Origin of the sequence: Blautia massiliensis (ex Durand et al. 2017), from assembly GCF_051861785.1 — a bacterium.
GTDB lineage: Bacteria > Bacillota > Clostridia > Lachnospirales > Lachnospiraceae > Blautia_A > Blautia_A luti_A.
Genome location: NZ_CP146725.1, coordinates 3,255,686 through 3,313,356 on the forward strand (window position 1 = coordinate 3,255,686; position 57,671 = coordinate 3,313,356).

Consider the following 57,671-nt stretch of genomic DNA (forward strand, 5'->3'; position numbering starts at 1 on the left):
ACGACGGAGCAAAAGAGATCAAAGGATGGGCAGAGGCCGGATGTACAGCCGGACAGTGGAAGCCGGTCCGTAAGCTGGATTACGATTTTTCTGTTCTTACCGGACAGGGAAGCGGAAAGGTTTCCCTTATGGAGGAAGTAAAACCAAAAAATATTTTTGAGACACCACAGGGAGATCTGGTGATTGATTTCGGCCAGAATATGAGTGCTCTTATTCAGGTTACTGCAGCAGGTAAAAAAGGTGATGTGATCCGTCTGGACTGCTTTGAGGTGCTGGATTCCAAAGGAAATGTATATCTGGATAACCTGAGAGGAGCAAAGGAATCTCTTCAGTATATATTCGGGGAAGACGGAACCATCACATACCGTCCGTCATTCACATTTATGGGATTCCGCTATGCGAAGATCGTTTCCTTTCCAGGTGAGCCATCCCTTGACAATTTCACAGCAAATGCCATCCATACCAAGATGGAGCGTACAGGATTCCTTGAGACATCGAATCCGGATCTGAATCAGCTGGCACATAATATTCTCTGGGGACTGAAGAGCAACTTTGTGGATGTTCCCACAGACTGCCCGCAGAGAGATGAGCGTCTTGGATGGACCGGTGATGCAGAAATCTTCTGCCGTACGGCATGCTTCCTTGAAAATACCTATTCCTTCTACCGAAAATGGCTCCGTGATGTGGAGGCAGACCAGACAGAGGAGGGCGGTGTTGCCCATGTTGTTCCGGATATCATTTCCGGAAACGAAGGGGATAACTGGCTCCTTGAGCAGGGAAGTCATTCGGCAGCAGCCTGGGCAGATGTAGCTGTGATCAATCCATGGACCATGTATCTGACGTTTGGTGACAAAGAGATTCTGAAGATCCAGTACAACAGCATGAAGAACTGGATCAACTTTATGAGAGAATATTCTGTAGATTATATCTGGAACTACAAGCTGCAGTTCGGGGACTGGGTAGCTCTGGATGCTGAGGAAGGCAGCTATTTCGGTGCAACACCGAATGAGCTGACCTGTACTGCATACTTTGCATATTCCACAGGTCTGTTTGTAAAAGCAGCAGAAGTCCTGGGATGCACTGAGGATGTGAAAGAGTATACAGATCTTTACAATAAAGTTGTAGATAAATTCCAGAGAACCTTCTTTGATGAAAACGGTGAGATGACAGCACAGACGCAGACCGCACATATCGTGGCACTGTACTTCGAACTGGTACCGGAAAAATATAAAGAGAAAACCGTTCAGGGTCTTCTGAGACTTCTGAAAAAAGAGAACGATCATCTTGTAACCGGATTTGTGGGAACTCCGTATTTCTGCCACGCATTAAGCCAGAACGGACATGTAAAAGAAGCGTACGACTTGCTTCTGAAAGATGATTTCCCATCATGGCTGTATCAGGTAAAAATGGGCGCAACTACAGTCTGGGAGCACTGGGATGGCCTGAAGCCGGACGGAACCATGTGGAGTGCAGATATGAACTCCTTCAACCATTACGCTTACGGTTCTATCGGAGAGTGGCTGGTTCGTGTGATGGCAGGCCTTGAGGTGGATGAAAAGGAACCTGGATACAAACATTCCGTAATTTATCCGAGAATGGGTGGAAATCTGGACTATGTAAAGGCTGAGTATCGTTCTGTATATGGACCGGTAAGAAGCTTCTGGGAAGAAAAAACGGAAGAAACAGTTCTTCATGTTTCCATACCTGTAAATACAACAGCTACTATCTGCCTGGATGCTGCGAAGGAAGTGAAAGCCGCAGACGGACTTAACTTCACAGCCGCAGACGGCTTTATGAAGGCTGAGGCCGGATCCGGAGACTATGAGATCCATTTTGTGAGATAAGAAAAAAGAAGGGGATTTTTTTGAAAAGGCGGCTGCCAGGCCTATCCGGAAGATAGGCTGTGGGCAGCTGCCTTTTTTGACCAGAGTAGGCAGCAGAGAGGAGATTTGAAATTCCGGGAAATACAGTAGAATTTGTCAGAGACCTTCGGTATAATAAATACAGAGTGTTTACAGAGCTACAGAATGAACAAAAGAAGAAGGGGTGTGGCAGAATGATCGACATTGCACATGCAAAACAGGAATTCGAAAAATATCTGGATGAATACGACCGGGAGGATGAACAGATCTGTCTGAAGATCGTACATACCTATGGCGTGGTGAAATACGCAGGAGAGATCGCCAGAAAAATGGAATGTTCCGGTGAAGATGTGGAACTTGCGGAGCTGATCGGTCTGCTTCATGATATTGGCCGTTTTGAGCAGATCCGTAGATTTCACAGCTTTGAGCCGGGAACCATGGATCATGCCGTGTTCGGTGCAGAACTTCTCTTCGGGGAGGAGAAACTGATCCGGCGCTTCGTGGAGGATGATAAATTTGATGAGCTGATCGATGCAGCAATTCGGAAGCACAGTGATTTCAAACTGGAAGGAATCCACGATGCAAGAACACTTTTCCATGCAAAACTGATCCGGGATGCAGACAAGCTGGATAACTGCAGAGTAAAGCTGGAGGCGTCTGTTGAAGCCATGCTGGGAGTCTCTGAGAAAGCTGCAGGAGAAGGGCTGATCTCACCGGCAGTGTGGGAGTCCTGTCTCAGAAGAGAATCCGTGTTATCCGCAGACAGACATGTGCCGGTGGATTACTGGGTATCTTATCTTGCACAGTATTATGATATTAATTTTCCTGAGACCTGTGAGATCATCGAAGAAGAGGATTATATCACCAGGATCGCAGGGCGGCTGACTTATCAGGAACAGGATACCAGAACTAAGCTCCATATTCTCACAGAAGATCTGAACAGGCATCTGGAGATGCCGGCTGTGTCTGTGAAGGAATAGGAGCATAGCAGTTACTGTTCACTGGCAATGTTCCGCGAGGTGTTTTTTGTGAGCGGAGGTCACAGAAAACCCGAGACATACCGCGCGAATTTATGCGATTAGCATAAATTCTGTGCATCGCGAAGCGTGTTACTGAAAACGGAGTGAACAGTAACTCATAGCAGGGAGACTTGTTATATTTTTTTGTTTGGGGTTGACTTTGAGGTGGTTTTCGCCTAAAATATATCAAAGATACGGCGATGATGAGAATAGTACACAGGGAATTATCTCAGAGAGGGATCTGCTTTGGTGGAAGGATCCTGTGCGTGAACTGTGGAACCGGCCTCGGAGCTCTGCGTGATTGAAGCGTGGCGTGTGTTTCCGGCGTTAACGGGTGTTGAGAGAACAGCTTTTCAGGCTGTTAACTGGGGTGGTACCGCCGAAGTCATTCGGTCCCTTGTGAGGGATTTGGATGGCTTATTTTTTGTCCGTAAAACAGGATTGTAAATACAGTGTACGGTTTATAGGACAGAAGAGTAAGCTGGAAGGATTCCGGATTGCTGTGGCTGCCTGACAGCCGGCAATATGTAACAGATCACAAGAAAAAGGAGATTTATCATGGCAAAAGAAAAGAAATTAGTACAGGCCATCACATCTATGGATGAGGATTTTGCTCAGTGGTATACAGACGTTGTTAAGAAGGCTGAGCTCTGTGGCTATACAAGTGTTAAGGGCTGTATGGCGATCAAACCTGCAGGTTATGCGATCTGGGAGAATATCCAGCATGAGCTTGACCGCAGATTTAAAGAAACCGGTGTAGAGAACGTTTACATGCCGATCTTTATCCCGGAGTCTCTTCTTGATAAAGAGAAAGATCATGTAGAAGGTTTTGCTCCGGAGGTTGCATGGGTGACTCATGGCGGCCTTGATCCGCTGCAGGAGAGACTTTGCGTGCGTCCGACTTCTGAGACTCTGTTCTGCGATTTCTACCAGAAAGAGATCCAGTCCCACAGAGATCTTCCAAAGGTATATAATCAGTGGTGTTCCGTTGTCCGTTGGGAGAAGACAACACGGCCCTTCCTTCGTTCCAGAGAGTTCCTGTGGCAGGAGGGACATACTGCTCATGCAACAGCTGAGGAAGCGGAGCAGCGTACCATCCAGATGCTGAACATCTATGCAGACTTCTGCGAGGAAGTTCTTGCGATTCCGGTCATCAAAGGCCAGAAGACAGACAAGGAGAAATTTGCAGGTGCTGAGGCTACTTATACCATCGAATCTCTGATGCACGACGGCAAGGCTCTCCAGTCCGGTACAAGCCATAACTTTGGAGATGGCTTTGCCAAAGCATTCGGAATCCAGTACACAGATAAAGATAATACACTGAAATATGTTCACCAGACATCCTGGGGAATGACAACCCGTATGATCGGTGCGATCATCATGGTTCACGGTGATAACAGCGGACTTGTTCTTCCTCCGAGGATCGCTCCGGTACAGACTGTGATCATCCCGATCCAGCAGTGTAAAGAAGGGGTTATGGAGAAGGCTGACGAGCTTCTTGCAGCACTGAAGGCAGCAGGTATCCGTGCAAAGGTTGACGCGACAGACAAGAGCCCGGGATTCAAGTTTGCTGAGCAGGAGATGCGTGGTATCCCGCTTCGTGTGGAATGTGGACCGAAGGATATCGAGAACGGTCAGGCAGTTCTCTGCAGAAGAGATACCCGTGAGAAATACACAGTATCCTTCGAGGAACTTGCAGATAAGGTAAAAGAGCTTCTGGATACCATTCAGCATGATATGCTGGAGCGCGCACGTGCACACAGAGAGACACATACTTACGTAGCAAAGAATTATGAGGAGTTCGGTGAGATCATCAACAGCAAACCGGGATTCATCAAAGCTATGTGGTGCGGTGATCGTGCATGTGAAGACAAGATCAAGGAAGATTTCCAGGCAACATCCAGATGTATGCCGTTTGAGCAGGAGCAGTTAAGCGATGTTTGCGTATGCTGCGGAAAACCGGCTAAGAAAATGGTTTACTGGGGACGTGCATACTAAAAAAATACAGCAGGCCACTTCAAAAAAGTGGGATGATCATATTGCGTTACTGTTCACTGGTAATGTCCCGCGAGGTGTTTTGTGTGAGCGAAGGTCACAGAAAACCCGAGACATACCGCGCGAATTTATGCGATCAGCATAAATTCTGTGCATCGCGAAGCGTGTTACTGAGAACGGAGTGAACAGGAACCATATTGCAGAAACAGCAGCGGGGCAAAATATGCTCCGCTGTTTTTATGAATCTATGTTATAATAGCGTTAAGGAAAACATATCAGAATATTATTCGGCTGCTGACATGGAGATAATACAGCGAAATGTAAACGTGTTTTGAACGCAGATCGCGAAGCGACTGCGTTCATGAGCAAGTAGCGAAGCGGATTGCGAATGTCCGCTTTACCGGACAGCAGCGATCATCAAGAGGAGTTATTATGACGATTAACATACCACAAAAAGCAGAACAGATCCTGCATATTCTCAATGAAGCCGGCTATGAGGCATATGTTGTTGGCGGCTGTGTCCGGGATTCCATCCTGGACCGGGTGCCTGGGGACTGGGATATCACTACCTCCGCACTTCCGGAGCAGGTGAAGGAGCTTTTTCACAGAACTGTAGATACGGGGATCCAGCATGGAACAGTAACTGTAATGATGGGCAAAGAGGGCTTTGAGGTGACAACCTACCGTGTGGACGGAGAATATCATGATGGCCGTCACCCGGATGCCGTGACCTTTACCAGGAGTCTTGAGGAAGATCTGAAACGAAGAGATTTTACCATTAACGCCATGGCTTACCATCCGGGGAATGGACTGGTGGATCTGTTTGGCGGAATGGAGGATATCAATAGGAAGATCATCCGTTGTGTCGGGGATCCGGTGGAACGTTTTACAGAGGATGCTCTTCGGATGCTCCGTGCAGTGCGTTTTTCCGCACAGCTTGGTTTTACTGTGGAGGAGAATACGAAAGCGGCACTGTCGCGGATGTCGGGGAACCTGGAGCATGTCAGTGCAGAGCGTATCCAGACAGAACTTGTAAAGCTTCTGGTATCCGATCATCCGGATTACCTCCGGACAGCCTGGGAGACAGGCCTTACCCGGGAATTCCTTCCGGAATTTGATGCCTGTATGGAAACAGCGCAGAATACCCCCCATCACTGCTGCAGCGTAGGCGAGCACATCCTGAAAAGCCTTACGGAGATCGAGAATGACAGGCTTCTTCGTATCACCATGCTTCTTCATGACATTGCCAAGCCGGTTGTAAAAAAGACAGATGAGAATGGAAGAGATCACTTTAAGACTCACGGACCGGCAGGCGAAAAGCTGGCAGGGAAGATCCTGCGCCGCTTGAAATTTGACAATGTAACGATCCGAAATACCTGTCGGCTGATCCGGTATCATGATCTTCGTCCCACACCGGACGCCGAGGATGTGCGGAGAGCTGTGAATCTTATCGGAGAAGAGCTTTTTCCGCTTTATCTGAAAGTACAGAAGGCAGATCTTTTATCCCAGAGTACTTACAGGAGGGAGGAGAAGCTGGCACGGTTAAGCGGTGTGACGGAAGCTTATCAGGGGATCCTTGAAAGAGGTGAATGTACATCTCTGAAAACCCTGGCAGTTTCCGGAAAGGATCTTATAAAGGCAGGACATCCGGCCGGACCGGCACTGGGAGCACTGCTCGAAAGACTTCTTGACTGTGTGCTGAAAGATCCAACCCTTAATACAAAAGAAAAACTTCTTGAAACAGCAGAAAAAGACAGCATAAAAACCGAATAGAATAACAAAAATCCCCCCTGCATAAGATAGAACGTAAAATAAGGCAGGGGGGAACTTTTTTGTATGATTATGGGTTGAGCGTGCTGGAGCAGTATGGGCTTACGGCTTCATTCTCAGGCAGGGTGCGGGGGGCACTTCTGTGCCGGACAGAAAAAGGTCCGGTGATACTCCGGGAATTTCATGGTTCGGAAAAAAAGCTTTCCATGCAGCAGCAGCTTCTTGAAAAAATGAAAGAACAGAACTGTCTTGTGGACGCCTATCTCAAAAACAGGGAAGGCGTACTGGTAAGCAGGGACAAAGATTCTGTTCCATATACTGCACAGATCTGGTTTGAGGGACGGGAATGTGACACGAGATCCGAAAACGATATTTTAAAAAGCATCCGGACTCTGGCACAGATCCACAAGATCATGCAGCTTCCTGTGGAAATGGATTATGCGGGAAGAAATCTGCAGGAAGAATATATCCGGCATAATCAGGAAATGAAAAAAATACGCCGTTTTATCCGAAAAAAAGGAGCGGTCAATTCTTTTGAGAAAGATTATCTGAAAAGCGTGGAATGGTTTTTGCAAAAAGGAGAAGAAGCGGCAGCTATGCTGGAAACCACGGATTATAAAAATCTGCGTCAGCAGTCTCTTCAAAGCGGCAGTATCTGTCATGGCGAATATAATCAGCATAATGTGCTGATACTTGGGAAAAATACAGCGGTGACGAATTTCAGTCACTGGAGCTTTGATGTGCAGATGGCAGATCTGTACCGCTTTATGCGGAAAATCCTGGAGAAATACAGCTGGGATCTGCACCTCGCGCAGAAGATGCTTTCTGCATATGATTCCGTACGGCCGCTCTCGGAGTCTGAGTGGCAGAACCTGAGAGTCCGGTTCTGTTATCCGGAAAAATACTGGAAACTGGCAAATCATTATTATACACATAACAAGGCTGTGATCTCCGGAAAAAATGTGGAAAAGCTGAGAACCCTGATCCATCAGAAAAAACAGTGGGAGGAATTTTCAAAACAGTGCTTCAGGCAGTAATAATTCTGAATGTGACAAAAACAAAACTTCCCTTTTTCTGAAAATTGTTATATAATATTAAGTATCTTATATAAAGAAACAGGGAGGTATTTTGGAACATGGATTATAAAGAAATCTATAATCAGTGGCTTGAAAACCCATACTTCGATGAGACGACAAAAGAAGAACTGAAAGCGATCAAAGACGACGAAAATGAGATCAAAGAGCGTTTTTATATGGATCTTGAGTTTGGTACGGCAGGCCTGCGTGGTATCATCGGCGCAGGTACCAACCGTATGAATATTTATGTGGTAAGAAGAGCAACCCAGGGGCTTGCCAACTATATTGCCAAGGTTGACAAGAAATCCCAGGGAGTTGCTATCGCATATGATTCCCGTCATATGTCACCGGAGTTTGCCCAGGAAGCAGCACTTTGCCTGGCAGCAAACGGGATCAAGGCTTATATCTTTGAGACACTTCGTCCGACACCGGAGCTTTCCTTTGCAGTACGTCATCTGGGCTGTGTGGCAGGTATCAACGTAACAGCCAGCCACAATCCTCCGGAATACAACGGATACAAGGTTTACTGGGAGGACGGCGCGCAGATCACACCACCTCATGATTCCGGTATCATGGGCGAGGTAAAGGCAATCTCCGACTGGAATACCGTAAAGACCATGGACAGGGAAGACGCAGTAAAGGCAGGACTTTTCGAAGTGATCGGACAGGCTGTCGATGATGCTTACATGGCAGAGCTTAAGAAACAGATCATCCATATGGATGCGATCCGGGCAGAGGGCAGGAACCTGAAGATCGTTTACACACCTCTTCACGGAACCGGCAATATCCCGGCCAGAAGGATCCTTAAAGAGCTTGGATTTGAGAATGTATATGTAGTACCGGAGCAGGAGCTTCCGAACGGGGATTTCCCGACAGTCAGCTATCCGAACCCGGAGGCAGCAGAGGCATTTGAGCTTGGCCTGAAGCTTGCGAAGGAAGTGGATGCAGACATCGTACTTGCCACAGACCCGGATGCAGACCGTCTTGGCGTCCGCGTAAAGGATAAAAACGGAGAGTATCATGATCTTACCGGTAACATGTCCGGATGCCTTCTTGCAAACTATGAGCTGAGCCAGAGAAAGGCTGTAAACGGAAGCCTTCCGGAGGACGGAGCTCTTGTAAAGACTATCGTTACAACAAACCTGGCAGATGCCATTGCCAAGGGATACAACGTGAATCTTATCGAAGTACTTACCGGATTCAAATACATCGGACAGCAGATCCTCGGATTTGAGAACAGTGGCAAAGGTACATATCTTTTCGGATTTGAGGAGAGCTACGGCTGCCTGATCGGAACCTATGCAAGAGACAAGGATGCCATTGTTGCTACCATGGCACTTTGCGAAGCTGCTGCTTACTATAAGACACAGGGCAAGACTCTCTGGGATGCAATGATCGATATGTATGAGGAGTTCGGTTACTATAAGGATGCCATTCAGGCAGTTACCATGAAGGGTATCGAGGGTCTTCAGAAGATCCAGGAGATCATGACAACACTTCGTCAGAATCCGCCTGCTGAGTTTGCCGGACATAAGGTGACTGCTGTACGTGACTACAAGCTGAATGAGATCACAGATCTTGCAACAGGTGAGAAGAAGCCGACAGGACTTCCGAATTCCAATGTTCTCTACTATGAGCTTACCGATGATGCATGGGTTTGCGTAAGACCGTCCGGAACAGAGCCTAAGGTTAAATTCTATTATGGCGTTAAGGGAACATCTCTTGCAGATGCAGACGAGAAATCCGATGCAATGGGCAAGGCTGTTCTTGAAATGGTTGATTCCATGAAATGATAAAATGGTCACATTCCGCCTGTAATATGCGAAAAACCTTGACATTATAAGCCAAAAGCGGTATATATATAAAGCAAAGTCAAAAATAAGAGAACATCAATTATAGGAGGAAACACCATGAATAAAACAGAGTTAGTGGCAGCAATGGCGAAAGACACCAATCTTTCCAAGAAAGATGTAGAAGCTGTTCTGAAATCTTTTATCGATGTTGTAACAGATGAACTGAAAAAAGGCGAGAAGATTCAGCTGGTTGGATTTGGAACTTTCGAAGTAAGCACAAGAGCTGCAAGAGAGGGAAGAAATCCTCAGACTGGTGAGACCATGACGATCGAGGCTTCCAAGTCTCCGAAGTTCAAAGCAGGAAAAGCTTTAAAGGACGTTGTCAACGGTAAATAATCTGTTGGTTCAGAGTGATAACGGCAGGGGAAACCGGTTTTTGGTTTCCCCTGCTTTTTTAGGAGGAAAAATTATGCGTCTTGATAAATATCTGAAAGTATCCAGACTGATCAAACGCCGTACGGTGGCAAATGAAGCCTGCGATGCAGGAAGAGTTCTGGTCAATGACAAGCCGGCCAAGGCTTCTGTACAGGTAAAGACCGGTGACACTGTGGAGATCCAGTTTGGAAGCCGTAATGTAAAGGTTGAAGTCCTGGAAGTTAAGGAAACGGTAAAAAAGGATGAGGTGGAAAGCATGTTCCGCTATATCTGATGCAGGGACAGCTGCCGTTTGGGCATGATGGTCTATTCCGGATGGATTTTTCATAAAATAAAAGAGAAATCATCCCCAGGGAGGTATGGATTGGACGAGAAGAAACCGGCAGCATTTCACAGTCTGATGCTGGAGCGGCAGAAAGGCGGAACCATAACGGGAATCCGGGAGGTGATCTCTTTCGATGAAAAAGAAATACTGCTGCATACAGAGGAAGGAAAGTTATCCATAAAAGGCGAAGGACTTCATGTAAAACATCTTGATCTGAAAAGTGGGCAGCTTAGCTTGGAGGGGAAAATCGACAGTCTTACCTATCTTGGCAGGAAAAAGGACAAAAAAGAGGGATCCCTTTTAAAAAGACTGTTCCATTAAAGCTAAAATGACAGCAAACCGGTTGATATTTTTTTGAAGAAGTTGTAAAATTTGGATGTATAAGCTCGTAAAAGGTAAAGAGATCATATTGTGTAAAAAAGGAGCAGCAGATTGAAAAATCCAAAAAAGGGAAAAGAAAAAAAATGGATCGGATATAATTATCTTGGCATGGCGGGGATCATGGTGATCGCACTGGTGTTGCTGGGAAGCCTTATGCTGCAGAGTAAGACTCTGGAACGGCGCAGGGATTATTATGATTCCAAAGCTACAGCACTGGAGAAGTCCATTGAAAGTGAGAAGGAACGTACCAAGGAGATCGAAGCAGAGAAAGAACATATGAAGACCGACGAATATGTGGAAGAGGCGGCTCGTGAGAAGCTGGGACTTGTGAAAGACAACGAGATCGTGTTTCAGGAAGAAAAATAGCTGAAAATCAAAGGTTTCGACGAAATTTTTTTTGACATTTTCGTGCGGCTTTGACAGATATTTCAGGGATCTTCCTTTATAATGTTCAGTCAGTGAAGGTTATAAGGGGAGGGAAAAATATGCAGGAATGGATCATTGCCATGCTCGTAGTCAGCATACTGCTGATACTCCGGGACATGGCAAAAACTGTCTTTTCGGGAAAAACGAAGGAAAAAGAAGAAATGCTGCCGCTTTGTGAAAGCCATCCCCAGAAGGAAAAAGTGGAACGGTATGCAGCATCCTTCCGGAAGCTTGCGGATACATTCTACGGAATGCCTTACCGTAAGGAATTTTTGAGCGGAGGACAGCTGAACCGTATCATATCGGACACCAGTGCGGCTGTATGTTCCAGATGTTATCAGAGAGAGATCTGCTGGGGAGAGCGTGCCGGGGAAACCATGCGGGGCAGTGAGAATATGATCCGTACCATGGAGGAAGGCAATGAAGAGAGTATCCAGAGAGCACGCAGTGAATGGATGGGAGCATGTGGCCGTTCCGCCCAGTATTTTCAGGTCCTGAATGAGGGATTTCGTGAAGAAAGGCAGAATCTCGTGTGGGATAACCGGATGATCGAAAGCCGGCTTGCAGTTGCACAGCAGCTGACGGAAATCTCGAGGATCATGGATCATATGGCAGAAGAGCTGTATGATATCATGCCGGCAGATCCGCAGTTTCAGGAAGATCTGAAAAAGGCTCTTCGTAAAAAGCATGTACTTGTAAAGAATGTCTGGGTCATGGATAAGATCGAAGGAAGACGGCAGATATTTCTGAATCTGAGAGCCAGGAGCGGACAGTGTGTTTCCATGACAGAGATCGCACAGATCCTGTCCAGGATCTGCGGAAGCTCCATGACGCCGGACGCCGGCAGCCGCAGTATTGTAAATGGAGATTTTCGTATGGTCCATTTTGTGGAGGATGTCAGTTATCAGATGCTTTACGGAGTAGCGCGGCTTACAAGAGAAGCGGAAAAGGTTTCCGGAGACAATTATATCTGTCGTCAGGAAGAGGATGGCAGGTTTTTTCTCTGTCTGTCTGATGGGATGGGTTCCGGAATAGAAGCGTTTAAAGAAAGCGAGATCGTGGTAGAACTTCTGGAACAGTTTCTGGAATCCGGCTTTTCTCAGGAGACAGCTGCCAGAATGGTGAATTCCGCACTGCTATTGAAAGGACGGGAAGGGATGTTTTCTACTGTTGATATCTGTGCGGTGGATCTTTATACCGGGATTTGTGATTTTCTGAAAGCAGGGGCGTCTTCCACATTTATTAAAAGAGATCACTGGGTGGAATCCATTGCTTCGGAAAATCTTGCAGCAGGCTTGGTTCAACAGCTGGATTTTGATACTGCCTCAAGGAAGCTTTATCATGGAGATTATCTGATCATGATGACAGATGGAGTTCTGGATGCACTTCCTACAGAACGGGAAGAGGAAACCATGAAGGAGATCATTATGGATGTCCGGGAAAAAGAGCCCAGGGAGATGGGAAGGGGAATACTGGAAAGGGTTCTGGGATACAGTGATTATCATGCCAGGGATGATATGACAGTAGTTGTGGCAGGATTGTGGAAAAAATAGAGTATTTTTGGTTACAGGAGAAAAAATGATCACACGTGTAAGAAAATATATCAGAGACAATCGGATGCTGAAAGCAGAGGATATGGTTGTGGCAGGGGTTTCCGGAGGGGCGGATTCCATAGCAATGCTTCATATTTTGAAAAGTCTTCAGAAAGAGATCGGTTTTTCCATGGAAGTGGTTCATGTCCATCATGGGATCCGGGGCCAGGAGGCGGACCGGGATGAGCAGTTTGTGGAAAAAATCTGCCGGGATTGGGGAATCCCTTTCCGGTCCAGGCATTATCCGGTTCCGGAGCTTTCCGGAAAGTGGAAGCTGGGAGAAGAAGAAACCGGAAGGATCGTGCGAAAACAGGCATTTCAGGAGGAAAAAAAGAGACTTGGTTTTTCCGGAGAACAGTCAAAAAAGAACGGACAGTTCCGGGTTGCGCTGGCACATAATCGCAACGATCTGGCAGAGACTATGCTGCATCATCTGGCAAGGGGAACCGGTATCCGGGGACTTTCCGGGATACAGGCGGTAAATGGTGAGATCATCCGGCCGGTTTTGTGTTTAGAACGGAAGGAAATCGTCAATTATCTGAAAGAGAGAGGTATTTCCTATATCACAGACAGCAGCAATCTTTCAGATGACTATACAAGAAACCGGATCCGTAACCATATTCTTCCGGCTATGGAACAGAAGATCAATGCAAAAGCGGTGGAGCATATGGCAGAAACCGCACGGGTTCTGGCAGAGGCAGATTCGTATCTTCAGAAAAAGGGAAGGGAGCTTCTGGCAGGCTGCCGGAAAGAAAATGGCTATCTTCTGGATGAAAAATTTTTTGTACAGGATTCTATCCTTCAGGAATATGCGGTGATGGAGGCGTTTGAGATACTGTCAGGAAAACGTAAGGACTTTACATCTCTTCATGTGGACCAGGTCCTTTCGCTTCAAAAAAAAGAAAACGGTCGTTATATCAACCTTCCGGAATCGCTGCGGGTAATACGACAGTACGGAGGGGTATGTCTGAAAAAGAACTCTGCATCAGACCGAGAGAACGCTGCTTCCACTGAAAAAAAAGTATTGGCAGGTCTCAGAGAAATGTCTGTGGAGCTTCCGGTACCTGGAATTCTGGAAAGTCCTTTCGGAGTTTTTGAGTCGAAAATTTTTTCTTATAAGAAACAGAAGATTGAAGAAAAAAAGTATACGAAATGGTTTGATTATGATAAAATAAAAAATAGTCCATGCGTTCGGACCAGAAGACAGGGAGATTATCTTACTGTAAACAGTGAAGGCGGAAGAAAGAAGCTGAACCGGATCTTTATTGATGAGAAGATTCCGGCGGAGATGAGAGACAGACTTCCGGTTGTTGCGGCAGGATCTGAGATACTCTGGATCCCGGGAGGACGGATGAACGAGAAGTATAAGATCACTTCCACTACAGGGAGAGTGTTAGAATTACATTACCAAGGAGGAGCTTTAGCATGAGCGAAAAAATCAGGGTTTTACTCAGTGAAGAAGAGGTAGATGCCCGTATCCAGGAAGTTGCAGATATGATCAACAAGGATTATGACGGAAAAGATGTACACATGATCTGCGTTCTGAAAGGCGGCGTTTTCTTTATGTGTGAGCTTGCCAAGAGGATTACACGCCCGGTAACACTGGATTTCATGTCTGTGTCCAGTTACGGTGATGATACGAAATCCAGCGGTGTTGTAAAGATCGTCAAGGATCTGGATCAGCCACTGGAAGGGAAAGATGTTCTGATCGTAGAGGATATCATTGATTCAGGCAGAACCTTAAGCTATCTGCTGCGTATCCTGAAGGGCAGACATCCGGCAAGCATCAGACTCTGTACACTTCTTGACAAACCGGAGAGACGTGTGACAGATGTAGAGGTAGATTACTGCTGCTTCAATATTCCGGACGAGTTTGTAGTAGGATACGGACTTGATTATGCCCAGAAATACAGAAACCTTCCTTACATCGGAGTAGTGGAGCTTCAGGACTGAAAGGAGATTTAACCAAGTGAGCAAGCATTCAGGTAAGATAGGCCTGTACCTTCTGCTTATTGTGGCACTGATCGCAGGATATCTGTATCTCAATGACCAGGTATCTACCCAGGGCAGCTACACAATGGGCCAGCTGGAAAAGGCTCTGGAAGAAGACAAAGTGACGGATGCGGTGATCCATCAGAACAGAGAAGTGCCCACCGGTTATGTAACAGCAAACATTGTTTCAGACGGTCAGAAGACAGTCTACGTAACCGATGTAAAGGAAGCGGAGGCGCTTCTTGAAGAACATGATATCGATCCGACGATCCGCAATGTACCCAAGGACAACTCCATGATCGGAACAGTACTTCCGGTAGTGCTTACCGGCGCGATCCTTATCTTTTTCTTTATGATGATGAACCGGCAGATGTCCGGAGGCGGCGGAAGCAATGCGAAGATGATGAATTTCGGAAAAAGCAGAGCCAGGATGTCGTCCCCTGATGATAAGAAAGTAACGTTCAAGGATGTTGCAGGTCTTCAGGAGGAGAAGGAGGATCTGGAGGAAGTGGTGGATTTCCTGAAATCTCCACAGAAGTATACCAAGGTAGGCGCCAGGATCCCGAAAGGCGTGATCCTTGTGGGCCCTCCGGGAACAGGTAAAACTCTTCTCGCGAAGGCAGTTGCAGGAGAGGCCGGAGTTCCGTTTTTCTCCATTTCCGGATCCGATTTCGTGGAGATGTTTGTTGGTGTCGGTGCTTCCCGTGTACGAGATCTTTTTGAAGAGGGCAAGCGTCATGCACCGTGCATCATCTTTATTGATGAGATCGATGCGGTAGCCCGTCAGAGAGGAACCGGTATGGGCGGCGGCCACGATGAGAGAGAGCAGACGTTGAACCAGCTTCTTGTAGAGATGGATGGTTTTGGAGTAAATGAAGGAATCATCGTAATGGCAGCGACCAACCGTGTGGATATTCTGGATCCTGCGATCCTCCGTCCGGGACGATTTGACCGTAAAGTCGGTGTGGGACGCCCGGATGTCAAGGGCAGAGAAGAGATCCTTATGGTCCATGCCAAGGACAAACCGCTGGGAGATGATGTGGATCTTCGCCAGATTGCCCAGACAACCGCAGGATTTACAGGTGCAGATCTGGAGAACCTTCTTAACGAAGCTGCTATTGATGCTGCAAAAGAGGGCCGTCCTTATATCATGCAGAAGGATATCAAGAAAGCATTCATCAAGGTCGGGATCGGTGCAGAAAAGAAGAGCAAGGTCATCTCTGATAAAGAGAAAAAGATCACAGCTTATCATGAAGCAGGCCATGCGATCCTGTTCCATGTACTTCCTCATATGGATCCGGTATACACCATTTCCATTATCCCTACGGGAATGGGAGCTGCCGGCTACACCATGCCGCTGCCGGATAATGATGAGATGTTTAATACAAAGAACAAAATGCTGGAGGATATCACCACGCTTCTTGGCGGACGTGTGGCTGAGGAGATCATCTTCGGAGATATCACCACCGGTGCTTCCAATGATATCAAACGTGCCACAGAGACTGCACGCTCTATGGTAATGAAATACGGTATGTCTGAAAAAATCGGTCTGATCGCTTACGGCAACGATGACGATGAGGTATTTATCGGCCGTGATCTGGCACATACCAGAGGCTACAGTGAGGAAGTGGCAAGAGAGATCGATGAGGAGATGTCCCGTATCATCCGTGAGTGCCATGGGAATGCAGAGAGCATCATCCGTGAGAATATCGGCGTTCTTCACAGCTGTGCGGCCCTTCTTCTCGAGAAGGAAAAGATACATCGTGAAGAGTTTGAAGCACTTTTTACAACAGAAAAAGAAGAGGTTGCAAAAACAAATGAATAAAATGCACAAAAAAATATATTGAATTTTGTGAACTTTGTGCACACTTTTTGGTGGACACATGGTACTATAAATATCGTAAAAACCCCCCAATACATTATATAGTTTTTGCTACACCCCATAAGAAGAAATACCTTCTCCAAAAAAGGCAGCCTAACCAGCTGTCTTTTTTACTGCCCAAAAATAAAAGGCGAATTACGGAGAAAACAGATATATATGCTTGCGGGATGGAAAAAATTAAGATAATATATTTAAAAACATGGTACTAAAAACGGAATGAGGAAAATAGAATGTTATATGAAAGCATGGAGACTGCAAAGAAGATGCGGTATATACTCAATATGAGTCCGGTATTAAATAAAGACGCAATGTTCAGTGACGGGACGGAATATTACCGAACACCTGTGGAGCCACGGGAAGGTGATACAGTTACGATCCGTTTTCGTACCCAGAGAAATAATGTGGACAACGTCTGTCTTGTGCATGACGGAGAATATCTGGAAATGAAGTGGGAAAAAACTTCCGGAAGCTTTGATTATTATACTGCACAGATCGTAATGGGAAAAAATCTTGTACGATATTACTTTGAGATCCATTCAGGACTTGTTACCTGTTATTATGATACAAATGGTGTAAATACCAGACATGAGGAAAGGACAGAATTTGAGATCTATCCCGGATATCATGTGCCTGAGTGGCTGAAGGGTGCTGTGATGTATCAGATTTATGTGGATCGTTTCTGTAACGGAGATCCTTCCAATGATGTGGAAACAGGGGAATATTTCTATATCGGGGACACTTCCGTAAAAGTGGATAACTGGGAAAAGGTTCCGGCTGTGATGGGTGTCCGGGAATTTTATGGCGGCGATCTTCAGGGAGTTATGGATAAGCTGGATTATATCCAGGAGCTTGGAGTAGATGTGATCTATCTGAATCCGGTCTTTGTCTCTCCCAGCAACCATAAGTATGACTGTCAGGATTACGATCATATCGATCCGCATATCGGAAGGATCGTAGAGGACTGTGATGGTCTGTTAAGTCCCGGAGACAGTGACAACAGTCATGCCCTTAAATATATCCGCCGTGTGACCGATAAACGGAATTTGGAGGCCAGTAATAAGCTTTTTCAGGAGCTTGTGGAGGAAATTCACAGAAGAGGGATGAAGGTGATCCTGGATGGGGTATTTAACCATTGCGGATCCTTTAATAAATGGATGGACAGGGAACGGATCTACGAAAATCAGGAAGGCTACGAAAAGGGGGCCTATGTTTCGGCGGACAGCCCTTATCGTTCTTTCTTCTGCTTCCAGGATCAGAACCGCTGGCCCTATAATCCAACCTACGACGGCTGGTGGACCCATGATACCCTGCCAAAGCTGAACTACGAAGAATCTGAGGAGCTTTGCCGGACGATCCTTGCTGTGGGCAGAAAATGGGTTTCGCCGCCGTATAACGTAGACGGCTGGAGACTGGATGTAGCTGCAGATCTGGGCCACAGCAATGATTTTAACCATCACTTCTGGAAAGAGTTCCGGAGGACAGTAAAAGAAGCCAATCCTGATGCAGTGATCCTTGCAGAACACTACGGAAATCCGGAAAGCTGGCTTCGCGGCGATGAGTGGGATACGGTTATGAACTATGACGCTTTTATGGAGCCTGTAACCTGGTTCCTGACCGGAATGGAGAAGCACAGTGATGAGTACCGGGAGGACCTTTATGGCAACAGTGAGGCCTTTATCGGGGCGATGAAGCATCATATGCAGTCTTTGCATATGGGAGCGCTTTATGGAGCCATGAATGAGCTTTCAAACCATGACCATTCCAGATTTCTGACAAGGACCAATCACAGAGTAGGAAGGCTTTCCTACGCAGGCGCAGAGGCGGCATCTGCAGGCATCAATCCTGCTATCATGAGAGAGGCTGTTGTGATCCAGATGACGTGGCCGGGTGCGCCTACGGTATATTACGGGGATGAGGCCGGCGTCTGCGGCTTTACAGATCCGGATAACCGCAGAACTTATCCCTGGGGAAAAGAAGACCAGGAGATGCTGGACTTTCATAAACGTATGATCTGCATACACAAGGCATATCCGATTCTTGCAAAGGGTTCCCTGGAATTTCTGTGGAACGATCATCAGGGCTTGAGCTATGGTCGTTTTTCTGATTCTGAACAGATCATAGTGATCCTTAATAATCAGGATCAGGAGAGAGACATAAGGGTAACAGCCTGGAAAACCGGTGTAAGCCGGAAAGAAGCAACGGCTTTTCAGCGCCTGATGCTTTCTTCCGGAGAGGGTTATACGGAAATGCCGGAAGAATATATTGCAGATGCAGGGATTCTTCAGGTGAAGATGCCTGCATACGGAGCGATGGTGCTTCACCACAGGGCGAGGGATAAATACAAATGATGCACGAGTAAGGCAGAGAAAAAAGCCAATCTGTTCTTCCATCAGGAAGCAGATTGGCTTTTTGCATTGTGTTTTATGCGTTATTCTTCTGTAACGTGTTCCAGCCCCTGATTCATGATGGTTGCCACATGGCTGTCTGCCAGGGAGTAGTAAATGGTTTTTCCGTCTCTTCGAAATTTGACCAGTGATATCTGCTTCAGTACCCGGAGCTGATGGGAAATGGCACTCTGGGTCATGGAAAGACGATCGGCAATATCCTGAACACAGAGCTCTTCCACAGAAAGTACGTACAGGATACGGATCCTGGTAGGATCACCGAAAATCTTGAACAGGTCGGCAAGCCGGTACAGTGTATCATCATTGATCGGGTAATCTATATGTGTTTTCTTCATTTGCGCATCCTCCAAACTGTTAACTTCTATTGTAGCTGAAAAAAACGCACCGGTCAAATTCTTTTCTGCATCACGGGGGAGTTGTACGGATGCACAGGGATCCGCTGCAGGATATCTGCCCTGCAGAACGGATCTTATTTTTTATACAGGATACGAATGGAATTCAGCACGCAGATCATGGCAACGCCAGTGTCTGCAAATACGGCCATCCACATGTTGGCATGTCCGGCAAGACCAAGGATCATAACTGCGATCTTGATCACCAGGGCAAATATTACGTTCTGCCATGCAATACGGTTTGTGCTTCGTGCAATGGCGATAGACTGAGGGATCGCATCTACATTGGAATTCATAAATACGGCATCTGCGGCTTCAATGGCAGCATCTGCACCGCTTCCCATGGCAGCACCTACATCAGCACCTGCAAGAACAGGAGCGTCGTTGATACCGTCACCGACAAACATAACTGTTCCATGTGCCTGGCGGACCTTTTTCAGGGCATTAAGCTTATCCTCCGGAAGAAGCTTTGCATAGATCTCATCGATCCCGGCATCTTTTCCTACAGCCTGTGCACTGTCTTCGGAGTCTCCGGTGAGCATAACGGTGTGGAGACCAAGCTTTTTCAGAGAAGCAATGGCTTCCTTTGCGTCAGGTTTGATGGTATCGGAGATCAGCATATATCCTGCGAAGGTTCCGTTTACTGCCATAAATACTTCAGAGCCGTAAGCGGCTTCCTTTAATTCTCCGATTGTAACTCCGAATTTATCCATCAGCTTGCGATTTCCGCAGAGAACTTTTCCCTCCGGCATTTCCGCAACGATCCCGTGACCGGAAATTTCTTCCAAGGAGATCGGTTTTTCAAATTGGATCTCACGTTCCTTTGCGGCAGCAACGATGCTGTTCGCAATAGGATGTGTGGAGTTCTGTTCACAGCCTGCACACATGGAAAGGAGTTCATTTTCCGTGTATTTACCGGTGGCAACAACCTTCTGAAGCTGGAAGTTACCCTCTGTGATAGTACCGGTCTTATCCATGATCACAGCGCCGAGCTTACTTAATCCTTCGATGGCAAGGCCTCCCTTGAAAAGGATACCCTTTTTGGAACCGGCACCGATCCCGGAGAAGAAGGCCAGCGGGATACTAAGTACAAGAGCACAAGGGCAGCTCATTACCAGGAAAGTAATGGCTGTGTAGATCCAGTAATGCCAGTTTCCGGTAACAAGGGATGGGAGTATGGCAGTTGCCACTGCGATTCCTACAACACAAGGAGTATAAACCCTGGCAAAACGTGTGATAAAGCGGTCGATCTTCGGTTTGCTTGCTGCCGCGTTTTCTACGGAATCCAGAATACGAGTGACCATGGATTCTTCCAGAGGTTTTTCCACGCGGATCTTAAGCTGGCCGGAGGTGTTGACGCAACCAGAAGTGATCTCATCACCTTCATTTACAGCAACCGGTACAGGCTCTCCTGTGATCGGAGAAGTGTCGATACGGCTGTTTCCTTCAATTACGATACCATCAAGAGGGATGCGGTCTCCGGGACGAACCAGAAGAATGTCTCCGATCTGAGCCTCTTCAGAGGGAATTATCTGGATATCATTGCCTGTGACCAGATTGACAACTTCCGGACGAAGGTCTACGGCATCCATGATCTGCCCGCGGCTTCGTTCAACGGCTTTTTCCTCAAAAAGCTCGCCGATGCGGTAAAAGAGCATAACGCCTACGGCCTCAGCAGAATCATTGATGGCAAAAGCGGCAAGTGTTGCAATGCTCATGAGAAAGTTTTCGTCAAAAATCTGTCCGTGAGAGATGTTTTTGGCAGCTTTTACAACGATAACACCCCCAAGCGCCAGGTATGCGATCACAAATACAGGAAGAGTGGCACTGGTACCAAAGCCTTTGTGTTCCATGATCTCTCCGGCAACGAAGAGTACTGCACCGATGATAATGCAGATGATATCTATGTTTTCCTTGGAGAAAAATTTCTTCTTGGAAGCGGTTGGGTGAGTCGCTGTTTTTGGGGACTGAGCCTTTGGCTTCGGATCCTTTTCTTTTACAAGAACTTCGGATTCAATGGATGTACAGATCTTACGGATCTGATCCAGGTATCGATCCGGATCCTTTGCAGTTAAGCGAAGCTGTTTTGTTGCAAAAGTGATGGTTGCTTCGGAAATGCCTTCAAGGTTTGCAATCTGTTCCTCCATTTTGGAAGCGCAGTGAGCGCAGCCTAGATTCTCCAGAAGATAGGTCTTGGTTGTTATGTCAGTGGAAGCTGCCGGAGCTGGAATTCTCGGAACAACTTTAACTTCAGACTCAATGGATGTGCAGATCTTGCGGATCTGCGGAAGCAGAGCGTCTGGATCTGCAGCCCTTAAGCGAAGCTGTTTTGTTGCAAAAGTAATGGTAGCGCTTTCTACGCCTTCAAGAGCCTGGATCCGTTCCTCCATTTTGGAAGCACAGTGAGCGCAGCCGAGGTTCTCCAGAATGTAGACACGCTTTGCGGTGAGAGCATTGTGGGAGTGGTCGTGGTGCTCATGCTCGTGATCCCCGCAGCCACAGCCGCAGTGTTCGTCATGGTGGTGAAGGTGCTCGTGTTCATGATGTTCATGTTTATGATCCTCACAACCACAGCCGCAGTGTTCGTCATGGTGGTGAAGGTGCTCGTGTTCATGATGTTCATGTTTATGATCCTCACAACCACAGCCGCAGTGTTCGTCATGGTGATGATGATGCTCAGGTTCATGATGTTCATGTTTATGATCCTCACAACCACAGCTGCAGTGCTCATGGTGGTGAGGATGCTCATGTTCATGATCTTCATGGTCATGATTCTCGCAACCACAGACGCAGTGCTCATCATGGTGATGGTGCTCATGATCGTGATGTTCTTCATGCTCATCATGGCTGTGATGCGCATGCTCGTGACCGCAGCCGCAGGAATCTGCGGACTCCATGGAATCTTTCTTTAATTTTTCTTCCATATGAACTCTCCTTGCTGATTCGTTTGCTTTTTATATGAATATATGAATTAATGTTCATATGACTATTTAATCATATATAAAAATCTTTGTCAACAGCTTTTCAAAAAACGGATCAAAGAAAAGTGAAATTTATTGCAAAAGAAATATAGAAAACGTTAATATATTCTGAAAAAATAATCTATTTTATTATTTTTATTTAACATGTTATACTTTCAACAAGTAAAGAAAGAAAGGAAGGAAGGTTGCAACATGTACAGTATCGACTTAAACAGTGACATGGGTGAGAGCTTTGGCGCATATAAGCTTGGCGGCGATGAAGAGATCATCAAATATGTCACAACAGCAAATGTAGCATGTGGCTGGCATGCAGGCGATCCGATGGTAATGGATAAGGTAGTCCGCATGGCAAAGGAACGTGGCGTTATGGTTGGAGCCCATCCTGGATATCCGGATCTTCTTGGCTTTGGACGAAGAAAGATGGTTCTCTCTCATGATGAAGTTAAGAATTACGTCAGATACCAGATCGGAGCACTGGCTGCATTTACCAAGAGCTACGGAATGAAGCTTCAGCATGTCGCTCCTCATGGAGCAATGGGGAATGCCTGCCAGTATGACGAGGACATTTCCACAGCAATCTGTGAGGCAATCTGCGAGTATGACAAAGATCTGATCGTTTATTACTGTGCAGGAGCAGTTCTTGGTGATATCGCTGAGAGCAGGGGACTTCGTACAGCATCTGAGATTTTTGCAGATCGTGCATACATGGATGATCTTTCTCTTGTAAATTGTTAAAAGAATTATATTGTTATATGATTTCGGAAGTGATATACTTAAACATAAGGAAAACCGTGTGAAATTACAGTTTGCTTTTTGCACGGTTTCTTTTATACATGACAGTTAGTTTGAACTAACAACGGAACGATATGCAAGTACTTTTGATTATACAGAAAGGAATACATAATGCTAATGAATATTTTTGAAGGTATACTGATTCCATTTGTTGGAACAACGCTAGGTGCAGCATGCGTGTTTTTTATGAGAAAAACACTTAGCAAGTTACTGCAGCGTGCACTTGCAGGGTTTGCAGCAGGTATAATGGTTGCTGCTTCAATCTGGAGTCTTCTGATTCCGGCAATTAAACAATCTGAGAATATGGGAACTTTATCGTTTGTTCCGGCAGTTGTTGGGTTCTGGATTGGTATATTGTTTTTACTCGCACTTGATCATTTGATTCCACATCTTCATGTTGGAAGTGATCAGACAGAGGGACCGAAAAGCAAACTTGGCCGTACTACGATGATGGTGTTGGCAGTTACATTACATAATATCCCTGAAGGTATGGCAGTTGGTGTAATGTATGCAGGATTTCTTGCTGAAAATGCACAGATTACAGCAACAAGTGCACTTGCTTTATCACTTGGAATTGCTATCCAGAATTTTCCAGAAGGAGCGATTATATCCATGCCGCTTAGGGCAGAGGGTGAAAGTAAGAGAAAGGCATTTCTGGGAGGCGTACTTTCAGGAGTCGTTGAACCGATTGGAGCAGTAATGACGATTCTTGTCGCACAGCTGGTAATCCCGGCATTACCATATTTACTCAGCTTTGCAGCAGGAGCTATGTTATATGTCGTGGTTGAAGAACTAATTCCGGAAATGTCTCAGGGACAGCACTCGAATATCGGTACGCTTTTCTTTGCACTTGGATTTAGTTTGATGATGATCTTGGATGTGGCACTGGGGTAAGAGGAGAGGGATGATTCTTATGAGAATAAGCAGTTTTATGCTTATATGAAAAAAAATGAAGAAATGCGGATGCAAGGCGAAAAAGGTACAGTGATTGGAGAAAAAAGCATGAAAAATACCGTTGTCAGTATGAATGGTTTTCATGCATTTCTTGATAAGCAAAAAGCATTTCATGAAATATGGCGTGTTTTGAAACCAGGCGGCGATTTCATTGCCTGTTTTTATATCAGGGGAAAGGGTGGTTTTCTCTACCGTTTCAGACGGAGAAAGAGCTGAGAGATATCCTTCAAAAACTATATAAAGAAACGGATATCCATGTTGACGGTTCCATGGTATATTTCCGTTGTGTGAAGTAATGCAATGATGCTGGATTTATAATAAAGTTTCAGACAATAAGTCTGGAACTTTATTTTTGTCTAAATGGATTATTGCCGTCCGTTCAGGTCTGGATAATGCTCGATTCTCATGTTAAGATAATAGAAAAGGTTAGATGAAACTAACACGAAGAAATACCACTATGTGAAAGGAGAAGAAATTTGAATGTAAATGAAATTGCAAGTCTTGGAAGTAATGTGAAGCCTGTGATTCAGAATGAGAATTGCGCTGTTCTTATGTTAAATGATGCGACAGGAGAGGGCGTTATGAAGGTTTACCGGGTAATGCCAGGTGTGATGATTTGTTTTTCAGACATGCACATGGAACAGTGCGCATCTGAATTTGAATTGAAGAATGACAGAAAAATATTCTGTATTGACCACTGCCGGGAGGGAAGAATTGAGATGGAGGTAAAGCCTGGTGTGTTCAGTATTATGCAGGAAAAGGAACTTCGTCTGGATAACAGAGAAAATCATAAAGGGACAACTTATTATCCGTTGAAGCATTATCATGGAGTCAGCATTTTCATGGAAGTTGCGGAAGTTCAGAAGGTACTTGATGAATTGTTTCATGGATTCTCCGTATCCATTGAGGAGCTTCGAAGCCGGTATTGTGCCGAAGAGAAACCTTATGTAATTCGGGGAGATAAGGAACTTGGGGTGATTCTTTCCGGATTTTACCAGAAAAACATGGCTCATCCAGAGCTTGCAAAAGCGAAAGAATATTATCAGATAAAAGTCGTGGAATTATTGTTGTACTTAAACACGATGGCCGTAGAAGACAGGAAGGAAGTCAGACCGTATTATTATAAAACTCAGATGGAAAAAATCAAAGAGATTCATGCAAAGATCACAGGAAATCTTCAGATGCGGTTTACTATGGCAGAATTATCATCTATGTATGAAATCCCACTGACAACTATGAAAAAATGCTTTAAAGAGGTTTATGGAGATTCCATTTATTCCTATCAGAAGAGATACCGCATGAATCTGGCTGCAAATATGTTGTTACAGGATAAGGCGAAAGAAATACAGGAGATCGCCTCCTGTTTAGGATATGAAAATCCGGGAAAATTTTCATCTGCATTTCGAAGTGTGATGGGGTTATCACCTGTAGAGTACAGATTTCGGAAAGGGGAAATATTAGATGGAAAATAGGAAAACATCAGAAAAAAAAGACAGCTGGCTGAAAGTATTGCTTGGCTATACCGAAGGAAGCGGGCAAAGGCTTGGAATATCCGTTATTTTATCTGTTATCAGTATTATCAGTGGACTTATGCCATATTATTGCATTTACCGTGGCATCGATTTGTATATAAGAAATCTGAATCAGGCTCCTATGCAGGAAATTTTAAGATGGTGTCTGTATGCCTTACTCTTTTATATTATAAAAATCGTAAGCTTTTCCGCATCCACATGGATATCACATATAGCAGCCTATCACATATTGGAGGGGTTAAGGCTCCGCCTGACAGACCGGTTTCTGAAAGCACCATTAGGAGATGTGGAAGGGCACAGTATTGGTGAAATCAAGAGCATTATGGTAGAAAAAATCGAAAATATGGAACCACCCATTGCTCATATGATTCCGGAAGGAAGCGGACATATCCTGCTTCCGGTAATCAGCTTTATTGCTTTGCTTACGCTGGACTGGAGGATTGCACTGGCTTCTCTTGTAACCGTTCCATTGTCCATGGTATTTATGACACTTACCATGATAATCAGTGGAAAAAGTTTCACTCAGTACGATGAATCCAATGCACATATGAACAGTACTATTGTGGAATACATAGAGGGCATAGAGGTTATTAAGGCATTTGGCAGGGCAGGAACCTCCTATGAGAAATATGCAAAAGCAATTCTGGATTATAAGCAATTCGTTGTGAAATGGCTGTCTTCCACCTGGATCACCATGAAAATGACATTCGCCCTGTTTCCATCGACACTGCTTGGAACTTTGCCCGTGGGACTGTATCTGACGATGCATGGTCAGTTGACCATATCACAGCTTGTGCTGGCAGTCATGCTGTCCATGTCCATGGTGACATCTTTTGCAAAAATAGAGGTATTCTCTGAAAATCTTCGTGAAATGCAATATAACATCGAAAGTATACAGGATTTTCTTACGATGAAAGAATTGCCGGAGCCTTCTGTATATGCAAATATCAACAGCTATGATGTGAAACTGGAAAATGTGCATTTCTCTTATACCGGTGAGGAAAAGGACGAGGTGTTGCATGGAATTGACCTGACGATGCCGGCAGGAAGTTTTACTGCATTGGTCGGACCGAGCGGGGGAGGTAAATCTACAGTAGCAAGGTTGATCTCAAGATTCTGGGATGTGACATCCGGCGGCATTACCATAGGCGGTGTAAATATTAGGGAAATACCATTGTCACAGCTTTCAGAAATGATCAGTTTTGTGACACAGGATAATTTCCTGTTCCGGTGTTCTATCATGGAAAATATACGTCTCGGCAATCCGACTGCATCGGATGAAGAGGTACGGGAAGCAGCAAGAAAGGCATGCTGCCAGGAGTTTATAGAGAAGCTGCCGCAGGGCTATGATACCCCGGCAGGGGAAGCAGGAAGACGGCTGTCCGGTGGAGAAAAGCAGAGGATTGCCATTGCCAGAATGATATTAAAAAATGCACCAATCATCATTCTTGACGAAGCAACTGCATTTACGGATCCGGAAAATGAGAACAAGATCCAGAAGAGTATAGAAGAACTGACAAAAGGCAAGACATTGCTGGTCATTGCACACAGACTTTCCACAATCACAGATGCAGACAAAATCGTTGTTTTAAAAAATGGCTGTGTAGAAGGGGCAGGAACCCAGGAAGAGCTGCTTCAGAACAGTCCGCTTTATCAGCGAATGTGGCAGGCTCATGTAGGAGCAAGGCACTGGGCGGTAGGAAGTCAGAAAGAAGGTGAAGAATCATGTTTGGCACTGTAAAAAGGATCATTGACTGGTGTGGCAGCTTTAAAAGAAATCTGTATATTGGTTTTGCTTTTTCTTTTTTTTCGGGCTGGTTTGCGGCAATGCCAGTCATATGGGCAGCCAATATGATCGGGAAGCTTGTAGAATGCAAAGGACAGGGAAAAGCTGTCTCAACGGTTTGGATTGGGAAAAGTATCGTGATTCTGCTGTTCTTCATTTTTCTGCGCTTTCTGTTTGATTATCTGAGAGCAAGATTTCAGGAGTCGATCAGTTATGAATTGATTGCCAGAGACAGACTTGCAGTAGGAGATGCACTGAAACGTGTATCTTTAGGATATTTCCAGAATATGAATACAGGCACGATTCTCAATTCCATTACTACTGGCCTTCATACGCTGGAAGGAATGGGAATCCGTATGATTGATAACTTTGTAGGAGGTTATCTGAATTTTATCTGTATTCTTTTGTGGCTTACCTGTATGAACTGGAGAGTGGGGCTGATTGCAGTGACGGGTGCTGCTGTTTCTCTGATATTTCTGCTTATCATTTCAAAGTACAGTACAAGAAATGCACCAATCCTTGCTGCGGCAAACAGAGATCTGACCGGAGCAATCCTGGAATATGCCAGAGGACTTTCTGTAGTAAAATCCTTTGGAAAAGCAGGAGCTTCTATGGAGTCAATGAAAAAAGCATGCAGGGACAGCCGTGACATTAATCTGAAAATAGAATGGGGATATATTCCTTATAATGCACTGCATCTGCTGGCGTTAAAAACAGCAAGTGTGTGTATCGTGATCGCTGCATTTTATCTGGGATTTTCCGGACAGCTGGATTTTACTTATATGATGTTTGTGATTCTGCTGTCATTTCATGTGTTTGGTTCTTTGGAGCCGATTGCAGACTGCGCCCATGTACTGGCTGTCATTGATGATGCCCTGGATCATTTGGATGAATTGACAAAAGAGTCCTTCATTGATGCAGATGGACAGCAGATAGAGATTGCACACTATGATATCGAATTTCGGAATGTAGATTTTTCTTACGGAGAAGGGAGGGAAAGAAGACAGGTGCTCCATAATGTGAATCTGAAAATTCCGGAGTATTCAGTTACAGCAATTGTGGGTCCTTCCGGAAGCGGAAAATCTACAATCTGCAATCTGATTGCCCGGTTTTATGATGCAGACAGTGGAAGTGTTCGTGTGGGAGGACATGATGTGAAAGAATTTACCTGTGACAGTCTGTTATCCAACATTTCCATGGTATTTCAGAATGTATATCTGTTTCATGATACAGTGAGGAATAATATTTGCTTTGGAAAACCGGATGCAACAGAAGCAGAAATGGTCGAAGCGGCAAAGAAAGCGTGCTGCCATGATTTTATTATGGCATTACCGGAAGGCTACGATACTGTCATCGGTGAAGGGGGTGGGAGCCTGTCCGGTGGAGAAAAACAGCGCATTTCCATCGCAAGAGCGATTCTGAAGGATGCACCGATTATTATACTTGACGAAGCGACGGCCAGTGTAGATCCGGAAAATGAACATCTGATCCAGGCGGCTATATCGGAACTTACAAAAGGAAAAACCATAGTAACCATTGCGCACAGACTGGCGACGATTGAACAGGCAGACCAGATTCTGGTGGTGGATGATGGACAGATTATTCAGAAGGGAACCCACAAAGAGCTGGTGGCTGTTCCTGGAAAATATAAAGATTTTGTAGATATCAGAAGCCAGTCGGAAGGCTGGAAAATCGGCTAAGGAGGAACGAAAGACATGGAAGAATCAAGAAAACTATCAGGAAAGGATCTTATTACAATAGGAATCTTCTCTGCAATTTATTTTATGCTCAATCTGGCAGCTATGTTTACTGGATTTGTGCCAGTGTTATGGCTGCTGTTACCGGGCGTGACAGGAATTGTGACAGGAATCCCATTCCTGCTTATGACATCTAAAGTGAGAAAACCAGGGGCAGTACTTATTATGGGAACAATTACTGCATTGCTTTATTTCGTGACTGGTCAGTTTACAGTATTGTTACTGATTACATTTGCTATTGCATGTGTATTGTCAGAACTGTACAGAACTGTGACAAAGTATGATAACAGTTTTACACATATGATGATATCGTTTGTGTTTTTCTGTTATGGAATGCTTGGCTCTCCACTGGCAATATGGGTGTATAAAGACAGTTTTCTGACGCAGATTCAGCAAAATGGAATGTCTGCAGAATATGTCCGATCTTTATCGGGATTGATTTCTACGCCAATGCTGATTATACTTTGCATTTCTCCAGTCATAGGAGGCGTGATTGGAGCGTTGATTGCTAAAGGTTTATTCCGTAAACATTTTAAGAAAGCAGGGATTGTCTGATGAATAAGAGAACAGTCATCAATCATCTTGATCCAAGAGCTGGGCTGTGGCTGCTTTTGATGGCAAATATTGGTATGTTCTGTCAGAAAAATCCTGAGCAGGGGAGTATGCTTTCAGGCATATTTCTCCTGCTTATGCTGGTATATGGACTATATAAAGCGGCAGGTAAAGGTATCGTTTTACTTGTTTCTTTCCACCTTTTACTAATGTATGTATTTCCACAGTGCCCTGCATGGATGAACATGGTGTTTCCAGTTTTAATTAATTATTCATTACGTATGCTGCCATGTTTTTTGGCAGGTTTGTTGCTGCTTCGAACATCGTCCATGCAGAAAATGATCGCTGCCATGTATACACTGTATCTACCACAAGGATTTATCATAGCAATGTCTACGACACTTCGATATTTTCCAGCTTTGAAAGAGGAGTTCGTACATATAAATGCTGCCATGAAACTTCAGAATATTTCATGGGCATCCCGCTTTGAATGTACGTTAGTTCCATTGATCGTGTCTGCAGTCAATACATCGGATGAAATAGCGGCAGCGGCAGTGGCAAGAGGAATCGAGAATCCAGGAAAGAAGACCAGTGAGATAACACTTCACATGGGAATTTCAGACTGGTTGATAATGACTTTGGTAACATTTGGAATTCTTATAGTGGTGATCGCAGGATAAAGAGAATGATAAAGTTTGAAAATGTAAATGTAACAATACAAGGGAAAAGAATTCTGTCAGACGTGAATCTGGAGATACAGGATGGAGAGTTCGTATTGATATGCGGGGAAAGTGGATGTGGAAAAACCACAATGACAAAACTGATTAATGGATTGATTCCACATTTTGTGAAGGATGTCAGCGTAGATGGAACGATTACGGTTTGCGGGAGAAATGTTGCAGAGATGCCTATGTATGAAATTGCAGAGCTTGTAGGGTCTGTTTTTCAGAATCCAAGAACTCAGTTTTTTTATACGAATTCTAATGCTGAGATGGCATTTGGCCTGGAAAACAGAGGCGTGGAACCGGAATATATACGAAAAAGAATTAAGAATACAATAAATGAATTAGATATAGGGAAGCTGGAAGACCGAAATGTATTTTCCATGTCAGGTGGTGAGAAACAGCTTCTTGCATTTGCATCAGTATATGCCATGAATCCGCAGATTTATGTGTTGGATGAGCCGTCAGCGAATCTGGACATAGTAGCGATGGAAAAGCTGAGTGAAAGAATGAAGGTAATTAAGGAGAAGGGACATACTGTAGTTGTGGCAGAGCACCGCCTGGCATGGATCCAGAAATTCGCAGACAGAATTATTTACATGAAAGAAGGACATATAGAACAAGAATTTACGTCAGATGAGTTTAAGGCTTTGCCTGATCTGAAGCGAGAACAAATGGGACTCAGGAGTATCATTTCTGAACAGATACAGATCCCGGAGATTACAGGAAACTCAGAAGACGCAGTACTTCAGGTTTACAACCTTTCATGTAAGAGGAAGAAGCAGATTATTTTTGAAAATATCAGTTTGTCTGCCAGAGAAGGGGACATCATCGGTATTACAGGAGAAAATGGTGCAGGAAAATCTACGTTTTGTAATTGTTTATGTGGCTTGCTTAAACCAATGAATGGTGAGATTCTGTATAAAGGAAAAAAATTATCAGGAAAAGCGAGGACAAAATTATTTGGTATGGTCATGCAGGAAGTAAACCATCAGTTGTTTTCAGACAGTGTAAAAAATGAATGTCTGCTTGCAAATGAAGAGGCCTCTGAACAAAAAATCAGGGAACTACTTGAAAAATTCGACTTAGAAGAGTATGCAGAATGTCATCCGATGATATTATCTGATGGACAGAGACAGAGGCTTGCTATTTGCCAGGCAGTTATGGGTGGAAAAAAACTGCTTATTTTCGATGAACCTACCAGTGGGTTGGATTTTAGGCATATGTGTCAGGTGGAAAAATTGATGAAACAATTGTCAGAAGAAAAATATATTATTATAGTTGTAACACATGACTATGAGTTTATGAATCGAGCTTGTAAGGGGTATATAATGATAAATAGTATGAAATTATGATACTAATGAAGAGCACAGAAATTACAGCGCCAAGTATATGTGTCTGGTCGAATAAAAACTATGAATGAACAGGCGCGCCTACAAAGAGATCAATAACGCAGAATTGCAAAAACAGAGCCGACAGTTGACCTCGGAAAAGATGAAACTCTATGGTGATTACAAAGATGGTCGTATGGAGCGTGATTCGTATAAGCAGAGAACTGAAAAGATAAGTGGACAGCTGGATGAAATCAACCGAAAAATAGAAGATGCGGAGAATAGCAAAAAGCTTCTTGAACAAAATGAACTTTCTGATAAAATAAAACTAAAAGATTTCTTGGGAATTCAGAAGTTCGATACAGAGAAGCTGCGTGAGATTATCAAGGTGATCCGTGTTCATAGTCAGGATGAAATTGAAATCGAATGGAATTTTGACGATATTTTTTCAGAACAGAGATAACTTGAGCAGGACAAGAATGACTTATCAGAAGATAATAAAGGTGCTGGGACTACCTGATGGAAACGTCAGATAGTCTTCGGCAGAAAAAAATAAAATTTTTTTTGTCCTATACTTGACACATCCACATATGCTGAGGCATACGTTTTGCACCAGATGTGCAGAAGCTGGCCTAGATATCAAAGTTTTACAAATGATCATGGGACATAGTGACATAAGCGTTACAATGAACATATACAATCACGTAGATGCTGCAAGAGTACAGAATGAAATAAAAAAGCTTGAAAATGTAATGTAATAATCAGAGCCATTCCCTTTATCGGGCGTGGCTCTTTTATGACAATTTTTGTGACAAATGAAAGAAAATAGATGCAATCAGACGAAATATTGTTTTTCATGGAAATGCTGAAAATCCTTGTAAACAAAGGGCTCTTGATATATGATGAAACAAGTCGAAGCCCGTTGTTGCTTTTTGTGGTGGAAAGCGGTGGATCAAAAATCCTGGTATAAATAATATAAGAAGAAACGGTAAAGCAGAGAATGTTCCTGGCAGGCTTATGCTTGCCGTTTTTTTATTTCTGTCGTTCCCATACCTGGCCGATCGGGAAGGACGGAGTGGATTCTGCAAGAAAGTCTTCCAGCGCATTTTCGAAGAATTCCACGGCACGTTTGCTGGTGGACTTTGGATATTTATGCTTGATCTTATAGCAGACACGGTTTGGCGGCGTGTTTTTCAGTTCACTGATAAAAAGAGGCCGGTAATGGGAAAGCTCCAGGATCACAGACTGTGGTGCGATCATCCAGTTTCCCGGTTTTTTCCAGAGACGGTCCAAAAGTGTGATGGTATCTGCCGCAATGTGAGGCCTGGAAGCGGAGGAAAGCCAGCGGTCATGCCAGATCTGATAATTGTCATCCCAACTTAAAAACAGCTCCAGGGATGGATCCAGCTCATCGGTATGTATTGCCGGAGCCGGAATCACTGGCTGATCCGATTGTATCAGATAAAGCTTTTCTTCGAAGATTTTCTCTGTTATGATATTCTTGTAATGCAATTTGTGGTAGACAAATCCGATATCAATGCTGTGTTCTCCAAGAAGACCGTAGAGCTCTGAAGAGTGATGGGACTCGATGTTCAGGTCCAGCTTGGTCTGCTCATTTAAGATCCTGTCATACAGTGGTGCGAAAACAGCTACGTTCAGGCTGTCTGTACAGCCGATGGTAAGCAGCAGGGAATCCTGATTGCGCTGCAGCTCCATAGTTTCCTTCCAGAGAGACATCCAGCGTTCCGCAAGGATGATAAAATCCGTTCCCTTGGCAGTCAGTTCCACCTGCTTGTGGCCTTTCTGACGGATCACAAGGGGAAAACCCAGTTCGTTCTCCAGAGATGTGAGCCGGTGGCTGACAGTAGGCTGGGAAAGAAAAAGAAGATCCGCTGTACGGGTGATGCTCTTGGTATTTACAATGGTGAGAAAGGTTTCGACTTCAGCAAGATTCATATGAACAGCTCCTTTTCTTTTGTGTTGTCTATAGGGTGGTTTAAGCTTTGATAATATAAAAATTATTTATATTATACAGAGAAATTATTCGTTATTCAATAGTAAGCTTGTATGATATGATAAATACAATTAAAAAAGAAAATCAAAAGAAGAGAGGTTTTCATATGGCATTAGGATGTAGAATCAGACGAAACTTTGAAAGACCGTCAAAAGAATTAGTAGAAGCCTTCCGTGGAATTCCGGTTGCAAATATTGATGATAACTGTGGAAGGATCGCTGCCGTAGATTCCAGCATTTTCCCGCTGAACCCGAAGGCAAGACTTCTGGGAACTGCATTTACAGTAAATGCACCGGCAGGAGATAACCTTCTGTTCCATAAAGCACTGGATATGGCTCAGCCGGGAGATGTTATCGTTCTTGCAAACAGAGGAAGCCTGAGCAGAGCACTTTGCGGTGAGATCATGAGCAACTACGCAAAATCCAGAGGAATCGCAGGAATCGTTATCAATCCTGGTGATATCATTGTAGGAGACTCAGACGGACTTCTGGCAATCAGACCGGATGAGCATACAGCAGAGCGGTACTCAGATCGTTGGCCAGTATGCTCTTGGTCTTCTTCTTGAGATCTGCTCTCACTATGGCCATCATGATGAGACTGTTAAGTCCGGTAAATGGGAGAATAATGATGACTGGTGCTACTGGGATTATCCGATGATCGAGCTTTACGGAAAGACTGCCGGTATCATTGGCCTTGGAAGGATCGGTCAGGCTACTGCTAAGCTGCTTAACGCTCTGGATATGAAGGTTCTTGCTTATGATGCTTATCAGAGTGAGGCTGGTGCCAAGCTTGCGGAGTATGTTTCTCTTGATGAGCTGTTTGCACAGTCTGATGTGATCTTCCTCCACTGCCCGCTTTTCCCGGAGACAGAGGGTATGATCAATAAAGAGAATATTGCGAAGATGAAGGATGGAGTTATCCTTATCAACAACAGCCGTGGTCAGCTTGTTGTTGAGCAGGATCTGGCAGATGCTCTGAATAGTGGGAAGGTTTATGCTGCTGGTCTTGATGTTGTTTCTACTGAGCCGATCAAGGGGGATAATCCACTTCTCAAGGCTAAAAACTGCATCATCACTCCGCATATCTCCTGGGCTGCTCAGGCTTCCAGACAGAGGATCATGGATATCACGGTTGATAATATCAAGGCTTTTCTGGATGGTAATACGGTTAACAGAGTTAACAAATAGATTTTTTTCGGTGTTTCGATTTCCTATGTATGATGTGTGAGGAAAGGACGGCTGTCTCGCTTTTTGGGGTGGCCGTCTTTTTCTTTGTGTGGTGGATGGAATGAACCGTACGCCGGAGATGTGGCAGCGGTACGGGCAGGGCTCCGTCGGCGGATACTGCTAAGGCTCCGGAAATCGGCTAAAAACATTGAGACAGGGGCAGAACTCGCCTCTGGCTCAGACAGCAGCCCCTGTCTCAATAACGCCGATCCCCGCAGCCTAAGCAGTATCACACCTCCTCCGCAGCAGCCCATACCGCTGCCACATCCCCGGCTGAAAATTCAACCGCAGAGAGCAGAGAATAGAAGCGAATGTACATCCTGCCCAGTGCCAAAAAAACACAATATATAAAAATAAATCGGCACAGCGTCCCACGTCCAACACCGAAGCATACAGGAACCAGATCGGCACAGCGTTCCACAACCAACACCGAAGCATACAGGAACCAGATCGGCACAGCGTCCCACATCCAATACCCAAGCATACAGACACAAGTCAATACCCTCCCCTCATCCACAACCAAGAACTCCTTAAAAAAAGCCTGAGGGGTGTGCAGAGGGGCCGCGGCTTTGCGGCCCCTTTGCGGTTTTCCTTTTGCACAAAAAAATAGCTCCTACATCGCAAAGATGTAAGAGCTAAATTCGCTGGATGGAGAAGGATTCGAACCTTCGAAGGCGGTGCCAACAGATTTACAGTCTGCCCCCTTTGGCCACTCGGGAATCCATCCGTGAACAACAAATGTATTATATATAACATTTGATAAAATTGCAAGCTTTTTCTCAAAAAAAATAATAATTCTCATAGCATCAGCATTTTTGGTAAAATACTGGACTTACCAAAGGAAATCTGCTATTATGAGTACGGTTGGATATAAAGGACACGGTTTTTCCGTATCCTAATACAGGTTAGGAGGATTTTATCATGTTAGTAAACGCAACAGAAATGCTGAAAAAAGCAAAAGCAGGCCATTATGCAGTTGGTCAGTTCAACATCAACAACCTTGAGTGGACAAAAGCTATCCTTCAGACAGCTCAGGAGCTCAACTCTCCTGTAATCCTTGGTGTTTCCGAGGGTGCCGGTAAATACATGACAGGTTATAAGACTGTTGTAGGTATGGTTAACGGTATGATGGAAGAGCTGAACATCACTGTTCCGGTTGCTCTTCATCTTGACCACGGCAGCTATGATGGATGCCTGAAATGTGTTGAGGCTGGTTTCTCTTCCATTATGTTCGACGGATCTCATTATCCGATCGATGAGAACGTAGCTAAGACTAAAGAGCTGGTTAAGATCGTTGCTGAGCACAATATGTCTCTTGAGGCAGAGGTTGGTTCCATCGGTGGCGAGGAAGACGGTGTTATTGGTATGGGCGAGTGCGCTGATCCTGAGGAGTGCAAGAGAGTTGCAGATCTTGGAATCAACTTCCTTGCAGCTGGTATCGGTAATATTCACGGAAAATATCCGGCTAACTGGCAGGGCTTAAGCTTTGAGACTCTGGATGCTATTCAGAAACTGACAGGAGATATGCCGCTTGTTCTTCACGGTGGTACAGGTATCCCGGCAGACATGATCAAGAAAGCGATCAGCCTTGGCGTTTCCAAGATCAATGTAAATACAGAGTGCCAGCTTGCATTTGCTGAAGCTACACGTAAATACATTGAAGAGGGTAAAGATCAGCAGGGTAAAGGATATGACCCACGTAAGCTTCTTGCACCTGGAGCAGAAGCGATCAAAGCTACTGTTAAAGAAAAAATGGAGCTTTTCGGATCTGTCAATAAAGCATGATGAATCGAAAATAATATATGAAAGAAGCCGGAATGGGAGCAAGCCTGTTCCGGCTTCTTTTTTCATGATAAAATATCAATATTTTTACTATATAAAAAAATCAACATGTTTCTTGATTTTTTTATATAGTGAAAATGACCTCTTCGATTTACAATAATATCAAGTTAATCGAGAAGCTGATTTGAAGCCTATCGGTCAGGAATATGCGAAATGGACGTTTTAAGCATATCCGCGAAACAAATTGAATATCATATAAGGTAAAGGAGAGGTACGATTATGAGAATGAAAAAAGCAACAGCATTTGGTCTTGCAGCTTTAATGGCAGCTACCATGATCCCGACAGTTCCGGCTATGGCAAAAGGGGATGACAGTGAAGGCTCTGTTTACTATCTGAATTTTAAACCGGAGCAGGCAGATCAGTGGTCAGACCTGGCAAAGAAATACACCGATGAGACTGGTGTACCGGTTACGGTCGTTACAGCTGCTTCCGGAACTTATGAGTCTACTCTGAAATCAGAGATGGCCAAGGATGAGGTTCCGACACTGTTCCAGGTTAACGGACCAGTTGGACTTGCATCCTGGAAGGATTATTGCTATGACCTGAAAGACAGCGATGTTTACAAAAATGTGGAGAGTGACGATTTCGTACTGAAGGATGACAGCGGTGCAGTTGACGGTATCGCCTATGTAATTGAAACATATGGACTTATTTACAACAAAGCGCTTCTTAAGAAATACTGTGAGATGGATGGCGCTGTGATTAAGTCTGCAGATGAGATCAACAATTTTGAGACATTAAAGAAGGTTGCAGATGATATCCAGGCTAAGAAAGATGACCTTGGAGTTGACGGTGCATTTACTTCCGCAGGCTTTGATTCTTCCAGTGACTGGCGCTTCAAGACACACCTTGCAAACCTTCCAATCTATTATGAGTACAAAGAAGACGGAATCACATCCACAGATGCGATCAAAGGAACCTATCTTGACAACTTCAAGAACCTGTTTGACCTTTATATCACAGATTCTACCTGTGAGCCAAGCCTTCTTTCCAGCAAGACTATCGATGATGCAAATGCTGAATTTGGTCTTGGAGAGGCTGTGTTCTATCAGAATGGAACCTGGGCTTATGATAACATCAAAGATAATGAAGTAGCAGATGAGGATATGGGAATGCTTCCAATCTACATTGGTGTTGATGGTGAAGAGGACCAGGGACTTTGCACAGGCAGTGAGAACTACTGGTGCGTAAACAAAAAAGCAGATGAGAAGGATATCCAGGCAACTCTTGATTTCCTCAGCTGGGTTATCACAAGTGATGAAGGAAGAGAATCTATAAGCAAGGAAATGGGATTTACAACACCATTCAAGACCTTTGATGAGAATTATGAGTCTGCAAATCCGCTTGTAAAAGCAGCCGACGAATATGTAAAAGCTGGTAAAACTCCGGTTTCATGGAACTTTACAACCATGCCTTCTGAAGAGTGGAAAAACCAGGTCGGCAGTGCAATGCTTGAGTATGCACAGGGTACCGGCGAGTGGGATGCTGTGAAAACTGCATTTGTTGACGGATGGGCAAAAGAGTACAAAGCAGCAAATGAAGGCTGATAAGGTATAACTGAAACGTGATCACGAAGGGGTGGGCGGTTTCCGCCTGCCTCTTTTAATGAAGAGAGGATGCGTAAAGTAGGGAAGGGTGCATCCTCAGGAGAAAGGAAGAGAAAACATGCAGAATAAGATGATGAAAAAGTATTTTCCGGTTTTTGTCCTGCCTACCCTGCTGGCATTTACCATTGGATTTATCGTTCCCTTTATCATGGGTGTATATCTTTCCTTCTGTAAATTTACCACAGTAACGGATGCAAAATTCGTGGGATTACAGAACTATGTGAAGATTTTTACTGAGGATGGAACCTTTGGACATGCATTATGGTACACTACCGCATTTACGGTGGTATCAGTAGTTCTGATCAATGTGATCGGTTTTGCAGTTGCGTTGCTTCTGACCAAGAAGATCAAAGGAACCAATATATTCCGTACCGTATTTTTTATGCCAAACCTGATCGGTGGAATCATCCTTGGCTATGTATGGCAGCTTCTGTTAAACGGTCTGCTTCTTCAGATCAATAAAACACTTACATATTCTTCTGTTTACGGATTCTGGGGCCTTGTGATCCTGATGTGCTGGCAGCAGATCGGATATATGATGATCATTTACATTGCAGGTATCCAGAATATCCCGGGTGAACTGATCGAGGCTGCACAGATCGATGGTGCGAACAAAGGACAGCTTCTGAAGCATGTGATCATTCCTATGGTCATGCCGTCCATCACCATCTGTACTTTCCTGACACTTACCAACTCCTTCAAGCTTTTTGACCAGAACCTTGCTCTTACAAATGGTGAGCCTTCCAATATGTCAGAAATGCTTGCACTGAATATTTACAATACCTTCTATGGACGTACCGGATGGGAAGGTGTAGGACAGGCGAAGGCCGTGATCTTCTTTATCCTGGTTGGAGCAATTGCCATGATCCAGAATCGTCTCACAAGAAGTAAGGAGGTACAGCAGTAATGAATAAAAAAGTAAAATTCAGCGGTCTGTGGACTGCGATCCTGAGTGTGGTATCTGTTGCTTATATTTTCCCGATCCTTCTGGTTTTGATCAATTCTTTTAAGAAAAAAGCATACATTAGCCGTTATCCCTTTGCAATCCCAACGGATAAAATGTTCGTAGGTCTGGAAAACTATGTAAATGGTCTAGCAAAAACCGGATTTTTCCAGGCATTTGGATGGACATTATTTATCACAGTATTTTCTGTTGCGGTAATTCTGCTCTGTACCTCCATGTGTGCCTGGTACATCAACCGTGTTACCAACACGCTGACAAAAACCATGTACATGCTGTGCCTGTTTTCCATGGTCGTACCATTCCAGATGGTAATGTTTACTCTTTCCAAGATTGCAAACATCCTGAAACTGAATACTCCGTGGGGACTGATCATCATTTATCTTGGATATGGAGCAGGACTTGCGGTATTTATGTTCAGCGGTTTTGTAAAATCCATTCCGATCGAGATCGAGGAAGCTGCCATGATCGATGGCTGTACCCCGATCCAGACATTTTTTAAAGTGGTTCTTCCGGTTATGAAACCGACCTGTGTAACTGTAGCGATCCTGGAAACCATGTGGATCTGGAATGATTATCTTCTTCCATATCTGGTACTTGATATCAAGAAATATAAAACCATTTCCATTGCCATCCAGTATCTGAAGGGCGGTTACGGAACCATTGATATGGGAGCGATGATGGGCGTTCTTGTCCTTTCCATCATTCCGATCATTGCCTTCTATCTTGCATGCCAGAAATATATCATTGAAGGTGTGGTTGCAGGAGCTGTTAAGGGCTGACAAATTAGTTGAATAATGTTAAAATGAAAGAAAAACGGCCTGATCTGCGTGCTTTTACGTGGATCAGGCCATATTTGGCGAGGTGAGGAATGTACAGAGTTTTGGTGGTAGATGATGAAAAACTGGAACGTGACGGAATCCGCTTTCTTCTGTCTATGGAGGAGGGAGAGTGGGAGATTTATGAGGCGGCTAATGGCAAGCTGGCATTAAATGAGCTGAGAAAGCATCCGGTGGATCTGATGCTGACAGATATCAAAATGCCGCATATGGATGGTCTGGAGCTTTCAAAAAAAGCAAGAGAGGAATATCCGGATCTGGAAATTATCATTTTCAGCGGTTATGGAGATTTTGCTTTTGCTCAGGAGGCGATCCGCTATGGTGTGACGGATTATGTACTGAAACCGGTGGATCCGGACCGCTTTCATGACACCATACAGAAGATCCAGAAGGAGATCGCATCCCGGAAAAATAAAGAGCAGCAGTCCATAAAAGAAAAGAGCTTTCTTCAGCAGTATTTTTTGCTGGGCTACATTTATTCCGGAGATCAGGAGCGTCTGAAGGAAGCGGAAGGAATTGTGGATTTTTCTGTCTGGGAGCAGTGGCACTGTGCAATTCTTATTGAATCGGATGAAGCTTTTTTTGATTCTGCCAGTGATGAGGTTCCCCTTGAGATCCGGGAAGAGCTTCGCCGTTCTTTCTTCTATTTGAATCTTAATGGCCGTCAGTCTTTGCTTCTTTTTAAGGATGTGTACTGTGATTATGTCCTTGTGGCAAAAAATGTCTATAATCTTCTGAAGCGCCTTCATCCTGTTCGCTTTCATCTGGCTGTAAGCCGGCGTTTTGACGGATATCAGAAACTGCCGGAAATCATGGAACAGCTGGAGCAGCAGATGGAAGAAAAATTTTATCATCCGGATATCCATGTCTACACCAGCGAGGAGGACGAGGAAAAAAATACCGGAGAAGAGGAGCAGGATTCCAGGCTTATGGAAAAAATCTCAGAAGATATTTCCAGAAAGGATGTGAAGCAGCTGTGGAGCCATTTCCGCAGCCTGGCATCCAAATATCAGTCCAATACCCAGTTTTCGGCCATGTATGTGAAATTTGTTTTTTCCAATGTGATAAGGGAGCTGTTTCAGGAGAACCGTTTTGCCGGAGAGCACAGGCTGGATCTGGAGGTGGATCATCTGTATGGCTGTTCTACCATTCAGGAGATCATTGAGGTTACAGAAAAAAATATCCGCCAGTACGAGGAGTTCCTGGACCGTTCCATGAGCGAATCCAGAGATGAGGTGGCAGCAGTAAAAAATTATATTTACAATCACTATGCGGAAGATCTGAATCTGGAAACACTGGCAGAAAAAGTATATCTTTCTTCTGGCTATCTCAGTTTTATTTTCAAAAAGGAGACGGGGATGAACCTGAATCGTTTTATCCGTGTGTTCCGCATGGAAAAGGCCAAGGAGCTTCTGCGAACCACCAACATGAAAGTAGCCATGGTCAGCGAGCAGGTAGGATTTGCCAATTCTTCGTATTTCTGCCGGAGCTTCCGGGAATATTACGGAAGCAGCCCGGAGTCCTATCGGAAAGGAAACAATGAGGATGAAGAGTCTTCTGAAGAAGTATAATGATATGAAATACCGGTACAAGCTGACAAATCTTCTTGTGGTGGTATCCCTGGTGCCGATGACTGTGTTGGCACTGTACAGTCACAGTCGTATGAGTAGTCTTGTACGGAAAAATGAGATGGAAGATATGTACTCCATTTTGGAGCAGACCAGAGAAAACATTGACGGGCAGATCGAAATTTATGCCAGCCTTTTGAATTATCTTACCTATTCTCCTGAAATCCAGGAGGTGATCTTCAACAAAGATATGGATCGTTATACTGCATATGAACAGTATACGGAAGTTGTGGATCCGCTGTTGACGGTGCCGAAATCCTACCACGAAGCAATTCTGGGGATACATCTTTTTGCAGAAAGCATTCCCGTGCGCCATGAATATACCTTGGCCCCGCTTTCAGAGGTTGATGGGGAATGGTGGAGTGACAAATTAAATAATACCGTGACGGTTCAGTGGATCGTGGATCGGGATAATCGTCAGATCGCGGCAGTTAGGGAAATATATGATGGTAAGATCAGGGAGGCTGTGCTCTGCATTTCGTTGGATTACGGAAAAGTATTCCAGCCTCTGGCTAATATTATTGAACGGAATTCAGGAGGCTTTGTGGTGGATGATCAGCAAAATATCGTCTATCATGGAGAAAATCTGGCGGCCAGTGATATTTCAGCACAGAAAGAAACCGCAAAAAAGCTGGATCGTCTGAGGGAAGAATATACCTATGTCAGCAGCAGCGGACATGAAACAAGATGGACCTATTATTTTTACAAACCTCCGGCTGTGATCGAGAGCTCGGTTTCAAAAGTGTTGATCAGTGAGATCCCACTGATCGGCTTCTGTGTTGTGATCATCATTGTGCTTGGAATGACGTTTTCCAAGCTGTTTACCAGAAAGATTGAACAGCTTACCAGAAATATGGAACAGGTGAACCAGGGAAGCCGTGAAGTTACGGTTTACAGTGATTCCGGAGATGAGGTAGGGCAGCTGGTGAGAAGCTTTCACCATATGATGGATGAAATTAATCGACTGATCGAAGAAGTGTATGAAAATAAGATCGCTCTGAAGGAATTTGAACTGAAAGCGCTGACTGCCCAGATCAATCCTCATTTTCTTTATAATTCTCTTTCTATTATAAACTGGATGGCGATTAAGAGCCGTCAGAAGGAGATCAGCCGTGTGACACTGGCATTATCTACATTTTACCGGACAGCGCTCAGTAAGGGAGCAGATATGGTGACTGTGGAAACCTGTATTCGGAATATCGAAGCTTATCTGGAAATCCAGCTGATCATGCATGACAATGATTTTAAGGTGGAGTGGAATATCGATCCGTCTGTGCAGCAGGAGCTGGTTCCGAAGCTTGCCCTGCAGCCCATCGTTGAGAATGCTCTGGAGCATGGCCTGGATGTGAAGGAGGAAGGGGAAAAGCTTCTGAAACTTTATTTCTTTGAAGAGAATGGAGATGTAGTGATCCGGGTTGAAGATAACGGAATAGGGATGGAGCAGGAGCAGGCAGAAAAGCTGCTCACATATCAGGCAAAAGGCTATGGCCTTAAAAATGTCAATGACCGTATGTGCATTTTATATGGAGAGAAATATGCCATCCGGATCCTGAGCAAGGTAGGTGAGGGGACAAGCGTTGATATGAGGATCCCGAAAGAGGTAAAAAAAGATGAGACTTAGTCTGGGAAAAACAGTGGTGTTTCTGAGTACGATACTGAGCCTGGCACTTTTGACGGGGTGTTCTTTAGGAACTGCAGAAATGGAAAAAACAGATATAGATGTTCTGTCCGAAAAGAGCAGTAAGAGCTGGGAACAGGCAGAAACCACGCCTCTGGGGAAATATCCGGAGCTTGTAACTTATACTCTGGGACAGATGAAAGGGGCTAATAATTCTAATCTTCCGGACGGGCAGACTTATGAGGACAATGCATATACCCGGTATCTGAAAAAAACACTGAATATTCAGAATAAGAATGTTTTTATGGAGAGTGAGGAGCGGTATGACGAAGCCCTGAACATCCAGGTCAAAGATCGGAATCTTCCGGATATTTTTCTGGTGTCGGACAGGGAAACTCTGGAAGAACTGGTTGAAAATGATCTTATCGAGGATCTGACGGAAGTATACAAAAGCTGCGCTTCCGATAAAATAAAGGAAATGTATGAGAGCTATGGAGAGGAACTTTTGGCATCCGGGACTTTTGACGGAAAATTGTATGCACTTCCAGAGACTGCCATTGATGATGGGCCGCAGCTTTTATGGCTGAGACGTGACTGGATGGAGCAGCTGGGACTGAAAAAACCGAAGACTCTGGAAGAGGCTTTTTCAGTGATCCGTGCGTTTCAGGAAAACCGGATGGGTGCAGAGGATGGTGAAGATCCTGTGGGACTTGTCTGTGATCCTAGACTTGTGGGCACGGTCAGCACCAGCTATTCGGTGGACTCTGTGTTTGAAAAGTTCGGGGCATATCCGCAGCAGTGGATTGAAAATGCAGATGGAGAAATTGTCTATGGATCGCTGACGGAGGAGACAAAGGAGGCTCTGGGGTATCTCAGAGCGCTTTACAGGCAGGGAATACTGGATTCGGATTTTGCTTTACGTGCACAGAATAATATCCGTGATCTTGTGGTGAATGGAAAATGCGGAGCGTTTTTCGGGCTCTGGTGGACTCCGAATAATCCTCTTATGGATGAGTATCGGAAGAATAAAGAGGCAGACTGGGAACCGTATTATCTGACTGCGGATGTAAAGCGGACTGTGGAGGTATACTCTACGTTTCGAGATAATAAATATGTAGTTGTGCGTAAAGGGTATGAGCATCCGGAGATCGCAATGAAGATTTTAAGTGTGTTGTTTGACCATTCCAGATATGAGGCAGAGGATGCGGATGAAATGAATACTTATTTTGCTTTGAATGTGGATCCTACGGCGCGTCCGCTAATGATCAATGTAGATTATAATGAGGCTACCTATATAGTGACAAAGCATATCCGTGAGGTTCTTTACAGTCTGGGCGATGAGAAGACCAGGGAGGATCTCAGTGCCATTGAGGCGTCTTATTTTGATGCGTGTAAGGAGTATCTTGAGGCGGAGGTGCCTTCGGTAGAGGCCTGGGCGGCGTATAAGTCCAGGATTTCGGCGGTGGGGCTTCTGGTGGATGCGAATTACCGTGCTCCGGAGAAGAAGTATCTTGGGGATGGTGACGGGGAGATTCCTCAGACTTTGCGTTTGCTGGAGAAGAACGCATTTATCCAGATCATTATGGGGAGGATGCCTGTGAGCTCTTTTGACTCTTTTGTGGAAGATTGGTATCGTAAGGGTGGAGACAGTCTTACGGAGCGGGTCCGGGAAGGGCTTGTGGACTCGTGAGGCGGATGTATAGAGGGACGCCGGAGGAAGGTGGCATCGCTCCGGGGTGGATGTTGTCGGGATTTTGTGAGGCGGATGTATAGAGGGACGCCGGAGGAAGGAGTCATCGCTCCGGGGGTGGATGTTGTCGGGATTTTGTGAGGCGGATGTATAGAGGAACGCCAGAGGAAGGTGGCATCGCTCCGGGAGTGGATGCAGTCGGGGATGTTTTTGAGGTTTTGAGAGGTGGATGTGGTTGAGGGACGCCAGAGGAAGGTGGCATCGCTCCGGGAGTGGATGCAGTCGGGGATGTTTTTGAGATTTTGAGAGGTGGATGTGGTTGAGGAACGCCAGAGGAAGGAGTCATCGCTCCGGGAGTGGATGCAGTCGGGGATGTTTTTGAGATTTTGAGAGGTGGATGTGGTTGAGGAACGCCAGAGGAAGGTGGCATCGGGCCGGGCAGGGACTCCGTCGGGGGATACTACTAGGGCTCCGTGAGACGGCTAAAAGCATTGCGGCAGGGCCAGAACTCGCCTGCGGCTCAGACAGCAGGCCCTGCCGCAATAACGCCGTCTCCCGCAGCCCAAGTAGTAATCACCCCTCCTCCGCAGCAGTCCGGCCCGATGCCACCTTCCTCTGGCTGACGCTTCCAACCGACAGGAAAAAGCCAGAGCATGGGACAGAAGCAAACATCAAAGAAACATCAAAGAATTCAGAATACAGAAACCAGATCGGCACAGCGTACCACCATAAGTACCGAAGAATACAGAAACCAGATCGGCACAGCGTACCACCATAAGTACCGAAGAATACAGAAACCAGATCGGCACAACGTTCCATTCTGAGTACCGCAGCATACAGACAAAAGTCAACAACGCAGCACACACAACAACGCAGAACTCTTTCCGTGCCCAACGGGGTGGGAGCGCGAGGGAGGGCGTTCGGGCTACGGAACTCTGAGATCGCCTTCCCTCGCACTTACCGCATTGAAAATGCGACCGGCGTAGCGCCATCCAGCGAAGAGACTTATCATTAAAAAAACAACACAATAAACAACAATAAAAATAATCCTAAAAATTACAAATAAGAATAAAAAAATTGTTCTATAAAAATAAACTTCCAGGAAAATCTAAAAAAATTGAAATTTATGGTTGACAAGCATAACTCCCAGTGGTATTATAACTGAGCTGTCGCAAATAATTGTTTTCAAAAAACAAACAATTAAAAAGAATTTCAGAAAAATGAAATTCACAGTTGACAAAAGACAGAAGATGTGATAAAGTATCCAAGTCGTCAACGAAACGACAACAAAATCTTAACTCAAAAATGTTTGAAAAAAACTCAAAAAAGTGCTTGACAAACAAAAAGAGATGAGATAAAATAAGCGAGCTGTCTGAGAGACAGACGCAACAAACCTTGATAACTAAACAGTGAAACACATACGATTCTCGAAAATTTCTTTACATTTAAAGAACGGTTTAAACAAACCAAAAGCAGTAAAAACGAGAGATAGCCAAACGGTTGTCTTGAGTAAATGAATCAAACACTTCTTAAGCCTTTGGCTTAATCAGTGTGAGTCGCAATTAAGTTGATGCGAGCATCACTGAATTGCTAACACATTTTATCAGAGAGTTTGATCCTGGCTCAGGATGAACGCTGGCGGCGTGCTTAACACATGCAAGTCGAACGGGAAACCTTTTATTGAAGCTTCGGCAGATTTAGATTGTTTCTAGTGGCGGACGGGTGAGTAACGCGTGGGTAACCTGCCTTATACAGGGGGATAACAGTCAGAAATGACTGCTAATACCGCATAAGCGCACAGAGCTGCATGGCTCGGTGTGAAAAACTCCGGTGGTATAAGATGGACCCGCGTTGGATTAGCTGGTTGGTGGGGTAACGGCCCACCAAGGCGACGATCCATAGCCGGCCTGAGAGGGTGAACGGCCACATTGGGACTGAGACACGGCCCAGACTCCTACGGGAGGCAGCAGTGGGGAATATTGCACAATGGGGGAAACCCTGATGCAGCGACGCCGCGTGAAGGAAGAAGTATCTCGGTATGTAAACTTCTATCAGCAGGGAAGAGATTGACGGTACCTGACTAAGAAGCCCCGGCTAACTACGTGCCAGCAGCCGCGGTAATACGTAGGGGGCAAGCGTTATCCGGATTTACTGGGTGTAAAGGGAGCGTAGACGGATGGACAAGTCTGATGTGAAAGGCTGGGGCTCAACCCCGGGACTGCATTGGAAACTGCCCGTCTTGAGTGCCGGAGAGGTAAGCGGAATTCCTAGTGTAGCGGTGAAATGCGTAGATATTAGGAGGAACACCAGTGGCGAAGGCGGCTTACTGGACGGTAACTGACGTTGAGGCTCGAAAGCGTGGGGAGCAAACAGGATTAGATACCCTGGTAGTCCACGCGGTAAACGATGAATGCTAGGTGTCGGGTGACAAAGTCATTCGGTGCCGCCGCAAACGCATTAAGCATTCCACCTGGGGAGTACGTTCGCAAGAATGAAACTCAAAGGAATTGACGGGGGCCCGCACAAGCGGTGGAGCATGTGGTTTAATTCGAAGCAACGCGAAGAACCTTACCAAGTCTTGACATCCCTCTGACCGACTCTTAACCGAGTCTTTCCTTCGGGACAGGGGAGACAGGTGGTGCATGGTTGTCGTCAGCTCGTGTCGTGAGATGTTGGGTTAAGTCCCGCAACGAGCGCAACCCCTATCCTCAGTAGCCAGCATTTAAGGTGGGCACTCTGGGGAGACTGCCAGGGATAACCTGGAGGAAGGCGGGGATGACGTCAAATCATCATGCCCCTTATGATTTGGGCTACACACGTGCTACAATGGCGTAAACAAAGGGAAGCGAACCCGCGAGGGTGGGCAAATCCCAAAAATAACGTCCCAGTTCGGACTGTAGTCTGCAACCCGACTACACGAAGCTGGAATCGCTAGTAATCGCGGATCAGAATGCCGCGGTGAATACGTTCCCGGGTCTTGTACACACCGCCCGTCACACCATGGGAGTCAGTAACGCCCGAAGTCAGTGACCTAACCGCAAGGAAGGAGCTGCCGAAGGCGGGACCGATGACTGGGGTGAAGTCGTAACAAGGTAGCCGTATCGGAAGGTGCGGCTGGATCACCTCCTTTCTAAGGAAAAAGTAGAGTAATTGAAATGTGTTTTACTGTTTAGCTATCAAGCTGAAAGATTTCTGGTGCCGATGCGGTTGGGGGACACACCCGTTCCCATCCCGAACACGACGGTTAAGACCCAATCGGCCGATGGTACTGCACTGGAGACGGTGTGGGAGAGCAGGTGGGCGCCAGATTAAAAAGAAAGAAACAGGCGAAGCTGCCTGATAAAAATAGAACGGGCACTGGAAAGTGAGCTCTGTTGGAAACAGAGTGGAACCAGAAGATTTTCGATAAGTCCGGTGCTAACCCTAAATCAGTCGGGAAGAACTGTTATAATAGCTGGTTTTTACCAGTGATCAGAGTTTACAAAAACAGTTTGTGAGTTCTGATGGCTGATAAAACATCAGTCAGCATTGTACCTTGAAAACTGCATACATGAGATTTGATTAAGTTAATCAAATATCCTTAAACGCAAAGTATTAAGAAATTAATGCAAACGCAAAGATAGGAAGACATCGATTTATCTGTTATGAACAGAGTAATCAAACACATGTCGGAAGATACGAGAGTATCGGAAGACACGAGAATCAAGAGACCGCATCACCTACGCTAGGGTGATGTTAAGCGGCAAGCAGATCATCCACAGGAAGATCCACTTGCATGCTAAGGCAAAAGGTCAAGCAATAAGGGCACAGGGCGGATGCCTTGGCACTAAGAGCCGATGAAAGACGTGATAAGCTGCGAAAAGCTTCGGGGAGGAGCAAATATCCCGTGATCCGGAGATGTCTGAATGGGGAAACCCGCATGAGCAGACCTCATGCATCCATACGCCAATCCATAACGTATGGAAGGGAACCCGGGGAACTGAAACATCTAAGTACCCGGAGGAAAAGAAAGAAACATCGATTCCGTAAGTAGCGGCGAGCGAACGCGGAGGAGCCTAAACCGGTGTGCGTGCATGCCGGGGTCATGGACTGCATTTAAGATTCAGCGAAGTTAACAGAACGGTTTTGGGAAAGCCGGCCGGAGAGGGTGAAAGCCCCGTACGTGAAAACAGAGCTGACTGAGCAGGATCCGGAGTACCACGAGACACGAGGAACCTTGTGGGAAGTAAGGGGGACCACCCCCTAAGGCTAAATACTACTTAGTGACCGATAGCGCATAGTACTGTGAAGGAAAGGTGAAAAGGACCCCGGGAGGGGAGTGAAAGAGAACCTGAAACCCTGTGTCTACAAGCTGTGGGAGTGCCTTATGAGCACGACCGCGTACTTTTTGTAGAACGGTCCGGCGAGTTACGCTTACTGGCAAGGTTAAGCACTTCAGGTGTGGAGCCGTAGGGAAACCAAGTCTTAAGAGGGCCAGAGTCAGTAGGAGTAGACCCGAAACCGGGTGATCTATCCATGTCCAGGTTGAAGCTGCCGTAAGAGGTAGTGGAGGACCGAACCCACATCCGTTGAAAAGGGTGGGGATGAGGTGTGGATAGGGGAGAAATTCCAATCGAACCCGGAGATAGCTGGTTCTCCTCGAAATAGCTTTAGGGCTAGCCTCGGTGTGAGTCTTGCGGAGGTAGAGCACTGAATTTCCTAGGGGGCGTCAAAGCCTACCGAAGAATATCAAACTCCGAATGCCGTGTAGATATCACCGGGAGTCAGACTGCACGAGATAAGTTGGGCGGTCAAAAGGGAAAGAGCCCAGACCTACAGTTAAGGTCCCAAAGTGCGCGTTAAGTGGAAAAGGATGTGGGATTTCGAAGACAACCAGGATGTTGGCTCAGAAGCAGCCATACATTCAAAGAGTGCGTAATAGCTCACTGGTCGAGAGGTCCTGCGCCGAAAATGTCCGGGGCTGAAACGCGCCACCGAAACTAAGGAATCTGAAAAGATTGGTAGAGGAGCATTGCATGCGGGAAGAAGCAGTACCGGAAGGAGCTGTGGACTGCATGGAAGAGAGAATGCCGGAATGAGTAGCGAGATAGAGGTGGGAATCCTCTAGGCCGAATATCCAAGGTTTCCAGGGTAAAGCTGATCTGCCCTGGGTGAGTCGGGACCTAAGGTGAGGGCGGGAGCCGTAGCCGATGGACAACAGGTTGATATTCCTGTACTGCAGTATGACAGAACTGTGGGGACACGTAAGGAGAGCGGGAGCCGGGAATGGAAAGCCCGGTACAAGCGAGGTACCAGTATGGTAGGAAAATCCGCCATGCAATGGGAAGACGTGATGTGGAGTGAATTTTAGTAACGAAGCCCGTGAGCCATGCGTCAAGAAAAGCCGCTATCGTTCATATTGTACCCGTACCGTAAACCGACACAGGTGGATGAGGAGAGAATCCTAAGGCCGGCGGAAGAAGTATTGCCAAGGAACTCGGCAAAATGGCCCCGTAACTTAGGGAGAAGGGGTGCCTGCGAGAGCAGGCCGCAGAGAATAGGCTCAAGCAACTGTTTAGCAAAAACACAGGTCTATGCGAAACCGAAAGGTGAGGTATATGGGCTGACGCCTGCCCGGTGCTGGAAGGTTAAGAGGAGAGGTTAGCGGTAACGCGAAGCTTTGAATTTAAGCCCCAGTAAACGGCGGCCGTAACTATAACGGTCCTAAGGTAGCGAAATTCCTTGTCGGGTAAGTTCCGACCCGCACGAAAGGCGTAATGATTTGAGCGCTGTCTCGGCAATACATCCGGTGAAATTGAAGTGCCAGTGAAGATGCTGGCTACCCGCGCCAGGACGGAAAGACCCCATGGAGCTTTACTCCAGTTTGGCACTGGGGTCCGGTGTTGCATGTACAGGATAGGTGGGAGGCTGAGAAACGGTAACGTCAGTTGCCGCGGAGCCGCTGTTGGGATACCACCCTTGTGATATTGGGCTTCTAACCAGCCGCCGTGAACCGGCGGTGGGACAATGCCAGGCGGGGAGTTTGACTGGGGCGGTCGCCTCCGAAAGGGTATCGGAGGCGCCCAAAGGTTCCCTCAGAATGGACGGAAACCATTCGAAGAGTGCAAAGGCAGAAGGGAGCTTGACTGCGACACCGACGGGTGGAGCAGGTACGAAAGTAGGGCTTAGTGATCCGGTGGTATTAAGTGGGAATGCCATCGCTCAACGGATAAAAGCTACCCTGGGGATAACAGGCTTATCACTCCCAAGAGTTCACATCGACGGAGTGGTTTGGCACCTCGATGTCGGCTCATCGCATCCTGGGGCTGTAGTAGGTCCCAAGGGTTGGGCTGTTCGCCCATTAAAGCGGTACGCGAGCTGGGTTCAGAACGTCGTGAGACAGTTCGGTCCCTATCCGGCGTGGGCGCAGGATATCTGAGAGGAGCTGTCCTTAGTACGAGAGGACCGGGATGGACGGACCGCTGGTGGACCGGTTGGCTTGCCAAAGCCATGGCCGGGTAGCCAAGTCCGGAAGGGATAAACGCTGAAGGCATCTAAGCGTGAAGCCCCCCTCAAGATGAGATATCCCATTCTTAGTGAAGTAAACCCCCTTGAAGACGACGAGGTAGATAGGGCAGGGGTGGAAGTGTGGTAACACATGGAGCTGACTGTTACTAATCGGGTGAGGGCTTGACCAAAAAGCCGAGGAAGCGGGCAGGAAACAGCAGGAATGGATCGGAACAAGCTTGCTTGTGGAGAACCATTTATGGTACAGACTGAACATTTGCGAAGCAAATGACATCGAACGACGGAGTCGTGAGATGACCCCCGCTGGAGTAGCCTAAAGAACAGGCGATGCAGCTTTAGCTGCGAGCCCGTGAAAAAAGGTGAATCGGTACGCAGGTTAAAATTGATTCAAAAAAGATTAACGATCATCAACAGAACATGTATGTAGTTTTGAATATACAATCGTAAAAAGTGGCTTAAGCAGCCACTTTTTTATTACCCATAAAAACTGTCCCCTAAAAAAACATAAAAATTGCCCCTTGTAATATACCCAAACAAGCGGTACTATAACATCCAAGTTATTACATTCCTACATTAATACAATCATACATTAAAGTAATAACAAAGGTAATAACGAAACGAGAGGGGAATTATTATGAACACACAGAACAACACAGTAGTTAAACTTGCAGAAACTGCGTTATTAGCAGCTTTATGTTATGTATCCTTCACATTTCTGCAGATTAAGATCCCGGTGCCGGGCGGAGACGCAACATCCATTCATATCGGAAATGCTTTCTGCGTACTTGCAGCACTGCTTCTGGGTGGTGTATATGGCGGACTTGCCGGAGCTATCGGAATGGGAATTGCAGATATCATGGACCCTGTTTATATCACAGGCGCACCGAAAACCTTTGTACTGAAATTCTGTATCGGTCTGATCGTAGGTCTTGTGGCACACAAGGTTGCAAAGATTAATGAGAGTACAGATAAAAAATATGTTTTCAAATGGAGTGTGATCGCATCTGTCGCAGGACTTGCATTTAACGTAATTGCAGATCCTATCGTAGGATATTTCTACAAACAGTACATTCTGGGACAGCCACAGGAACTGGCACAGGCGCTTGCAAAAATGAGTGCGGCGGCAACCTTTATCAATGCAGTTGTATCTGTAATTCTGGTAGCGATCATCTATAATGCAGTACGCCCGGTACTGATCAAAAGTCATCTGATCACAGTTACCAACAACAAAAATCAGGTTGCGTAAAACGACATACTAAAAAAATAATAGAAAACAAGAAATAACACAAGACAGCGAAATGGAAGTTAAGATCCATTTCGCTGTTTTTTTATGCGGGTATAGGATCATTTTTTATATGGTCATCCTCACATGGAAAACAAATTTCGGAACGACTAAGTTCTGTTTTGATGTATCTCCATGGCAGTGATTGCTGCAGTACTTTCTTTCGTATTGATCAGATCTTTGTAGATAAAAGAAAGTCTGTATTCATTCTGATATTCCAGAAATGTAACCCCCATCTTTTTCTTGAATATTATATTACAGACGAGAGTCGTATGGTGGAGTAAAAAGATACAAAAAAAACGGAGATTTATCGTTATAAAGACTATTGAAAATAAAAGAAGTTTGTAGTAAGGTAGTAGCTACAACGCTTACGAAAGGGAAGAATGTTTCGGGTGGGCAGTCTTCTTTTTGTGGAGAATTTTGGATGAAGGAAAACGAAAAACAAGGGGGAAGAATTTATGGAGAAGGTAAAAGAGAAATCTTCTTTTTTCCGAAAGTTCGTAGGAGATAAGAGGTTTTATCTGATGGTACTGTCTATTGCAGTACCGATCATGGTACAGAACGGGATCACAAATTTTGTCAGTCTTCTGGACAATATTATGATCGGTCGTATCGGTACCGAACAGATGTCTGGAGCGGCGATCGTCAATCAGCTGATCTTTGTATATAATCTATGTATTTTCGGCGGTGTGTCCGGAGCGGGAATTTTTACAGCACAGTATTTCGGACAGAAGGATCATGAGGGTGTCCGCCAGACACTTCGTTATAAACTGTGGATGGCAGTGATTCTGACAGCGATCACCATTATACTGTTTCTGACAGCAGGGGGTTCACTGATCAGCATGTATTTAAAAGGTGACGGGACCGCACAGGAGATCAGGGATACTCTTATTTATGGGAAACAGTATTTATGGATCATGCTTCTGGGACTTCCGCCATTTATGATGGTGCAGGTCTATGCAAGTACCTTACGTGAATGCGGTGAGACCGTACTTCCGATGAAGGCCGGGATCGTGGCAGTGCTGATCAATCTGATATTTAATTATCTTCTGATCTATGGAAAATTCGGATTTCCGGAAATGGGAGTAAGAGGTGCGGCTGTTGCCACAGTGCTCTCCAGATATGTGGAAGCCTGCATTGTCCTGAGCTGGACACATAAGCATACAGAAAAGAATATTTTTGCACAGGGACTGTATTCAACATTAAAGGTTCCGGCGAACCTGACAAAGAAGATACTTATTAAGGGAACCCCGCTGCTTCTGAATGAGACTTTATGGGCAGCTGGAGTGGCCATGCTGACACAGTGTTATTCAGTCCGTGGACTGAACGTGGTTGCGGGATTAAATATTTCCAATACCATCAACAATGTATTTAATATCATATTTATCGCACTTGGAGATTCGGTAGCCATTGTTGTAGGACAGCTTCTGGGGGCAGGTAAGATGAAGGAAGCCAGAGATACGGACAACAAGATGATCGCATTCTCTGTGTTCTGCTGTACCTGCGTGGCAGCTGTGATGTTTGTAATGGCACCACTGTTTCCAAGGCTTTACAATACCAATGCTGAGGCACGTACTCTGGCGAAATATTTTATTATGCTCACAGCATTTTTCATGCCGCAGAATGCATTCCTGCATGCAACATATTTTACTTTGCGTTCCGGTGGAAAGACCATCGTTACATTTCTGTTTGACAGTGTGTTTATCTGGGTGGTAAGTGTAACGATTGCATTTACCTTAAGCCGTTTTACAGGTCTGCCTGTACTTGTGATCTACGCAATGGTCCAGGCAGCGGATATGATGAAATGTGTCATTGGATTTATCCTTGTAAAAAAAGGCGTATGGCTTCAGAATATCGTTTCATAGAATTTTTTGAAATCTTCCGGGAGGGGTGCTTCCAGGGAGATTTCTTTTTTGGCATTTTTGTCATGATGCATGGAAGCCCGGGTGTCGGAAGCAGATTCATCAATTGAAAATGGAAGTTGAAATTTAAGCTTCCATGCGTGGAGTGCAGCCCGGGAAAACGGATTCGATATGTCCGATAAACAGTACAGAGAATCGCCCAGAAGAGGATGCCCGAGAGATGCCATGTGTACACGGATCTGATGGGTACGGCCGGTTTTCAGACGGAGCATCACAAGAGAAGCCGGAGCTGCTGCGTCAGGGCCGGTAGATTTCAGAACAGAATAAAGGGTTTCTGCATGTTTGCTTCCGGGAAGCGTGCCATCTGTGGATACGACCATTTTCAGACGGTTATCCGGGTCAGGTGCAAGGGGAACGGAGATCCTGTGAAATGATTCATCTTCATCCACAGGCATGAAACCGGAAACTGCAGCCAGATAGATTTTCTCTGAAATCCCTTCTTCACGCTGATTCTGTAATCTGGCGGCAGCAGTTTGGTTCCTGGCAAAGAGCAGGATACCGGAGGTTTCTTTATCCAATCGTCCGATAGACCGGATTTTGGTAGGCTCTCCTTTGGAACGGAAATAGGAAGCCACCTGGTTGGCGAGACTGTCACTGTAGTGAGAACCGGAAGGGTGAGTGACAATCCCGGCAGGTTTATTTATGGCGAGGATATCCTGGTCTTCGTATATGATCGCCAACTCAGGAAGAAACTGTGATGTTGCAGCCGGTGAATGATAATTGTGAGAATTGACATCAGAACCTGCAAATTCTGAAGCTGCGGAATCAGAATATGAAATTGTGTCTGCGGAGAACTGGAAATTGTGATTGGACAAATTGACAGTAAAGGATGAAGATTTCAGCTGGGCAGAATCCACATCGTCCGCTTCCAGGCATACTATGATCTGATCCCCGGGATAAGCGGTTTCCGTTACCCGGCACTGTTGTCCGTTTTTCCGGATACCACCGGGACGGAACTTCGCCTGGCTGATCTGCTTTTTTGTAAGACCTGCCTGCGTGCGGAGAAAGCGGGAGACAGGTGCCGGAACAGCTGTTTTCGGGATATAGATAGTAAGATAGCGGTTCATTGTGAGGAATCCTCCGATTCTATTAAATTAATAAATATTTGCAGGAATTTGGATGCAGGAGATTTTTACTTATGCTGATAATAAAAAACAGCAACTTGAGTCCGATCCCTCAGCTGCAGTTTATCCAGAATGGAACTGAGATAATTTCGTACCGTTCCCTCACTGAGAAACAGTTCTGTGGCAATCTCCTTATTGCTGTATCCGTTGGCGATCAGCCGGATGATATCCAGCTCCCGTTCGCTGATGTTTCTGGAAGCATAATCAAATCCGTCGGAAGACTGCAGGAGTTCAGGGATTTTGGATATGATCTCTGTGCCGAATACGGTCTGGCCGGAGTAAACCGCCTGAAGAGCCGGAAGAATGCTGGTATGATCCTGCTTCAGAAGATAACCCTTTGTGCCGAGGCGGAGGGCTTTTACAATATATTCATCATCGGAAAAAGTAGTCAGAAGAAGAATTTTTGCCTCCGGAAATTCGCCCAGGATCTTTCTGGAAGCTTCCAGTCCGTCCATTCCTTTCATACGGATATCCATCAGAAGAATATCCGGAAGATACTCTCTGTACAGAGAGCAGGCTTCTTCACCATCAGAGCCGGTGGCAGTCACTTCGATATCCGGGTTTGCCTCAAGAATGGTTTTTAGTGCTCCTGCAACCAGGCAGTCGTCGTCTACGATTATAATTTTCATGTCAAAATCTCCTGTTTATGAGTTATAAAAAATAAATTTACAGATCAGAAAAAACAGACGGATCCAATATGCCGGGAAAGTATTTTGATCAAATCAGGAAGGTTTCCGGCAAAGTGAGAAATATCTGTCTGATTCAATTAGAAACAGATTTCGGGATCGTCACAAAGATCCGAAAACCATTCTCCTGCGTAATCTGGACCGTACCGCCCAGCGCCTTTGCACGGTCACGGATATTGGACAGTCCCATACCACCGGAAGTATTTTTGGACTTATTGCTGTCTGATCCAGTTTGAATATCCGGAATTCCATTTTCCGGTGTCCCATTATCCTCAATGCACAATTGATAAAGTGCAGGATGCTCCCGCAGAAGAATATCCACAGAATCCGCATTACTATGCCGCATCACATTGGAAAGCCCTTCCTTTGTAATACTGATCAGACTGTATTTCACCTCTCTTGGAATCTGCCTGGACATATCATAAGTAAGACTCACCGGGCAGAAGGTGAAATCCTTTACAAGTCCTTTTATGGTATCTTCCAGATTTATCGCATCGTCATGAAGATCATGTACACTGGAACGGATGCTGTTCATAGCACCGTTCAGGGATTCTTCCAGATTTCCAAGCAGAGGATCAAGAGAATCATTTTTGTTGATGGTTTTGCAGGCAGCAGTCATAAGGATAGAACGGGATAGTACATGTCCCACATTATCATGGATCTCTCTGGCAATTCTGTTTCGCTCGCGCAATGTAGCAGCATAAATCTCGTAATCCTGTTTTTCCAGAAGTGCCTTGTTTTTTTCAGAAAGAAGAAGCGTATGTTCCTCACTGTCATCCCGGATCTGATGGAAATCCTGGTAAAGAGTCTGATATTTTCCGGCATAGAACCAGAGAAAAAATGAGAGAACGAAACCAAAAATCCCAAGCTGACAAAGAACTGCCGCAAATCTATTGATCTGAAAAACCAGAAATCCCCAAAGTGGAAGCTCAGCCACTGCCAGAGGAAAAAGCCCGGCAGATAAGGTCTGAT

The 57,671-nt window shown here is 45.4% G+C and carries 43 protein-coding genes, 1 tRNA gene, 3 rRNA genes, 1 pseudogene and 1 other annotated feature (2 of these 49 running past the window's edge); of the genes and pseudogenes, 41 read left to right on the forward strand and 7 right to left on the reverse strand.

Going from position 1 to position 57,671, the window contains the following annotated elements; all coding sequences use genetic code 11:
* From V9W66_RS15305 to V9W66_RS15375, 15 genes are all read left to right on the forward strand, one after another.
* Positions 1-1,844, forward strand: the 3' portion of a protein-coding gene (locus V9W66_RS15305) for an alpha-L-rhamnosidase (RefSeq protein ID WP_144094507.1). Its footprint begins 805 nt before the window's first position; the window shows 1,844 of its 2,649 coding nt (coding positions 806-2,649); its start codon lies off the left edge, out of view; the stop codon is at positions 1,842-1,844.
* Positions 1,845-2,056: 212 nt separating this feature from the next.
* On the forward strand, positions 2,057-2,842 hold the full coding sequence (locus V9W66_RS15310) for an HD domain-containing protein (RefSeq protein ID WP_144094505.1): 786 nt from the start codon (positions 2,057-2,059) through the stop codon (positions 2,840-2,842).
* Between the two features lie 230 nt (positions 2,843-3,072).
* Positions 3,073-3,282, forward strand: a binding site (T-box leader).
* Positions 3,283-3,439: 157 nt separating this feature from the next.
* A complete protein-coding gene (gene proS / locus V9W66_RS15315; protein WP_144094502.1) occupies positions 3,440-4,879 on the forward strand; it encodes a proline--tRNA ligase in 1,440 nt (479 codons plus the stop codon).
* A gap of 429 nt (positions 4,880-5,308) precedes the next feature.
* On the forward strand, positions 5,309-6,649 hold the full coding sequence (locus V9W66_RS15320) for a CCA tRNA nucleotidyltransferase (protein WP_144094500.1): 1,341 nt from the start codon (positions 5,309-5,311) through the stop codon (positions 6,647-6,649).
* Positions 6,650-6,708: 59 nt separating this feature from the next.
* Positions 6,709-7,683, forward strand: a complete 975-nt coding sequence (locus tag V9W66_RS15325; RefSeq protein ID WP_144094498.1) for a hypothetical protein — start codon at positions 6,709-6,711, stop codon at positions 7,681-7,683.
* Between the two features lie 98 nt (positions 7,684-7,781).
* The gene (locus tag V9W66_RS15330) at positions 7,782-9,515 is read left to right on the forward strand and encodes a phospho-sugar mutase (protein WP_144094496.1); all 1,734 of its coding nucleotides are present in this window, start codon (positions 7,782-7,784) and stop codon (positions 9,513-9,515) included.
* A 102-nt stretch (positions 9,516-9,617) separates the two neighbouring features.
* A complete protein-coding gene (locus V9W66_RS15335; protein WP_227573730.1) occupies positions 9,618-9,911 on the forward strand; it encodes an HU family DNA-binding protein in 294 nt (97 codons plus the stop codon).
* Between the two features lie 73 nt (positions 9,912-9,984).
* The gene (locus V9W66_RS15340) at positions 9,985-10,224 is read left to right on the forward strand and encodes an RNA-binding S4 domain-containing protein (RefSeq protein ID WP_015527118.1); all 240 of its coding nucleotides are present in this window, start codon (positions 9,985-9,987) and stop codon (positions 10,222-10,224) included.
* Between the two features lie 90 nt (positions 10,225-10,314).
* Complete coding sequence (gene yabP / locus V9W66_RS15345) at positions 10,315-10,596, forward strand: sporulation protein YabP (protein ID WP_044960948.1); 282 nt, start codon at positions 10,315-10,317, stop codon at positions 10,594-10,596.
* A 111-nt stretch (positions 10,597-10,707) separates the two neighbouring features.
* The gene (locus tag V9W66_RS15350; protein ID WP_243121769.1) at positions 10,708-11,022 is read left to right on the forward strand and encodes an FtsB family cell division protein; all 315 of its coding nucleotides are present in this window, start codon (positions 10,708-10,710) and stop codon (positions 11,020-11,022) included.
* Positions 11,023-11,141: 119 nt separating this feature from the next.
* On the forward strand, positions 11,142-12,635 hold the full coding sequence (locus V9W66_RS15355; RefSeq protein ID WP_044960946.1) for a SpoIIE family protein phosphatase: 1,494 nt from the start codon (positions 11,142-11,144) through the stop codon (positions 12,633-12,635).
* Positions 12,636-12,660: 25 nt separating this feature from the next.
* Entirely contained in the window at positions 12,661-14,103 is a 1,443-nt protein-coding gene (gene tilS, locus V9W66_RS15360; protein ID WP_144094494.1) for a tRNA lysidine(34) synthetase TilS, read from the forward strand.
* Positions 14,100-14,627, forward strand: a complete 528-nt coding sequence (hpt, locus tag V9W66_RS15365; RefSeq protein WP_144094492.1) for a hypoxanthine phosphoribosyltransferase — start codon at positions 14,100-14,102, stop codon at positions 14,625-14,627. The genes tilS and hpt overlap by 4 nt, the downstream gene beginning before the upstream one ends.
* Before the next feature lie 16 nt (positions 14,628-14,643).
* Positions 14,644-16,491 (forward strand): ATP-dependent zinc metalloprotease FtsH, encoded by a 1,848-nt coding sequence (gene ftsH, locus V9W66_RS15370; RefSeq protein ID WP_144094490.1) that lies wholly within the window; start codon positions 14,644-14,646, stop codon positions 16,489-16,491.
* 287 nt (positions 16,492-16,778) lie between these two features.
* Positions 16,779-18,896, forward strand: coding sequence for a glycoside hydrolase family 13 protein (locus V9W66_RS15375; RefSeq protein WP_144094488.1), 2,118 nt, complete (start codon positions 16,779-16,781; stop codon positions 18,894-18,896).
* 80 nt (positions 18,897-18,976) lie between these two features.
* On the opposite strand, the gene V9W66_RS15380 is transcribed toward V9W66_RS15375, so the two are convergent.
* Both V9W66_RS15380 and V9W66_RS15385 read right to left on the reverse strand, forming a co-directional pair.
* A complete protein-coding gene (locus V9W66_RS15380) occupies positions 18,977-19,288 on the reverse strand; it encodes an ArsR/SmtB family transcription factor (protein WP_144094486.1) in 312 nt (103 codons plus the stop codon).
* Positions 19,289-19,422: 134 nt separating this feature from the next.
* Positions 19,423-21,735 carry a heavy metal translocating P-type ATPase gene (locus tag V9W66_RS15385; RefSeq protein ID WP_330575386.1) on the reverse strand — a complete coding sequence of 771 codons (2,313 nt, stop codon included), beginning with the start codon at positions 21,733-21,735 and terminating at the stop codon, positions 19,423-19,425.
* A gap of 12 nt (positions 21,736-21,747) precedes the next feature.
* Here V9W66_RS15385 and V9W66_RS15390 point away from each other — a divergent pair, with 12 nt between their 5' ends.
* From V9W66_RS15390 to V9W66_RS15445, 12 genes are all read left to right on the forward strand, one after another.
* Complete coding sequence (locus V9W66_RS15390) at positions 21,748-22,257, forward strand: hypothetical protein (RefSeq protein WP_186290085.1); 510 nt, start codon at positions 21,748-21,750, stop codon at positions 22,255-22,257.
* Positions 22,258-22,518: 261 nt separating this feature from the next.
* The gene (locus V9W66_RS15395) at positions 22,519-23,061 is read left to right on the forward strand and encodes a LamB/YcsF family protein (RefSeq protein WP_330575385.1); all 543 of its coding nucleotides are present in this window, start codon (positions 22,519-22,521) and stop codon (positions 23,059-23,061) included.
* 168 nt (positions 23,062-23,229) lie between these two features.
* The gene (locus V9W66_RS15400) at positions 23,230-24,012 is read left to right on the forward strand and encodes a ZIP family metal transporter (RefSeq protein ID WP_207705791.1); all 783 of its coding nucleotides are present in this window, start codon (positions 23,230-23,232) and stop codon (positions 24,010-24,012) included.
* Between the two features lie 45 nt (positions 24,013-24,057).
* Positions 24,058-24,288: a class I SAM-dependent methyltransferase gene (locus V9W66_RS15405; protein WP_144094482.1), complete on the forward strand. Its 231-nt coding sequence runs from the start codon at positions 24,058-24,060 to the stop codon at positions 24,286-24,288.
* A gap of 260 nt (positions 24,289-24,548) precedes the next feature.
* Positions 24,549-25,544: a helix-turn-helix domain-containing protein gene (locus V9W66_RS15410; protein WP_144094480.1), complete on the forward strand. Its 996-nt coding sequence runs from the start codon at positions 24,549-24,551 to the stop codon at positions 25,542-25,544.
* Positions 25,534-27,345, forward strand: a complete 1,812-nt coding sequence (locus tag V9W66_RS15415) for an ABC transporter ATP-binding protein (RefSeq protein ID WP_144094478.1) — start codon at positions 25,534-25,536, stop codon at positions 27,343-27,345. Before V9W66_RS15410 ends, V9W66_RS15415 begins: the two co-directional genes overlap by 11 nt.
* Positions 27,330-29,090 (forward strand): ABC transporter ATP-binding protein, encoded by a 1,761-nt coding sequence (locus tag V9W66_RS15420; protein ID WP_144100607.1) that lies wholly within the window; start codon positions 27,330-27,332, stop codon positions 29,088-29,090. Before V9W66_RS15415 ends, V9W66_RS15420 begins: the two co-directional genes overlap by 16 nt.
* Before the next feature lie 15 nt (positions 29,091-29,105).
* Complete coding sequence (locus V9W66_RS15425; protein ID WP_144094476.1) at positions 29,106-29,702, forward strand: MptD family putative ECF transporter S component; 597 nt, start codon at positions 29,106-29,108, stop codon at positions 29,700-29,702.
* Positions 29,702-30,379, forward strand: a complete 678-nt coding sequence (locus V9W66_RS15430; protein WP_144094474.1) for an energy-coupling factor transporter transmembrane component T — start codon at positions 29,702-29,704, stop codon at positions 30,377-30,379. Before V9W66_RS15425 ends, V9W66_RS15430 begins: the two co-directional genes overlap by 1 nt.
* 5 nt (positions 30,380-30,384) lie before the next feature.
* Positions 30,385-31,776 (forward strand): ABC transporter ATP-binding protein, encoded by a 1,392-nt coding sequence (locus V9W66_RS15435; RefSeq protein WP_144094472.1) that lies wholly within the window; start codon positions 30,385-30,387, stop codon positions 31,774-31,776.
* 124 nt (positions 31,777-31,900) lie between these two features.
* Positions 31,901-32,215: a hypothetical protein gene (locus V9W66_RS15440; RefSeq protein ID WP_243121768.1), complete on the forward strand. Its 315-nt coding sequence runs from the start codon at positions 31,901-31,903 to the stop codon at positions 32,213-32,215.
* 127 nt (positions 32,216-32,342) lie between these two features.
* Complete coding sequence (locus V9W66_RS15445) at positions 32,343-32,510, forward strand: tyrosine-type recombinase/integrase (RefSeq protein ID WP_144094470.1); 168 nt, start codon at positions 32,343-32,345, stop codon at positions 32,508-32,510.
* A gap of 274 nt (positions 32,511-32,784) precedes the next feature.
* Here V9W66_RS15445 and V9W66_RS15450 read toward each other — a convergent pair whose 3' ends face one another.
* Positions 32,785-33,708, reverse strand: coding sequence for a LysR family transcriptional regulator (locus V9W66_RS15450; RefSeq protein WP_144094468.1), 924 nt, complete (start codon positions 33,706-33,708; stop codon positions 32,785-32,787).
* A 164-nt stretch (positions 33,709-33,872) separates the two neighbouring features.
* Between V9W66_RS15450 and V9W66_RS15455 the strand changes: the two genes are divergently transcribed.
* Positions 33,873-34,331, forward strand: a complete 459-nt coding sequence (locus V9W66_RS15455) for a hypothetical protein (protein WP_144094466.1) — start codon at positions 33,873-33,875, stop codon at positions 34,329-34,331.
* Positions 34,273-34,953: pseudogene (locus V9W66_RS15460) on the forward strand (NAD(P)-dependent oxidoreductase); the annotation flags it as partial. The gene V9W66_RS15455 and the pseudogene V9W66_RS15460, both read left to right, overlap by 59 nt.
* A 684-nt stretch (positions 34,954-35,637) precedes the next feature.
* Here the strand turns inward: V9W66_RS15460 and V9W66_RS15465 are convergent.
* A tRNA-Tyr gene (locus V9W66_RS15465) sits at positions 35,638-35,719 on the reverse strand.
* Between the two features lie 194 nt (positions 35,720-35,913).
* On the opposite strand from V9W66_RS15465, the gene fba reads away from it, so the two are divergent.
* The 12 genes from fba (at position 35,914) to V9W66_RS15525 (ending at position 54,832) form a co-directional block, all read left to right on the forward strand.
* Complete coding sequence (fba, locus tag V9W66_RS15470) at positions 35,914-36,777, forward strand: class II fructose-1,6-bisphosphate aldolase (RefSeq protein WP_144094464.1); 864 nt, start codon at positions 35,914-35,916, stop codon at positions 36,775-36,777.
* Positions 36,778-37,053: 276 nt separating this feature from the next.
* Positions 37,054-38,382: an ABC transporter substrate-binding protein gene (locus V9W66_RS15475; protein WP_144094462.1), complete on the forward strand. Its 1,329-nt coding sequence runs from the start codon at positions 37,054-37,056 to the stop codon at positions 38,380-38,382.
* Positions 38,383-38,500: 118 nt separating this feature from the next.
* Entirely contained in the window at positions 38,501-39,349 is an 849-nt protein-coding gene (locus V9W66_RS15480; RefSeq protein WP_110104281.1) for a carbohydrate ABC transporter permease, read from the forward strand.
* A complete protein-coding gene (locus V9W66_RS15485) occupies positions 39,349-40,185 on the forward strand; it encodes a carbohydrate ABC transporter permease (RefSeq protein ID WP_059085411.1) in 837 nt (278 codons plus the stop codon). Before V9W66_RS15480 ends, V9W66_RS15485 begins: the two co-directional genes overlap by 1 nt.
* An 89-nt stretch (positions 40,186-40,274) precedes the next feature.
* Positions 40,275-41,813, forward strand: a complete 1,539-nt coding sequence (locus V9W66_RS15490) for a response regulator transcription factor (RefSeq protein WP_144094457.1) — start codon at positions 40,275-40,277, stop codon at positions 41,811-41,813.
* The gene (locus V9W66_RS15495) at positions 41,788-43,491 is read left to right on the forward strand and encodes a sensor histidine kinase (protein ID WP_144094455.1); all 1,704 of its coding nucleotides are present in this window, start codon (positions 41,788-41,790) and stop codon (positions 43,489-43,491) included. Before V9W66_RS15490 ends, V9W66_RS15495 begins: the two co-directional genes overlap by 26 nt.
* Positions 43,481-45,178, forward strand: coding sequence for an extracellular solute-binding protein (locus V9W66_RS15500; RefSeq protein WP_144094453.1), 1,698 nt, complete (start codon positions 43,481-43,483; stop codon positions 45,176-45,178). The genes V9W66_RS15495 and V9W66_RS15500 overlap by 11 nt, the downstream gene beginning before the upstream one ends.
* 1,600 nt (positions 45,179-46,778) lie before the next feature.
* Positions 46,779-48,308, forward strand: a 16S ribosomal RNA gene (locus V9W66_RS15505).
* A gap of 61 nt (positions 48,309-48,369) precedes the next feature.
* Positions 48,370-48,487, forward strand: a 5S ribosomal RNA gene (gene rrf, locus V9W66_RS15510).
* Between the two features lie 480 nt (positions 48,488-48,967).
* A 23S ribosomal RNA gene (locus V9W66_RS15515) occupies positions 48,968-51,855 on the forward strand.
* Together the 16S, 23S and 5S rRNA genes form the textbook arrangement of a ribosomal RNA operon.
* A gap of 464 nt (positions 51,856-52,319) precedes the next feature.
* Positions 52,320-52,931 carry an ECF transporter S component gene (locus V9W66_RS15520; protein ID WP_129976152.1) on the forward strand — a complete coding sequence of 204 codons (612 nt, stop codon included), beginning with the start codon at positions 52,320-52,322 and terminating at the stop codon, positions 52,929-52,931.
* 494 nt (positions 52,932-53,425) lie between these two features.
* Entirely contained in the window at positions 53,426-54,832 is a 1,407-nt protein-coding gene (locus V9W66_RS15525; RefSeq protein WP_144095119.1) for an MATE family efflux transporter, read from the forward strand.
* Here V9W66_RS15525 and V9W66_RS15530 read toward each other — a convergent pair.
* The 3 genes from V9W66_RS15530 to V9W66_RS15540 form a co-directional block, all read right to left on the reverse strand.
* Complete coding sequence (locus V9W66_RS15530) at positions 54,814-55,956, reverse strand: RluA family pseudouridine synthase (RefSeq protein ID WP_144095117.1); 1,143 nt, start codon at positions 55,954-55,956, stop codon at positions 54,814-54,816. The two genes, V9W66_RS15525 and V9W66_RS15530, sit on opposite strands and share 19 nt — an antisense overlap.
* 65 nt (positions 55,957-56,021) lie before the next feature.
* The gene (locus V9W66_RS15535) at positions 56,022-56,642 is read right to left on the reverse strand and encodes a response regulator (RefSeq protein WP_114001699.1); all 621 of its coding nucleotides are present in this window, start codon (positions 56,640-56,642) and stop codon (positions 56,022-56,024) included.
* Positions 56,643-56,775: 133 nt separating this feature from the next.
* Positions 56,776-57,671, reverse strand: partial view of a sensor histidine kinase gene (locus V9W66_RS15540; protein ID WP_144095115.1) — the 3' portion only. The gene runs 286 nt beyond the window's last position; 896 of the gene's 1,182 nt are visible here — the last part of the coding sequence; the start codon falls outside the window, past its right edge; its stop codon occupies positions 56,776-56,778.

What these genes read in the sequence shown, in the direction of transcription:
- V9W66_RS15310 (WP_144094505.1), top strand. Translation starts at nt 2,057, where the DNA reads ATGATCGACATTGCACATGCAAAACAGGAATTCGAAAAATATCTGGAT.
- proS (WP_144094502.1), top strand. Translation starts at nt 3,440, where the DNA reads ATGGCAAAAGAAAAGAAATTAGTACAGGCCATCACATCTATGGATGAG.
- V9W66_RS15320 (WP_144094500.1), top strand. Translation starts at nt 5,309, where the DNA reads ATGACGATTAACATACCACAAAAAGCAGAACAGATCCTGCATATTCTC.
- V9W66_RS15330 (WP_144094496.1), top strand. Translation starts at nt 7,782, where the DNA reads ATGGATTATAAAGAAATCTATAATCAGTGGCTTGAAAACCCATACTTC.
- V9W66_RS15340 (WP_015527118.1), top strand. Translation starts at nt 9,985, where the DNA reads ATGCGTCTTGATAAATATCTGAAAGTATCCAGACTGATCAAACGCCGT.
- V9W66_RS15355 (WP_044960946.1), top strand. Translation starts at nt 11,142, where the DNA reads ATGCAGGAATGGATCATTGCCATGCTCGTAGTCAGCATACTGCTGATA.
- tilS (WP_144094494.1), top strand. Translation starts at nt 12,661, where the DNA reads ATGATCACACGTGTAAGAAAATATATCAGAGACAATCGGATGCTGAAA.
- hpt (WP_144094492.1), top strand. Translation starts at nt 14,100, where the DNA reads ATGAGCGAAAAAATCAGGGTTTTACTCAGTGAAGAAGAGGTAGATGCC.
- V9W66_RS15375 (WP_144094488.1), top strand. Translation starts at nt 16,779, where the DNA reads ATGTTATATGAAAGCATGGAGACTGCAAAGAAGATGCGGTATATACTC.
- V9W66_RS15380 (WP_144094486.1), bottom strand. Translation starts at nt 19,288, where the DNA reads ATGAAGAAAACACATATAGATTACCCGATCAATGATGATACACTGTAC.
- V9W66_RS15385 (WP_330575386.1), bottom strand. Translation starts at nt 21,735, where the DNA reads ATGGAGGAACGGATCCAGGCTCTTGAAGGCGTAGAAAGCGCTACCATT.
- V9W66_RS15395 (WP_330575385.1), top strand. Translation starts at nt 22,519, where the DNA reads ATGTACAGTATCGACTTAAACAGTGACATGGGTGAGAGCTTTGGCGCA.
- V9W66_RS15400 (WP_207705791.1), top strand. Translation starts at nt 23,230, where the DNA reads ATGCTAATGAATATTTTTGAAGGTATACTGATTCCATTTGTTGGAACA.
- V9W66_RS15405 (WP_144094482.1), top strand. Translation starts at nt 24,058, where the DNA reads ATGAAAAAAAATGAAGAAATGCGGATGCAAGGCGAAAAAGGTACAGTG.
- V9W66_RS15415 (WP_144094478.1), top strand. Translation starts at nt 25,534, where the DNA reads ATGGAAAATAGGAAAACATCAGAAAAAAAAGACAGCTGGCTGAAAGTA.
- V9W66_RS15420 (WP_144100607.1), top strand. Translation starts at nt 27,330, where the DNA reads ATGTTTGGCACTGTAAAAAGGATCATTGACTGGTGTGGCAGCTTTAAA.
- V9W66_RS15425 (WP_144094476.1), top strand. Translation starts at nt 29,106, where the DNA reads ATGGAAGAATCAAGAAAACTATCAGGAAAGGATCTTATTACAATAGGA.
- V9W66_RS15430 (WP_144094474.1), top strand. Translation starts at nt 29,702, where the DNA reads ATGAATAAGAGAACAGTCATCAATCATCTTGATCCAAGAGCTGGGCTG.
- V9W66_RS15435 (WP_144094472.1), top strand. Translation starts at nt 30,385, where the DNA reads ATGATAAAGTTTGAAAATGTAAATGTAACAATACAAGGGAAAAGAATT.
- V9W66_RS15445 (WP_144094470.1), top strand. Translation starts at nt 32,343, where the DNA reads ATGCTGAGGCATACGTTTTGCACCAGATGTGCAGAAGCTGGCCTAGAT.
- V9W66_RS15450 (WP_144094468.1), bottom strand. Translation starts at nt 33,708, where the DNA reads ATGAATCTTGCTGAAGTCGAAACCTTTCTCACCATTGTAAATACCAAG.
- V9W66_RS15455 (WP_144094466.1), top strand. Translation starts at nt 33,873, where the DNA reads ATGGCATTAGGATGTAGAATCAGACGAAACTTTGAAAGACCGTCAAAA.
- fba (WP_144094464.1), top strand. Translation starts at nt 35,914, where the DNA reads ATGTTAGTAAACGCAACAGAAATGCTGAAAAAAGCAAAAGCAGGCCAT.
- V9W66_RS15475 (WP_144094462.1), top strand. Translation starts at nt 37,054, where the DNA reads ATGAGAATGAAAAAAGCAACAGCATTTGGTCTTGCAGCTTTAATGGCA.
- V9W66_RS15480 (WP_110104281.1), top strand. Translation starts at nt 38,501, where the DNA reads ATGCAGAATAAGATGATGAAAAAGTATTTTCCGGTTTTTGTCCTGCCT.
- V9W66_RS15485 (WP_059085411.1), top strand. Translation starts at nt 39,349, where the DNA reads ATGAATAAAAAAGTAAAATTCAGCGGTCTGTGGACTGCGATCCTGAGT.
- V9W66_RS15490 (WP_144094457.1), top strand. Translation starts at nt 40,275, where the DNA reads ATGTACAGAGTTTTGGTGGTAGATGATGAAAAACTGGAACGTGACGGA.
- V9W66_RS15495 (WP_144094455.1), top strand. Translation starts at nt 41,788, where the DNA reads ATGAAGAGTCTTCTGAAGAAGTATAATGATATGAAATACCGGTACAAG.
- V9W66_RS15500 (WP_144094453.1), top strand. Translation starts at nt 43,481, where the DNA reads ATGAGACTTAGTCTGGGAAAAACAGTGGTGTTTCTGAGTACGATACTG.
- V9W66_RS15520 (WP_129976152.1), top strand. Translation starts at nt 52,320, where the DNA reads ATGAACACACAGAACAACACAGTAGTTAAACTTGCAGAAACTGCGTTA.
- V9W66_RS15525 (WP_144095119.1), top strand. Translation starts at nt 53,426, where the DNA reads ATGGAGAAGGTAAAAGAGAAATCTTCTTTTTTCCGAAAGTTCGTAGGA.
- V9W66_RS15530 (WP_144095117.1), bottom strand. Translation starts at nt 55,956, where the DNA reads ATGAACCGCTATCTTACTATCTATATCCCGAAAACAGCTGTTCCGGCA.
- V9W66_RS15535 (WP_114001699.1), bottom strand. Translation starts at nt 56,642, where the DNA reads ATGAAAATTATAATCGTAGACGACGACTGCCTGGTTGCAGGAGCACTA.